This is a genomic window from Albimonas sp. (genome assembly GCF_055129145.1).
Genome location: NZ_JBSRTQ010000003.1, coordinates 1 through 53,951, shown reverse-complemented (window position 1 = coordinate 53,951; position 53,951 = coordinate 1). Strand labels below are relative to the sequence as shown.

Annotated in this window: 56 protein-coding genes and 1 tRNA gene (1 of these 57 running past the window's edge); 21 read left to right on the top strand and 36 right to left on the bottom strand. The window is 70.9% G+C overall.

All coding sequences use genetic code 11. The annotated features are described in order from the left end of the window. The 6 genes in view from puhB to hemA are tightly spaced (at most 37 nt apart) and all read left to right on the top strand, a layout consistent with a single transcriptional unit that may run on beyond the window. Positions 1-528 carry the 3' portion of a photosynthetic complex putative assembly protein PuhB gene (gene puhB, locus ACTB72_RS01210; RefSeq protein ID WP_463035148.1) on the top strand. 108 nt of this gene lie to the left of the window's left edge, so only the last 528 of its 636 coding nucleotides appear in the window; its start codon lies off the left edge, out of view; the stop codon is at positions 526-528. A gap of 12 nt (positions 529-540) precedes the next feature. Further along, entirely contained in the window at positions 541-1,029 is a 489-nt protein-coding gene (puhC, locus tag ACTB72_RS01205) for a photosynthetic complex assembly protein PuhC (protein WP_463035147.1), read from the top strand. Beyond that, positions 1,026-1,322, top strand: a complete 297-nt coding sequence (locus tag ACTB72_RS01200) for a hypothetical protein (protein ID WP_463035146.1) — start codon at positions 1,026-1,028, stop codon at positions 1,320-1,322. Before puhC ends, ACTB72_RS01200 begins: the two co-directional genes overlap by 4 nt. After that, a complete protein-coding gene (gene acsF, locus ACTB72_RS01195) occupies positions 1,319-2,404 on the top strand; it encodes a magnesium-protoporphyrin IX monomethyl ester (oxidative) cyclase (protein ID WP_463035145.1) in 1,086 nt (361 codons plus the stop codon). Before ACTB72_RS01200 ends, acsF begins: the two co-directional genes overlap by 4 nt. A 37-nt stretch (positions 2,405-2,441) precedes the next feature. Beyond that, positions 2,442-3,236 (top strand): putative photosynthetic complex assembly protein PuhE, encoded by a 795-nt coding sequence (gene puhE / locus ACTB72_RS01190; protein WP_463035144.1) that lies wholly within the window; start codon positions 2,442-2,444, stop codon positions 3,234-3,236. Positions 3,237-3,262: 26 nt separating this feature from the next. Further along, the gene (gene hemA / locus ACTB72_RS01185) at positions 3,263-4,489 is read left to right on the top strand and encodes a 5-aminolevulinate synthase (protein WP_463035143.1); all 1,227 of its coding nucleotides are present in this window, start codon (positions 3,263-3,265) and stop codon (positions 4,487-4,489) included. 37 nt (positions 4,490-4,526) lie between these two features. On the opposite strand, the gene ACTB72_RS01180 is transcribed toward hemA, so the two are convergent. The 15 genes from ACTB72_RS01180 to ACTB72_RS01110 all read right to left on the bottom strand — a co-directional run bounded on the left by ACTB72_RS01180 (position 4,527) and on the right by ACTB72_RS01110 (position 18,663). After that, entirely contained in the window at positions 4,527-4,985 is a 459-nt protein-coding gene (locus ACTB72_RS01180) for a GNAT family N-acetyltransferase (protein WP_463035142.1), read from the bottom strand. Further along, on the bottom strand, positions 4,966-5,343 hold the full coding sequence (locus tag ACTB72_RS01175; protein ID WP_463035141.1) for an ACT domain-containing protein: 378 nt from the start codon (positions 5,341-5,343) through the stop codon (positions 4,966-4,968). The genes ACTB72_RS01180 and ACTB72_RS01175 overlap by 20 nt, the downstream gene beginning before the upstream one ends. Positions 5,344-5,492: 149 nt before the next feature. Next, positions 5,493-7,442, bottom strand: coding sequence for a 1-deoxy-D-xylulose-5-phosphate synthase (gene dxs, locus ACTB72_RS01170; protein ID WP_463035140.1), 1,950 nt, complete (start codon positions 7,440-7,442; stop codon positions 5,493-5,495). Positions 7,443-7,527: 85 nt separating this feature from the next. Further along, a complete protein-coding gene (gene pufC, locus ACTB72_RS01165) occupies positions 7,528-8,631 on the bottom strand; it encodes a photosynthetic reaction center cytochrome PufC (RefSeq protein ID WP_463035139.1) in 1,104 nt (367 codons plus the stop codon). A 5-nt stretch (positions 8,632-8,636) separates the two neighbouring features. After that, a complete protein-coding gene (gene pufM / locus ACTB72_RS01160; protein ID WP_463035138.1) occupies positions 8,637-9,602 on the bottom strand; it encodes a photosynthetic reaction center subunit M in 966 nt (321 codons plus the stop codon). Positions 9,603-9,606: 4 nt separating this feature from the next. Continuing rightward, the gene (gene pufL / locus ACTB72_RS01155; RefSeq protein WP_463035137.1) at positions 9,607-10,446 is read right to left on the bottom strand and encodes a photosynthetic reaction center subunit L; all 840 of its coding nucleotides are present in this window, start codon (positions 10,444-10,446) and stop codon (positions 9,607-9,609) included. A gap of 124 nt (positions 10,447-10,570) precedes the next feature. Beyond that, positions 10,571-10,744 (bottom strand): light-harvesting antenna LH1, alpha subunit, encoded by a 174-nt coding sequence (gene pufA / locus ACTB72_RS01150; protein ID WP_463035136.1) that lies wholly within the window; start codon positions 10,742-10,744, stop codon positions 10,571-10,573. 12 nt (positions 10,745-10,756) lie between these two features. Further along, positions 10,757-10,906, bottom strand: coding sequence for a light-harvesting antenna LH1, beta subunit (gene pufB / locus ACTB72_RS01145; RefSeq protein WP_463035135.1), 150 nt, complete (start codon positions 10,904-10,906; stop codon positions 10,757-10,759). Between the two features lie 120 nt (positions 10,907-11,026). Beyond that, on the bottom strand, positions 11,027-11,245 hold the full coding sequence (pufQ, locus tag ACTB72_RS01140) for a cytochrome PufQ (protein ID WP_463035134.1): 219 nt from the start codon (positions 11,243-11,245) through the stop codon (positions 11,027-11,029). Continuing rightward, positions 11,242-12,759, bottom strand: a complete 1,518-nt coding sequence (bchZ, locus tag ACTB72_RS01135) for a chlorophyllide a reductase subunit Z (RefSeq protein WP_463035133.1) — start codon at positions 12,757-12,759, stop codon at positions 11,242-11,244. The genes pufQ and bchZ overlap by 4 nt, the downstream gene beginning before the upstream one ends. After that, positions 12,759-14,354 (bottom strand): chlorophyllide a reductase subunit Y, encoded by a 1,596-nt coding sequence (bchY, locus tag ACTB72_RS01130; RefSeq protein WP_463035132.1) that lies wholly within the window; start codon positions 14,352-14,354, stop codon positions 12,759-12,761. The genes bchZ and bchY overlap by 1 nt, the downstream gene beginning before the upstream one ends. 168 nt (positions 14,355-14,522) lie before the next feature. Continuing rightward, positions 14,523-15,533: a chlorophyllide a reductase iron protein subunit X gene (locus ACTB72_RS01125; RefSeq protein WP_463035164.1), complete on the bottom strand. Its 1,011-nt coding sequence runs from the start codon at positions 15,531-15,533 to the stop codon at positions 14,523-14,525. A 14-nt stretch (positions 15,534-15,547) separates the two neighbouring features. Then, a complete protein-coding gene (gene bchC / locus ACTB72_RS01120; RefSeq protein ID WP_463035131.1) occupies positions 15,548-16,489 on the bottom strand; it encodes a chlorophyll synthesis pathway protein BchC in 942 nt (313 codons plus the stop codon). 122 nt (positions 16,490-16,611) lie between these two features. Then, the gene (locus ACTB72_RS01115) at positions 16,612-17,784 is read right to left on the bottom strand and encodes a methyltransferase (RefSeq protein ID WP_463035130.1); all 1,173 of its coding nucleotides are present in this window, start codon (positions 17,782-17,784) and stop codon (positions 16,612-16,614) included. A 3-nt stretch (positions 17,785-17,787) separates the two neighbouring features. Next, positions 17,788-18,663, bottom strand: coding sequence for a polyprenyl synthetase family protein (locus ACTB72_RS01110; RefSeq protein ID WP_463035129.1), 876 nt, complete (start codon positions 18,661-18,663; stop codon positions 17,788-17,790). Positions 18,664-18,810: 147 nt separating this feature from the next. Between ACTB72_RS01110 and crtD the strand changes: the two genes are divergently transcribed. The 3 genes from crtD to ACTB72_RS01095 all read left to right on the top strand — a co-directional run bounded on the left by crtD (position 18,811) and on the right by ACTB72_RS01095 (position 22,624). Next, a complete protein-coding gene (crtD, locus tag ACTB72_RS01105) occupies positions 18,811-20,379 on the top strand; it encodes a 1-hydroxycarotenoid 3,4-desaturase CrtD (RefSeq protein WP_463035128.1) in 1,569 nt (522 codons plus the stop codon). Next, a complete protein-coding gene (locus ACTB72_RS01100; RefSeq protein ID WP_463035127.1) occupies positions 20,376-21,224 on the top strand; it encodes a carotenoid 1,2-hydratase in 849 nt (282 codons plus the stop codon). Before crtD ends, ACTB72_RS01100 begins: the two co-directional genes overlap by 4 nt. A 131-nt stretch (positions 21,225-21,355) precedes the next feature. Beyond that, entirely contained in the window at positions 21,356-22,624 is a 1,269-nt protein-coding gene (locus ACTB72_RS01095) for an ABC1 kinase family protein (RefSeq protein ID WP_463035126.1), read from the top strand. On the opposite strand, the gene add is transcribed toward ACTB72_RS01095, so the two are convergent. The 5 genes from add to ACTB72_RS01070 are packed head-to-tail and all read right to left on the bottom strand — an operon-like array spanning position 22,621 to position 27,713. Beyond that, on the bottom strand, positions 22,621-23,604 hold the full coding sequence (gene add, locus ACTB72_RS01090; protein WP_463035125.1) for an adenosine deaminase: 984 nt from the start codon (positions 23,602-23,604) through the stop codon (positions 22,621-22,623). The two genes, ACTB72_RS01095 and add, sit on opposite strands and share 4 nt — an antisense overlap. Next, on the bottom strand, positions 23,601-24,830 hold the full coding sequence (locus ACTB72_RS01085; protein WP_463035124.1) for a phosphopentomutase: 1,230 nt from the start codon (positions 24,828-24,830) through the stop codon (positions 23,601-23,603). The genes add and ACTB72_RS01085 overlap by 4 nt, the downstream gene beginning before the upstream one ends. Continuing rightward, complete coding sequence (deoA, locus tag ACTB72_RS01080; protein ID WP_463035123.1) at positions 24,827-26,149, bottom strand: thymidine phosphorylase; 1,323 nt, start codon at positions 26,147-26,149, stop codon at positions 24,827-24,829. The genes ACTB72_RS01085 and deoA overlap by 4 nt, the downstream gene beginning before the upstream one ends. Further along, positions 26,149-26,931 carry a deoxyribose-phosphate aldolase gene (gene deoC / locus ACTB72_RS01075; RefSeq protein ID WP_463035122.1) on the bottom strand — a complete coding sequence of 261 codons (783 nt, stop codon included), beginning with the start codon at positions 26,929-26,931 and terminating at the stop codon, positions 26,149-26,151. The genes deoA and deoC overlap by 1 nt, the downstream gene beginning before the upstream one ends. After that, positions 26,928-27,713, bottom strand: coding sequence for a purine-nucleoside phosphorylase (locus ACTB72_RS01070; RefSeq protein ID WP_463035121.1), 786 nt, complete (start codon positions 27,711-27,713; stop codon positions 26,928-26,930). Before ACTB72_RS01070 ends, deoC begins: the two co-directional genes overlap by 4 nt. A 109-nt stretch (positions 27,714-27,822) precedes the next feature. On the opposite strand from ACTB72_RS01070, the gene ACTB72_RS01065 reads away from it, so the two are divergent. Continuing rightward, entirely contained in the window at positions 27,823-28,437 is a 615-nt protein-coding gene (locus ACTB72_RS01065) for a hypothetical protein (RefSeq protein WP_463035120.1), read from the top strand. Positions 28,438-28,597: 160 nt separating this feature from the next. On the opposite strand, the gene cdd is transcribed toward ACTB72_RS01065, so the two are convergent. The 8 genes from cdd to ACTB72_RS01025 all read right to left on the bottom strand — a co-directional run bounded on the left by cdd (position 28,598) and on the right by ACTB72_RS01025 (position 35,981). Further along, positions 28,598-29,002 (bottom strand): cytidine deaminase, encoded by a 405-nt coding sequence (gene cdd, locus ACTB72_RS01060; RefSeq protein ID WP_463035119.1) that lies wholly within the window; start codon positions 29,000-29,002, stop codon positions 28,598-28,600. Between the two features lie 10 nt (positions 29,003-29,012). Continuing rightward, a complete protein-coding gene (locus ACTB72_RS01055; protein ID WP_463035118.1) occupies positions 29,013-29,609 on the bottom strand; it encodes a histidine phosphatase family protein in 597 nt (198 codons plus the stop codon). Next, complete coding sequence (locus ACTB72_RS01050; protein ID WP_463035117.1) at positions 29,609-30,574, bottom strand: ABC transporter permease; 966 nt, start codon at positions 30,572-30,574, stop codon at positions 29,609-29,611. The genes ACTB72_RS01055 and ACTB72_RS01050 overlap by 1 nt, the downstream gene beginning before the upstream one ends. Positions 30,575-30,577: 3 nt before the next feature. Next, positions 30,578-31,699 (bottom strand): ABC transporter permease, encoded by a 1,122-nt coding sequence (locus tag ACTB72_RS01045; RefSeq protein WP_463035116.1) that lies wholly within the window; start codon positions 31,697-31,699, stop codon positions 30,578-30,580. Between the two features lie 10 nt (positions 31,700-31,709). Then, positions 31,710-32,087, bottom strand: a complete 378-nt coding sequence (locus ACTB72_RS01040; protein ID WP_463035115.1) for a hypothetical protein — start codon at positions 32,085-32,087, stop codon at positions 31,710-31,712. Between the two features lie 108 nt (positions 32,088-32,195). Next, entirely contained in the window at positions 32,196-33,743 is a 1,548-nt protein-coding gene (locus ACTB72_RS01035; protein WP_463035114.1) for an ABC transporter ATP-binding protein, read from the bottom strand. Between the two features lie 43 nt (positions 33,744-33,786). After that, entirely contained in the window at positions 33,787-34,797 is a 1,011-nt protein-coding gene (locus ACTB72_RS01030; protein ID WP_463035113.1) for a BMP family lipoprotein, read from the bottom strand. A 179-nt stretch (positions 34,798-34,976) separates the two neighbouring features. Beyond that, a complete protein-coding gene (locus ACTB72_RS01025; protein ID WP_463035112.1) occupies positions 34,977-35,981 on the bottom strand; it encodes a BMP family lipoprotein in 1,005 nt (334 codons plus the stop codon). 387 nt (positions 35,982-36,368) lie between these two features. Between ACTB72_RS01025 and ACTB72_RS01020 the strand changes: the two genes are divergently transcribed. Then, positions 36,369-37,664 carry an adenylate/guanylate cyclase domain-containing protein gene (locus ACTB72_RS01020; RefSeq protein ID WP_463035111.1) on the top strand — a complete coding sequence of 432 codons (1,296 nt, stop codon included), beginning with the start codon at positions 36,369-36,371 and terminating at the stop codon, positions 37,662-37,664. Positions 37,665-37,676: 12 nt separating this feature from the next. Here the strand turns inward: ACTB72_RS01020 and map are convergent, their stop codons facing one another. Together map and sfsA are read right to left on the bottom strand one after the other, a co-directional pair. Then, positions 37,677-38,489, bottom strand: coding sequence for a type I methionyl aminopeptidase (gene map, locus ACTB72_RS01015; RefSeq protein WP_463035110.1), 813 nt, complete (start codon positions 38,487-38,489; stop codon positions 37,677-37,679). A gap of 225 nt (positions 38,490-38,714) precedes the next feature. Further along, complete coding sequence (gene sfsA / locus ACTB72_RS01010) at positions 38,715-39,419, bottom strand: DNA/RNA nuclease SfsA (RefSeq protein ID WP_463035109.1); 705 nt, start codon at positions 39,417-39,419, stop codon at positions 38,715-38,717. A gap of 42 nt (positions 39,420-39,461) precedes the next feature. On the opposite strand from sfsA, the gene ACTB72_RS01005 reads away from it, so the two are divergent. Further along, complete coding sequence (locus tag ACTB72_RS01005; protein WP_463035108.1) at positions 39,462-40,220, top strand: competence/damage-inducible protein A; 759 nt, start codon at positions 39,462-39,464, stop codon at positions 40,218-40,220. 65 nt (positions 40,221-40,285) lie between these two features. Next, positions 40,286-40,369, top strand: a tRNA-Leu gene (locus ACTB72_RS01000). Positions 40,370-40,392: 23 nt separating this feature from the next. Here the strand turns inward: ACTB72_RS01000 and ACTB72_RS00995 are convergent. Both ACTB72_RS00995 and ACTB72_RS00990 read right to left on the bottom strand, forming a co-directional pair. Then, positions 40,393-41,670 (bottom strand): NAD(P)/FAD-dependent oxidoreductase, encoded by a 1,278-nt coding sequence (locus ACTB72_RS00995; RefSeq protein WP_463035107.1) that lies wholly within the window; start codon positions 41,668-41,670, stop codon positions 40,393-40,395. 121 nt (positions 41,671-41,791) lie between these two features. Further along, positions 41,792-42,595 (bottom strand): hypothetical protein, encoded by an 804-nt coding sequence (locus ACTB72_RS00990; protein ID WP_463035106.1) that lies wholly within the window; start codon positions 42,593-42,595, stop codon positions 41,792-41,794. Positions 42,596-42,705: 110 nt separating this feature from the next. Here ACTB72_RS00990 and aroQ point away from each other — a divergent pair, with 110 nt between their 5' ends. The 5 genes from aroQ (at position 42,706) to ACTB72_RS00965 (ending at position 46,895) form a co-directional block, all read left to right on the top strand. Beyond that, positions 42,706-43,155, top strand: a complete 450-nt coding sequence (aroQ, locus tag ACTB72_RS00985; protein WP_463035105.1) for a type II 3-dehydroquinate dehydratase — start codon at positions 42,706-42,708, stop codon at positions 43,153-43,155. Next, positions 43,152-44,087, top strand: a complete 936-nt coding sequence (locus ACTB72_RS00980) for a DMT family transporter (protein WP_463035104.1) — start codon at positions 43,152-43,154, stop codon at positions 44,085-44,087. Before aroQ ends, ACTB72_RS00980 begins: the two co-directional genes overlap by 4 nt. Positions 44,088-44,209: 122 nt before the next feature. Further along, the gene (gene ppa / locus ACTB72_RS00975; RefSeq protein WP_463035103.1) at positions 44,210-44,746 is read left to right on the top strand and encodes an inorganic diphosphatase; all 537 of its coding nucleotides are present in this window, start codon (positions 44,210-44,212) and stop codon (positions 44,744-44,746) included. A gap of 216 nt (positions 44,747-44,962) precedes the next feature. Beyond that, positions 44,963-45,838, top strand: coding sequence for an ATPase (locus ACTB72_RS00970; protein WP_463035102.1), 876 nt, complete (start codon positions 44,963-44,965; stop codon positions 45,836-45,838). Positions 45,839-45,947: 109 nt separating this feature from the next. After that, complete coding sequence (locus tag ACTB72_RS00965; RefSeq protein ID WP_463035101.1) at positions 45,948-46,895, top strand: homoserine O-succinyltransferase; 948 nt, start codon at positions 45,948-45,950, stop codon at positions 46,893-46,895. On the opposite strand, the gene ACTB72_RS00960 is transcribed toward ACTB72_RS00965, so the two are convergent. Beyond that, complete coding sequence (locus ACTB72_RS00960; RefSeq protein WP_463035100.1) at positions 46,844-48,136, bottom strand: hypothetical protein; 1,293 nt, start codon at positions 48,134-48,136, stop codon at positions 46,844-46,846. The genes ACTB72_RS00965 and ACTB72_RS00960 overlap by 52 nt on opposite strands. Before the next feature lie 142 nt (positions 48,137-48,278). On the opposite strand from ACTB72_RS00960, the gene ACTB72_RS00955 reads away from it, so the two are divergent. The 3 genes from ACTB72_RS00955 to ACTB72_RS00945 all read left to right on the top strand — a co-directional run bounded on the left by ACTB72_RS00955 (position 48,279) and on the right by ACTB72_RS00945 (position 50,735). Beyond that, positions 48,279-48,938, top strand: a complete 660-nt coding sequence (locus tag ACTB72_RS00955; protein ID WP_463035099.1) for a TetR/AcrR family transcriptional regulator — start codon at positions 48,279-48,281, stop codon at positions 48,936-48,938. 84 nt (positions 48,939-49,022) lie between these two features. After that, a complete protein-coding gene (locus ACTB72_RS00950; protein ID WP_463035098.1) occupies positions 49,023-49,739 on the top strand; it encodes a sulfotransferase family 2 domain-containing protein in 717 nt (238 codons plus the stop codon). A gap of 141 nt (positions 49,740-49,880) precedes the next feature. After that, complete coding sequence (locus tag ACTB72_RS00945) at positions 49,881-50,735, top strand: phosphatase domain-containing putative toxin (protein ID WP_463035097.1); 855 nt, start codon at positions 49,881-49,883, stop codon at positions 50,733-50,735. A 27-nt stretch (positions 50,736-50,762) separates the two neighbouring features. On the opposite strand, the gene ACTB72_RS00940 is transcribed toward ACTB72_RS00945, so the two are convergent. The 3 genes from ACTB72_RS00940 to ACTB72_RS00930 all read right to left on the bottom strand — a co-directional run bounded on the left by ACTB72_RS00940 (position 50,763) and on the right by ACTB72_RS00930 (position 53,856). Beyond that, positions 50,763-51,260: a hypothetical protein gene (locus ACTB72_RS00940; RefSeq protein WP_463035096.1), complete on the bottom strand. Its 498-nt coding sequence runs from the start codon at positions 51,258-51,260 to the stop codon at positions 50,763-50,765. 182 nt (positions 51,261-51,442) lie between these two features. After that, a complete protein-coding gene (locus ACTB72_RS00935) occupies positions 51,443-51,787 on the bottom strand; it encodes a YbaB/EbfC family nucleoid-associated protein (protein WP_463035095.1) in 345 nt (114 codons plus the stop codon). Between the two features lie 173 nt (positions 51,788-51,960). Continuing rightward, on the bottom strand, positions 51,961-53,856 hold the full coding sequence (locus ACTB72_RS00930) for a DNA polymerase III subunit gamma/tau (protein ID WP_463035094.1): 1,896 nt from the start codon (positions 53,854-53,856) through the stop codon (positions 51,961-51,963). Positions 53,857-53,951: the final 95 nt, after the last annotated feature.

The following is a 53,951-nucleotide window of genomic DNA, read 5'->3' as shown; positions in this document are numbered from 1 at the left end:
CTCGACTCGATGGGTCTGCGCTGGGTGATGCTCTACTTCGCGGCGCTGGCCGTGTGGCGGCTGGGGGTCGACTTCGACCGCGACCCGGTCGCCGGGATGCAGGGCGCCGCCCTCTTCCTGGTGATGGGGGTCGGGGCCTGCGCGATCCTGACCGCCATCGCCTGGGTGCTGGCCCGCGCCACCGTCTACACCGTCACCAACCGCCGGGTCGCCATGCGCATCGGCGCCGCCCTGACCGTCACGCTGAACCTGCCCTATCGCTGGATCGGCGCGGTGGACCTGAAGCGCGGGCCGTTCGGGTCTGGCACGCTCGCCCTGTCGCTGATCGGCGACGACCGGATCTCCTACTTCGTGTGCTGGCCGCATGTGCGGCCCTGGCATATGCGCCGCACGCAGCCCGCGCTGCGCTGCATCCCCGACCCCGAGACCATCGCCCGCCTGATCGCCGGGGCCGCCGAAACGCGCCTGGAGGAGCAGGTCTTCGACGCCGCCGGGGTCCGCGCCCCCGCAGCCGTCGCCGCCGAGTAAAGGGAACCCGCCATGCACGCCGCCCCCGCTTTCAGAGGTCCCGAGCGCGACCGCATCCCCCGCGGCCTGCTGCGCGCCATCGCCCTGCTGATCCTGACCAGCCTGACCATCGTCGCCTACGCCCGGCTCACCGGCGCGCCGCCGGCGGCCCAGCCCTCCGACTCGCCCGTGGTGGCGGCGCGCGACATCGTGATCGTCTCCCAGCCCGACGGCGCGGCCCGGGTCCTGGACGGCGAAGGGGCCCTGGTGCTGGAGCGCGGGCCCGGAAAAGCCGGTTTCATCGCCGGCGTGGGCCGCGCCATGAACCGGGTGCGCGTGGTCGCCGACGCCGACATGCTCGCGCCCGCGCATCTGACCTTGCATCAGGATGGCAGCCTGAGGCTCTATGATCCCCAGACGGGCTGGCGGGTCGAACTCAAGGCCTTCGGAAAAGACAATGAAGCGGTGTTCGCCGAACTTCTGCCGCCCCCAGCCCATGACGCAAGGGGAGTTGCGAAATGAGCCTTCTGACGAGAAAGCGTGAAACGGTGCCTTGCACCGTGGAAGTATCCCACCGCTTCGAGAGCCTGCACGCCCATGTCCGCTTCAACGACGGATCGGTGGTGCATCCGGGCGACGAGGTCGTGGTTCATGGCGCGCCGGTCATGGCCGCCTATGGCGAAGTGATCAGCGTCGATCGCAGCGCCACCATCACCCGCGCCACCCTCGCCGAACGGCTCTGGACCCGCGCCACCGGCGATTTCGAGTTCATGGAGCTCTGTGAGTTCAGCTTTTCCGAGGAGATCCGGCTGTGAACGCAAGGTCAGGCTTCCCCAACGCCAAGCGCGACGCCCCTCCCAACGAAACCACCGAGATGGCGACGGAGACGACGCTGCTCGCGCCCCGGTTCTACACCACGGATTTCGAGGAGATGGACCGCATCGACGTGACCCCGGTCCGCGCCGAGTGGGACGTGCTGATCGCCGAGATGAAGGCCGATCCCAACAAGACCCATTTCAAGAAGACCGCCGACTGGGACGTGGTCGACTTCGAGGGCATGGAGCCGGAGCTGCGCAAGGAGCTGACCGACTTCCTGGTATCCTCGCTGACCGCCGAATTCTCGGGCTGCGTGCTCTACAAGGAAATGAAGCGCCGCGGGTCGAACCCCGACATCTGCGAGCTTTTCGCCCTGATGTCGCGCGACGAGGCCCGCCATGCCGGCTTCATCAACGATGCGCTGCGCGAGGCCAATATCGCGGTCAATCTCGGGTTCCTGACCCGGGCGAAGAAATACACCTACTTCCGGCCCAAGTTCATCTATTACGCCACCTATCTGTCCGAGAAGATCGGCTACGCCCGCTACATCACCATCTTCCGGCACCTGGAGCGTCACCCCGAGAACCGCTTCCACCCGATCTTCAAGTGGTTCGAGCAGTGGTGCAACGACGAGTTCCGCCACGGCGAGGCCTTCGCCCTGCTGATGCGCACCGACCCCAAGCTGACCCAGGGGCTGAACAAGCTGTGGATCCGCTTCTTCCTGGTCGCGGTCTTCGCCACCATGCATGTGCGCGACCACGCCCGTCCCGCCTTCCACAAGGCGCTCGGCGTCGACATCGACTGGTATGACGATCAGGTGTTCCGCATCACCTCCGAGATCTCGCGCCAGGTGTTCCCGGTGGAGATCGACCTCGACAATCCGCGCTGGCAGAAGGGTCTGACCGCGATGCGCGGCAGGTTCGCCGACCTCGACGCGGCGCGCAAGCGGGGCGGGATCGGCGGCCGGGTCGCGGCGGGCTGGCATTCGGCGCGGATCGCGGCCGGCTTCGTCGGGCTCTACGCCATCCCGGTCAAGCGCACCGCGCCGCCGGTTTCCAGCCGCCTCGAGCCGGTCTGGTGATGGCCCCGACCGCATCCCGGCGCGGAGGGACCGCGCCATGACCAGCGGCTGGGCGGCGGCGCTGATCGCGCTGTTCGTGTGGTGGTTCTCCACCGGCATCATCCTGCTGGTGGTCAACCGCACGGAGCGGGCGGGCGGCGCCGCCCCCGGCCGCGCCACGCTTTTCGCCCTGCCCGCGCTGGGGCTCGGCGCGGCCGGGGTGATCTGGAGCGGCGGCGACGCCTCGGCGCTCGGGGCCTATGTCGCGTTCCTGTCGGCCATCGTCATCTGGGGCTGGATCGAGCTCGCTTTCCTGACCGGCGTGATCACCGGCCCGGCCTTCCGCGCCTGCCCTCCGGGCGTGCCGGAATGGGAGCGGTTCATCCGCGCCTGGGGCGTCATCGCCTATTCCGAAATGAGCCTGATCGCCGCGCTGGCCGCGCTGTGGCTGCATCTGGAGGGCGCCGCCAACCCGGTGGCCTTCTGGACCTTCGCCACCCTGTTCTGCGCCCGGCTGACCGCCAAGCTGAACCTCTGGCTCGGCGTGCCGCGGGTCCATGCCGAAATGCTGCCCCAGCGCCTGGCGCATGTGGCGAGCCATTTCCGCACCGCCCGCCCGACCCTGTTCTTCGCCTTTTCGGTGACCCTGCTGACGCTGGCCGCCGGCGGCTGGATCTGGATGGCGATCGTCGCCGCCACCCCGGCCGAGATGATCGGCGCATCGCTCGTCGCGTCCCTCACCACGCTCGCGCTCGTCGAGCACTGGCTGATGGTCGTTCCCATTCCCGACAGCGTCCTGTGGCGCTGGTTCGAATCCCGTGGCGCTCGGAAGACCGCGCCCAAGAGCACCTGACCAGAGAACGCGAGAGAGGACACGCCATGGACCAGAAGACCCGTTTCGACGCCGCCTTCCAGACACAGCTCGACGCGTTGCGCGCCGAAGGCAACTACCGCTGGTTCGCCAATCTGGAGCGTCACGCCGGCGACTTCCCCCGCGCCACGCGCCGGCATGACGGCGGCGAGGGGCCGGTCACGGTCTGGTGCTCGAACGACTATCTGGGCATGGGCCAGCATGAGGGCGTGCGCGAGGCGATGAAGGCCGCCATCGACCAGTGCGGCGCGGGCGCCGGCGGCACCCGCAACATCTCCGGCACCAACGTGCATCATGTGGCGCTGGAAGCGGAGCTCGCCGATCTGCACGGCAAGGAGGCGGCGCTGCTGTTCACCTCGGGCTACGTGTCGAACTGGGCGACGCTCTCGACGCTCGGCGCCCGTCTGCCCAATTGCGTGATCCTGTCCGACGCGCTCAACCACGCCTCGATGATCGAGGGGGTGCGCCATTCGCGCGCCGAAGTGAAGATCTGGAAGCATAACGATCTCGCCGACCTGGAGGCCAAGCTCGCCGCCATCGCGCCCGGCCGCACCAAGCTGATCGCCTTCGAGAGCGTCTATTCGATGGACGGCGACATCGCCCCGATCAAGGAGATCTGCGACCTCGCCGACCGCTACGGCGCGATGACCTATCTCGACGAGGTCCACGCGGTCGGCCTCTACGGCCCCCGTGGCGGCGGCGTGGCGGAACGCGAAGGCCTGATGGACCGGATCACGGTGATCGAGGGCACGCTCGCCAAGGCCTTCGGCGTGGTCGGCGGCTATATCGCGGCCTCCGAGGCGCTGTGCGATTTCGTGCGCAGCTTCTCCTCGGGCTTCATCTTCACCACCTCGCTCCCCCCCGCCGTGGCGGCGGCGGCCTGCGTGTCGATCCGGCACCTGAAGGAAAGCGACGTGGAGCGTCAGGCCCAGCGCCGCGCGGTGGCGATGCTGCGGGCGCGGCTGGACCGATTGGGCATTCCGCACCTGCCCAACCCGTCGCATATCGTGCCGGTGATGGTCTGCGACCCGGTGAAGTGCAAGATGCTGTCGGACATCCTGCTGGACGAGCACGGGATCTACGTGCAGCCGATCAATTACCCGACCGTGCCCAAGGGGACCGAGCGCCTGCGCTTCACCCCTTCGCCGCTGCACAGCGAGGCCGATATCGACCGCCTCGCCACCGCGCTGCACAGCCTGTGGAGCCAGTGCGCGCTCGCCCGCGCCGCGGCCTGACCTTTCGCGGCGCCGGCGGGGCCTTGCGCCCCGCCGGTCAGGCGCCGCCGCGCGGTTTCCGCACGACCATGGTCATGCCCGCGCCGACCGCCGCATTTGGGCGAAGCGCGAAGCCGAAGGCCCCGTAAAACCCCTCCTTGCCCTGCGCGGACATCAGGCCGACCGTGGCCCCGTCATGGGCGCGGCGCGAGATCTCGTCCATGAGCGCGCCCACGATGCGCTTGCCGAGGGCGCGGCCGCGGAACTTCGGCGCGACGATGATGTCCTGCAGATAGAAATACAGAACGCCGTCGCCGACCACCCGCCCGAATCCGGCGAGCTCCGGGCCCGCCCGGCAGGTGACGCTGATCAGGCCGCGGGAGAGCGCCTCGCGCGCGGTCTGCGCATCGATGGTTCCCCAGCCGCAATCGGCGCGGAGCCGGATGAACGCGTCCGGCTCGGGCGCGACCAGCTCGATCGAGATGTGGTCCAGAGGATCATCCCGGTTCAAATTCATGCCCTTCGCGGTTGAGGATGCTTTCGACCCGGGCGAACTCCGCCTCCGGGCACAGGATATGCTCGCCGTCGAAGGTGCAGATCACGAAGACCCCGATGCCCGCGCCCGAGATCGGTGAGATCAGCCCGGCCAGCACCCCGGCCGCATCGAACGGAACCGGGCCGAGGCTGCGAAAACAGGCCCAGCCGCGCTGCGCGATCTGATCGGCGGGGATCCGGTCTTCGCGGCAGACCACCGTCAGCTCGTCGTCGGCGCGGACGATGGCGCAGAAGCCGGGGCCGTTCGCCCAATCGGGGATCCGCGCCTCCGCCGCCAGCCGGGCGACGCCGTAGCGCCCCACAATCTCGCGCAGTCTCATGGCTCCCCCCCCGTCGAAAAACCGCCGCGCGTTCGGGCGGGACGGGCCGGGCGTCATCATGGAGCGATTTCGAGCGCGCGAAAAGATCGCGCCGCGCCCGGGTCCCTAGTCCGGGCGCGGCGCGCGTCTCCGGGGTTGGCGGCGGCGGCTCAGGCGCCCACCGCCCTCGGGGACGAGGCTTCGCCCAGGGCTGCCAGCGCGCAGGCGACGATGTCAGGCGCGGTCAGGCCGGCTTCGGCATACATCCGCTCCGGCGTGTCCTGGTCGATGAAGCGGTCGGGCAGCGTCAGGGTGCGGATGCGCAGGCCGTGGTCGAGCGCGCCTTCGGCCGCCAGCAGGTGCAGCACATGCCCGCCGAACCCGCCGGCGGCGCCTTCCTCGATGGTGATCAGCGCGGCGTGGTCGCGGGCGAGGCGCAGGATCAGCTCGCGGTCCAGCGGTTTCGCGAAGCGCGCGTCGGCGACGGTGCAGCCGAGGCCGCGCGCCTCCAGCGCCTCCGCCGCCGCGAAGCATTCCGTCAGACGTCCGCCCAGCGACAAGAGCGCCACCGAAGACCCCTCGCGCAGCACGCGGCCGCGGCCGATCTCCAGCACCTCGGGCTCCTCGGGGATGGCGACGCCGGTTCCCGACCCGCGCGGGAAGCGCACCGCGATCGGGCCCGCGTCATGCGCCGCAGCGGTGGCGACCATGCGCGCGAGCTCCGCCTCGTCCGACGCCGCCATCACCGTGAAATTGGGCAGCGTGCACAGATAGGCGAGGTCGAAGGCCCCGGCATGGGTCGCCCCGTCCGCCCCCACCAGCCCCGCCCGGTCGATCGCGAAGCGCACGGGGAGGTTCTGCAGGGCGACGTCATGCACCACCTGGTCATAGGCGCGCTGCAGGAAGGTGGAATAGATCGCGCAGAACGGCTTCATCCCGGCGGCGGCGAGGCCGGCGGCGAAGGTCACCGCGTGCTGCTCGGCGATGCCCACGTCATAGGCGCGCTCGGGGAAGCGGGCGGCGAGTTTCGAGACCCCGCACCCCTCCGCCATCGCCGCGGTGATGCCGATGACTTTCAGGTCCTGCGCCGCGGCCCGCACCAGCGCATCCCCGAAGACCGAGGTGTAGCTGGGCGCGGAGGGTTTGCCCTTGGCCTGCTCGCCGCTGACCACGTCGAATTTCGCCACGCCGTGATACTTGTCGGCGCTGATCTCGGCCGGGGCGTAGCCGGCGCCCTTGCGGGTCAGGCAATGGATCAGCACCGGGCCGTCGGCGCGGGCATGGGCCGCGCGCAGCACCCCCAGCAGCTGGGTCATGTCATGCCCGTCGATGGGCCCGACATAGGTGAAGCCGAGCTCCTCGAACAAGGTCCCGCCCAGCGCCACGCCGCGCACCAGATCGCGGGCGCGGCGCGCGCCTTCCTGCGCCACCCCCGGCAGCAGCGCGGTCACGCCCTCGGCGATGGCCTTCAGGTCGGGCAGCGGGCCGCCGGCGTTGATCCTGGAAAAATAGTCGGAGAGCGCACCCACGGGGGGCGAGATCGACATCTCGTTGTCGTTGAGGATCACGAACATCCGCGCGCCCATCGCGCCGGCGTTGTTCATCGCCTCCCACGCCATGCCGGCCGACATCGCGCCGTCGCCGATCACCGCGACCACGTCGCCCACATTCTCCGCGCCATGGGCGCGCGCCGCCGCGAATCCCAGCCCGGCCGAGATCGAGGTCGACGAATGCGCCGCGCCGAACGGGTCGTAGGGGCTTTCGGAGCGTTTGGTGAAGCCCGAGAGCCCCCCGCCCTGGCGCAGCGTGCGGATGCGGTCGCGCCGGCCGGTGAGGATCTTGTGGGGGTAGCACTGGTGCCCGACGTCCCAGATGATCTTGTCGCGGGGCGCGTCGAAGACCGCGTGCAGGGCCACCGAGAGCTCGACCACGCCGAGGCCCGATCCCAGATGCCCGCCGGTGACGGAGACGGCGGAGATCACCTCGGTCCTGAGCTCGCCCGCCAGCCGCGCCAGCTCCGCGTCGGTCAGCGCCTCCAGGTCCGCGGGGCGCTTCACCCGATCGAGCGTCGGGGTGTCGGGGCGGCGGGAGGGGTCGGGAATGGCGGTGGCGGCGGTCATGGCGCGCTCCCTTCAATGGGGCCGCCGGGACCGGACGTCCGGCCAGGGCGGGAGGGGGGGAGGCGGCGCCGGGCCGCCCCCCGCCTCAGTCGTAGGTCGGCGTCGCGGAGACGAGCTCCGGCCAGTCGCCGAGCATGCTCTGCCCCAGCAGGGGCTTCGCCGCCCCCTGGTGGCAGGTCAGGCAGTAGACCTTGGGCGCGTCGCCCATCGGCCCGAGCCGGTGCGGCGGCAGGATCTCGGCCAGCGGCGCCACCCAGGTCTGGTTGATGTCCTGCACCATCGAGATGCCCAGCGTCGCCAGCGTCCATTGCGGGGTCATCTGGGCCGGCTCGTTGATCGCCCTGGTGTTGTGGCAGTAGGTGCAGTTCACGCCGAGGCTCTGGGTGAAATGCATCATCAGGGCGTAGGTACGCTCGGTCTCCTTGATGCCGGGCGTGCCGACATTGGACGCCCGCGGCGCCAGGTCGTTGACCGCGACCAGCTCGCCGTCGAGCAGATAGGCCTCGATCGCGTTCGCCGGCAGCGAGGTGTAGTTGGTCAGCGGCATCGCCCGGTTCTGGTAGGCCGCCTGCGACCCAGACGCCTCGTTGATCGGCGGCAGCTTGCTCCAGACGTTCTCCGGCACGTTCTGGCCCCGGTGACAGGTGTAGCAGGTGACGCCGGTGGGCGCGGTGTGCACGTCCCAGTCGGCGTTCAGCGACCGGGTCATCTGGATCATCTTGCGGGCGACGTTCTTGGTGTAGACGTCGTCGGAGGCGAAGCCTTCGTCGACATGGCAGTAGGCGCAGCCCTGCTCCGGGGACACCCATTCGGTGATCCCGGCCATCAGACGGTTGAAGTTGTCCACCGTCAGGTCGCCGAGGACCTGCACGTTCTCATAGGCGTCCTTGGCGAGCAGGGCGCCCTCCTCGGGAACCCAGGGGGCCTCGGAGGCGGGCAGGACGTTGACCGCGGCCAGGGTCTCGAGCTTCGAGTCCGGGTCGATCCTCACCATGCCCGTGCCGCGCGGCCCGGTCTGCTGGGCGTTCTTGTCCAGCGGATTGCCCAGCATGACGATCAGGGTGAGGGCGACCACGCCGCCGCCCAGGACCGAGATCGGAAGGGCGAACTTGATGGCGTCGTTCAGGTCGAAGCGGGTCCTGGTGCTCCACTCGAACAGCCACTTGAACTTTCCAGAGGGTCCGAACATCGCGATTACTCCCCACCGGTCGTGTAGGCTTCGTAGCCGTAGGCGCCGTCATAGGCCGGGGCGAAATGGTGCTCCACCGCCCAGAGATACCAGTTGTCGACGACGGTCCCGGTCAGAAGGATGCCGATGCCGCCGGTGATGGGCGTCAGCACCGCGAACCACCAGGCCCAGCGATGGATGCCCTCCATCGTGGCGTTGAAGCCCATGGTCCAGCGCCAGAAGAGGGCGGCGCGCTCGGACGCCGTGCCGCGGTCCACGATCTGCTCGATCTCGCGGTCGCCGCCGAGGCGGGTGACGGCGAGGATGGTGGCGCCGTGCATCGCGAAGAGCAGCACCGAGCCGTACAGGAAGACGATCGAGAGGCAGTGGAACGGGTTGTAGTAGAGGTTGCCGTAGCGCAGCGAGAAGGCCGTGGTCCAGTCGAGATGCGGGAAGATGCCGTAGGGCACCGCCTCCGACCAGGCGCCCATCAGGATGGGTCGGAAGAGGTTGAGCACCAGCGGCAGCCAGAGCGCCGCGGCGAAGGCCCAGGCGACATGCGTGCCCATGCCCAGCGCCTGGGCGCGGAGGTAGGAGCGGACCCACCAGCAGCTGACCGAGACCAGGAAGAAGAACGAGGAGATGAACCACCACCCGCCATTGTCCAGCGGCGGCACGCGCAGTCCGTTCTCGGGTCCCGGAGGCTCCAGCGCCAGCCAGAAGCCCTGGCGGAAGAACTCGGGGATCGACCAGCCGACCTGAGCCAGCATGTTGAACCCGATGATGTTCAGGCACAGCGTCCCGGTGACCAGGGAGATGACCCCGAACCAGCCCAGATGGATGGGCCCGAGCTGGGCGTTGCCGATCCAGCCCAGCAGGTTGGAGAAGCCGGTGTCCTGGCTGCGCTCGTTTTCCGCGCCGCCCCCGGCGAGGCCCATCTCGGCGGGACCTCGCACCTGGAATTGGGTGAAGACGTTCTGATACTCGGCCATTTTCTTAGAACCCTCCCTGGCCCGGCCAGATCGGCAGCTCGAGCCACCAGTTCCACCACTCGGGCCAACCTTTGGTCCAGAGCGGGCCGGAGATGATGATGCAGACCGCGCTCCAGAACCCGGCGTTGAGCGCCAGCAGCAGGCCCAGCCGGTGGATGCCGAGCGTGCCGACGGAGTAGCCGATGAAGTCGCGGAAGTAGGTGTCCTCGTGATCCGGCGAGCGGACCTCTTCGCCCTTCGCCGGGTTCACCGCCGAGAGGATGAGCGAGCCGTGCAGCGACAGCGCGAAGGTGGTGGTGAAGAAGAAGGTCACCCCCAGCATGTGCGCCGGATTGTAGTGGAAATGCAGGTACTGGTAGCCGACGTTGGACACCCAATCGAGGTGACTGAAGATCCCGTAAGGGAAGCCGTGCCCCCAGGCGCCCATCAGCAGCGGGCGGAAGATCACCAGCGTGACGTAGGCCAGGATCGCGAAGCTGTAGGCGACGGGCACGTGATAGCCGATGCCCAGCTTTCGGCAGATCTCGACCTCGCGCAGCGCCCAGCTGATGAAGGAGGCGGTGGCGCAGATGGTGATGATCTGCCAGAGCCCGCCGTCGGCGAGCGGCGCGAGGCCGAGCCCGTAGGACAGGTCCGGCGGCGCGATGGAGATGGTCCAGGGGTTGAAGGTCCCCTGCAGGGCGGCGCCCCAGAAGATCAGGATGGTGCCCAGCGACGCGAAAAACGCCGTCGTGACGCCGAAGAAGCCGACGTAGAAGGGACCGACCCAGAAATCGAACAGCTCGCCGCCGATCAGCGTGCCGCCCTTGACCCGATACTTCTTCTCGAAATTCAGCAAGGCCATGTCGCGTCCCTCGAGTCTTGCCGTCGGCCCGCGCCGACGCGGTTCGTGATGCAGGCGGGGCGCGAACCCCGCCCGCGTTGCGTGATCTGGTTCGGGACCGCAAGAAGCGGTCCCGAACAGTTCGTCACTTGGTCTCCGCGACCCCGTACTTCTCGGCCGAGACTTCGAACCAGTTGTACCGGTCCGTCGAAAGCAGCACGAGATGGATCATCACCGCGAGCAGGAAGAGAAACACTCCCTGCGCAACGAAGACGCGCCGCGGATCGAAGATCAGCCATATCTTGTAAAATTTGCTCATTGATCTTCTCCCTTAGATCCAGGGACGCCAGATGAGGACCAGCAGATGCGCGACCACCGCGACCGCCGTGAACAGCATGAAGCCGCTCATGTAGACTGAGTGAAGTTCTTGCGCCTGATCATCGGTCAGGCCGGTGAACGACACATCTTTGTCGTCAGTCATTTCGCTCCTCCGGAAGCTTCGACTGTCGCCGCGACACTCTCGCGGCCGAGCATCGAACGAAGTGCGCCCTCGTCGACGATACCGGCCCGGGTATTCGGGTCGGAATGAGGCGACGCCGTCTCAGGCGTCGAAGATGGTCGGGGTGATCTCCCGCGCCCGCGCCTGGGCGCGGCGCAGAAGACCCGGGCCGGCGAAATCGCCATGGGCCGCGGCGACCAGGCTGCGGACCAGCGCGCCGGGCAGGCTCAGCGCGAAGACCAGCACGAAGTAGAGGCCGTATTCGAAGGAGCGCGACTGTCCGGCATGCGAAGCCCTCACGTCGCTGGTGAAATCGGTCATGCGGACGCCCTCCCTTGGCGTTGTGTTCCCGACCGGTCTCCGGCGGGGGATGGGCGGCCGCTTTCCGCGGCCGTCCGGGGCGCCAGCGCCGCGACCACATCGCGGCCGACGCTGTCTTCGCCGCGGGCGAGCGCGTTGCGCTCGGCCTCGTCGCGCAGCATGCGCGCGGCGGAGATGCGGGTGAGGATCGGATGCGCCGCGACCATCTCGTCGAGCAGCGCCTGCGCCTCCGCGTCCCAGGGCAGATCCCGGCGCAGCGCGGAGGGCGTCGCCTCGGCCGCGTCCATGTCCGTGCCCAGCGGCAGGATGTGGAACAGCGCGTCGAACAGCGCGTTGCACGTCTCCTGCAGGATCCAGACCGCGCCGGCGTAGCCCATGTAGGGCGTGCCCGTGGCCCGCCTTATGGCGGCGCCGGGGAAGCTGGCGGCGATGAAGGTCGGGGCGGGCCCATGGCCGCCCTTGGTTTCGGCAAGATACATCTTCTCGTTGATCGACCCGAACACGATCAGCGGGCGCTGGTTGCGGATCATGCCGCGGATCGCCTCGCTGTCGGTCTTCTTGCCAGCGATCCGCTCGATCGCGAAGGCGCAGGGCATGCCCAGATCGGTTTCCAGATACCGGCGGATGCCGCGGGCGTAGGTCTCGTTCGCCGCCACCGCGAAAGTGGCCGTGGCGAAGAAATCCTGGGTGACGGATCGCCACAGGTCCCAGACCGGCTTCAGGGTCGAGTGCTTCTCACGCGCGATGAAGGGCTCGGGGTCCAGCTCCAGCAGTTCGCCCAGCTTGCGCAGGAAGAGCGTGGTGCTCTCCAGCCCGATGGGCGCTTGCAGGTAGGGGCGGTCCAGCACCTCGGCGAGGCCGCGGCCGAACTCGCGATACATCACGACGTTGACTTCGGCGTCGACCAGATGCGGCAGCTGGGCGACATGGGCGCCGAGCGGGTAGACCATGTTGACTTCGGCGCCGATCCCCTCGACCAGCCGCCGGATCTCGGCGAGGTCGGAGGCCATGTTCCACACGCCGTACATCGGCCCGAGGATGTTGACCCGCGGCTTCTCCCCCCGCGGCTTCGACTTGGGCGACCGGCCCTTGGTCATCCCGAATTCCTGGAAAGCCCAGGTCATCGCGCGGTCGGCGGTCTGCCACTGGTCCTCGTCGATGGTCCGGGGCAGGAAGCGCTGGATATTCGTGCCCATCGGCGTCACGCCGCCGCCGATCATCTCGGCGATGGACCCGGTGACCACCACCGAGGGCAGCGCGGGGTCGAGCGTCGCCCAGGCCCGTTTCATCGAGCCTTCGGTGCCGTCGCGGCCGAGCTCTTCCTCGCCCAGCCCGGTGACCACGATGGGAAGCTCGTGCGGCGGCAGGGCGTCGGTGTAGTGGAGGACGGAAGTGACGGGGAGGTTCTCGCAACCTACCGGGCCGTCGATCACCACCTGCAGGCCCTTGAGGGCGCAGAACGCGTAGACCGCGCCCCAGTAGCCCCCTGCCCGATCATGATCCTGGATCAGCATCAGATCATCTCCGCCGCTTTCGCGGCCTTGGCCTTGCGTTCCATCTTCTTGAGATTTCGCGCGCGGAATTCGGGGCGCAGGTTGGGCGAGCCTTCCCAGATCCCGGCCGTGTCGCCGGTTCCGACCCCTTCGAAGAAGCCACGCATGGCGTTGAGCCGCTCGCGGCCCCCGATCGCGGCCATCACCACCTGGGCGAGCGACCCCGCGCCGGCCGGCCCCATCAGCGGGCGCGCCGAGATCAGGTTGGTGAAGTAGAGCGCGGGAATGCCCATCTGCTTGGCCTTCTGCACCACCGGGGTGGTGCCGATGGCGAGATCCGGGCGGATCGCCTCCATCGCCATGCAGTCGTCTTCCAGCGAGGCGCGGAATTTCACCGTGACGCCCTTGGCTTCCAGCCAGGCCCGGTCGGGCTCCGACCAGCGGGTTTTCGGGCAGGCGGTGCCGACGTAAGGCACGTTCGCGCCGCTTTCGATCAGCAGGCGGGCGACCAGCAGCTCCGAGCCCTCGTAGCCCGAGACCGTCACCGTCCCGTCGATCCGGTTGGCGGCGAGCGCGCCGGCGATGGCGCCGTCGACCCGGTTCTGCGCCTCGGCCACCTTGTCGGCCGGAATATTCAGCGCATCGCCGACCGCGGCGAGCCAGGCGGCGGCGCCGTCGCGTCCCACGGGCGCGGAGCCGATCACCGGACGGCCCGCGGCCTCCAGCTCGCGCACCGAGGCGGTGTAGAAGGGATGGATCGCGGCGGCCGCGGCCCCGTCGAGGGCGGCGTAAAGCTCGCGCCATTCGCGGCAGGGCACAGTCGGCCCGGCGGCGAGGCCCATCGGGGCCAGCATCGCGCCGATCATCATCGGGTCGGCCGGGAACATCTCGCCCAGCAGGGTCACGGTCGGGCGGTCGCCGCGCCCCGCGGCGGGGGCCTGCACCGGGCCCGCCTGAACCTCGCGCCGCGCATAGGCCAGCATGGCGCCGGCGAGGATGTCCTTCGCCTCGGCATGGGTCGGCACGCCGAAGCCCGGGACGTCGATCCCCACGATGCGGACCCCGTCGATCTGGTCGGGCAAGAGCCGCAGCGGCACGCCGGAGGCGGAAGGCACGCAGAGGTTGGTGACCACGATGGCGTCGTAGCGCGCGGGGTCGGCCAGCTCATGGACCGCCTCGCGGATGTCCTCGAAGAGCTTGCCCGTCACCAGGCTCTCGGAATTGAAGGGCACGTAGCCGACCGAGCGGCGGGCGCCGTAGAAATGGCTCACGAAGGTCAGCCCGTAGACGCAGCAGGCCGAGCCCGAGAGGATCGTCGCGGTGCGGCGCATCCGAAGGCCGACGCGCAGCGACCCGAAGGCGGGGCACATGCTCTGCGGCTTGTCGTGCGGGCCCTGCGGATAGTCCTCGGCGTAGCGGGCGAGGATCTCGCCGGCGCCGTTTTCCGCGGCCTGGGCGCGCAGATCGGTCGACGAGCAGGAGACGCCATCCGTCCCGACCTGGATCGGGGCGGACAGGGGGGCCTCGACCGCCTCTTCGGACGGCCCTTCGGCCTCGGCGCGCAAGACGAAAGTCTGCTCGCTGTCGTCGTAGCGGATCGGGCCCCGGGCGGTCATGCGCGGGCTCCTGCGAACGGGCAGCGGGAGATGTCGGAGCTGGGCGTCGGCAGGGCAGAAACCTGCGCGGTCCGTACGGCGGGCCGCTTGCGGGGCGTGGGGGCCGCAGCCGGGGCGCTGTCGATCAGCGACCCGAGCCGGCTTTCCACGAAGGCGAGAGCGTCGAGATCAAGCATGGTCGTACACCACTTCCAGGCTTTCGCGGACCACGCCCAGCTTGCCGCGCATGTCCTCCGCGGTGGCGGGGACCAGGACGAAATCGCCGCCGGTGTCCTTGCTGTCGAAGAGGCCCAGCAGACCGTCCTGGGTCAGCGGCGCCGGCTGCTGCGGGGGCGCGAGGCCCACCTGGTCGGCGAGCGCGCCGAAGAGCGACCCCCACTGGCTCTGCGCCGTGCCGACGATCTGGTAATTGGCGGATTTCTTGCGCAGGTCGTCGTCGGCGGGGATCGAGGCCAGCACCGGGATGCCGACCGCCTTCGCGAAGGCCGCGGCCTCGCCCGACCCGTCGTCCTTGTTGACCACCATGCCGGCGACGCCGACATTCCCGCCCAGCTTGCGGAAATATTCCACCGCCGAGCAGACGTTGTTGGCCACATAGAGCGATTGCAGGTCGTTCGACCCGACCACGATCACCTTCTGGCACATGTCCCGGGCGATCGGCAGGCCGAAGCCGCCGCAGACCACGTCGCCCAGGAAGTCGAGCAGCACGTAGTCGAAGTCCCAGTCGTGGAAGCCCAGCTTCTCCAGCGTCTCGAAGCCGTGGATGATGCCGCGCCCGCCGCAGCCGCGGCCGACCTCGGGTCCGCCCAGCTCCATCGCGAAGACACCGCCGCGCTTGAAGCAGACGTCGGAGACGGTGATCTCCTCCCCCGCCAGGCGCTTGCGGGTCGAGGTCTCGATGATCGTCGGGCAGGCCTTGCCGCCGAAGAGCAGGCTGGTGGTGTCGGATTTCGGGTCGCAGCCGATCAGCAGCACCCGCTTGCCCTGCTCGGCCATCATGTGGCTGAGATTGGCCAGCGTGAACGACTTGCCGATGCCGCCCTTGCCGTAGATGGCGATGATCTGGGTCTTGGAGGTCGCCTCGCCCACCGGGATCGCGTCGAGCGGCTGGTTGGCCTCGTCGCGCAGCGCCTTGTCGAAATCGGCGAGGGCCTTGGAGCCACGCTTCAGATCGGGCATTTCGAAGTTGGCGGTCATGCGGTTCCCTCCCAATCGAGGATCATTTTCAGGCAGGCCGGGTCGCCGAAGGCTTCGGCGTAGGCCGCGGGCGCCTCGGTCGCGGGGCGCCGGTGAGAGATCAGGCCGTCGAGCGACAGGCGCCCGCTTTCCACCAGCATCCGGGTGGCGAGCATGTCGTCCGGGGTCCATTCCGCGGCGACGCGGATCCGGATCTCCTTCATGAAGGCCGGCACGAAGGCGAAGGACATGCGCCCGGTGTAGAAGCCGGCCAGCACGATCTCGCCGCCCTTGGCCATCCGGCCCACCAGGCTGTCGAGCAGGTCGGGCGCGCCGCTCGCGTCATAGACGGCGCGATAGTCGCGGCGCGGGTCGGTCTCGGGGTCGATGACCTCGTAGCCCTCGGCGCCGAAGCGGCGGGCGGGCGAGGTCTCCCACACCGTGGGGGGCGGGCCGCCGGCGGCGACGGCGAGGCGGGCGAGCAGCCGGCCGACGACGCCGTGACCGACGATCAGATCGGGGGGCGCGTTGCGCAGCCCGGCGATGGCGTGGCGGGCGGTGGCAGCGAGCGCCAGGATCGCGCCCTCGGCCTGCGGCCCGAAGTCGAGCGGGACGAGGCGGGATCCGCCGGTGACCAGCGTGCTGGCCGAGCCGCCGAAGAGACCGCGCAGCTCGCCGAAGCAGCTGGCGCCGGGGACGAACACCGCCTCGCCGACGCGGCGGCCCGAGTCGCGGCCGGCCTCGACCACTTCGCCCACCGCCTCGTAGCCGGGGACCAGCGGGTAGCCCATGCCGGGGAACGGGGGCATGCCGCCCGTCCAGAACAGTTTCTCGGTGCCCGAGGAGATGCCCGACCAGCGGATGGCGATGACGGCGTCGGCCGGTCCCGGGGCGTTCAGCGCGACCGTTTCCAGATCGATGCGTCCGGGTTGGGACATGACGGCGGCGCGGGTCTCCATGGTCCGACTTCCTTTCCGCCCTCGTCTGCCGGAGGGCTCAGGCCCCTGCGTCAGGTGGCATGTGTCAGTCTAAGTGGACATGTCTTTATGTCAATCTTAATTGTCGCAGGGGTGGAAAGTTGTCAGAATTTTCTTACAGACTGGCGCGGCTTGCGCGCGGCGACCACGGTCGCCGCGAAGGACCGGGTCCGGCGCGCCACGCGGATCGCCTCGAAGCCCGCATCCGCCAGCAGACGGACATGGGCTTCGGGGGCGCGCGCGGCGCCGGAGGTCATGGCCAAGGTGTAGAAGGCGAAATAGGCGTCGCCGACCCGGTCGGGCCTGCGCCCGCCGCCCATCGGCTCGGCCACCACGATCCGCCCGCCCGGTGGCAGGGCGGCGAAGACGCGCCCCAGAATCGCCCGCGCGTCCGCGTCGTCATGGTCGTAGAGCACGCGCACCAGGCTCGCCGAATCGGCGCCTTCGGGCAGCGGCGCCGCGATCATGTCGGCGCCCCGCGCCTCCAGCCGGTCCGAGAGCCCGGCGCGTGCGAACCGCACCCGCGCCTGATCGGCCACCGCCGGCAGGTCGACGAGCCGGCCGCGCAGCCCCGGCAGGCTGCGGGCCGCGATCTCCAGGAACGACCCGTCGCCGCCGCCGACATCCATATGCAGCCCCGTGCGCGGCAAGACGCCCGCGCGCAGAACCTCCTCGGCGACCATGGCCTGGGAGGCGGACATCAGGCGGGAATAGCGCGCCGCCTCCTCCGCCGACGGGTCGCCCCGGCGCACATAGGACCAGTAGCGAGCGAGCGAGGGCTCGGTCTCGCCCCGCAGCAGGGCCGCGGGATCGGCGAGATCGGCGTAGAAGAAACGGTGATGGCGCACCATTTCGCGAACCCCCGGCGCACCGAGGGTCGCCGCGCCGAGCGGGCCAAGACCCCAACCCTCGCCCTGCGCCGCCAGCAGCCGAAGCGAGGCGGCGGCGCGGCACAGCCGCTCCATCCCCTCCGCCGGCAGCCCGGTTTCGGCGGCGAGCGCGGCGGCGGAGCGGGGGCCGTCGCGCAGCCGCTCGAACAGCTCGAGCTCGACGCAGGCCGCAAGCGTCTGGGAATAAACGAAGCCCGACACCAGATCGAACAGCGCCCGCGCCTCGCGCCGCGCGAAGGGGCGGGTGAGGGGGAATCGGTCGGCCCAGCTCTGGAAGGCGGGGGAGGCGATCAGCGCGTCACGCCTGCGCCGCAAGGCCGCCGCCGCCCGCGCCCCGAAGGCGGGCGAGCGGCGCGCGTCGGTCAGGGGATCGGACAGGACCGCCACCGGTCAGGCGGCGGCCTCGACGAGACCGGACGGGGTCAGGCGCTTGGCCTGCAACCGCACGATCTCGCGCAGGGCCCCCGCGCCCCGGCAATCGGGGATCGAGGCGACGGCCTCCTCGAGAATCGTGGTCAGACGCCGGACGGCGCCGGCGACGCCGAGCTCGGTCACCGCGCTCGGCCGGGCGAGCGCCAGGTCCTGGCCGGCGGGCTTGCCCAGCTCCGCCTCGGTCAGCAGCGCGTCGCGCAGATCGTCGGCGACCTGATAGGCCTCCCCGATCCGGGCGCCCATCAGCTCCCACCGGTCGGGATCGGCGCCGGCGGCGAGCGCGCCCATGCGGGTCGCCGCCACGAACAGCGCCCCGGTCTTGGCCTGGTGATAGGCGGAAAGGTCGACCGTGGTCTCGCTTTCCCACGCCTGCCCCGCGCAGATGCCGAAGGGCGCGCCGGAGAAGCGGGCGAGCGTCGTCACCAGCCCGCCCAGCCGCGCATGGCTGCCCGAGGCCGCGCAACCGTCGGCCAGCGCCTCGAACGCCGCGACGATCAGGGCGTCGCCGGCGAGCAGCGCGATCGATTCGCCATAGGCCGCGTGGACCGAGGCGCGCCCCCGCCGCACGCCGGCGTCGTCGAAGCACGGCAGATCGTCATGGGCGAGGCTGGCGCAATGGATCAGCTCCACCGCCGCGGCGGCCGAGTCGGCCAGCTCCGGCGCATCGTCGCCGCAAGCCGCGGCGACCGCGACGCAGAGCTGCGGGCGCACGCGCGCCCCGCCCGGAAATACGGCATGGTCCATGGCGTCGGCGAGGCGCGGCGGACCCGAGCCCTCCCGCCGGCGACGCATCACGCCGCGCAGCGCGGCTTCGATCCTGGAGGCGGCGTCCATCGACATTCTCCCTGGCTGCGTCCCGGCCCGATGGGCTTCGCCCGAGGGGTCGGACGCGCGGATTGCGCGAACGGGGCGGTCTCGCTCGCCGCCATATGTCAATCAAACTGGACAGACGGCGACATTCCGTCAATAAAATAATACATCATGGCGCTTTCTTCGGACAACAGAGTGGTGGTGGTGGGGGCGGGCTTCGGCGGCCTGGCGGCGGCGGCGCGGCTGGCGCATGCGGGCTGCCGGGTGACGCTGGTCGAAAGCGCGCCCGCCCCCGGCGGCAAGGCGCGGGCCGTCGCGAGCCCCGCCGGCCCGATCGACGCGGGCCCCACGGTGCTGACCATGCGGCGGGTGTTCGACGCGCTCTTCGACGATCTGGGCGAGGATCTCGACGCGCATGTCCGCCTGATCGCCTCGCGCCGGCTGGCGCGGCATGGGTGGGAGGACGGCTCGCGCCTCGACCTCTATGCCGACCCGGCCGAGTCCGAAGCCGCGGTCGCAGCCTTCGCGGGGCCGCGCGCGGCGGCGGAATTCGCCGCCTTCTCCGACCGCGCCCGACGCCTGTTCACCGCCTTCGAGACGCCGTTCATGCGGGCCGAGCAGCCGACCGCGCTGTCGGTCTCCCGCGCGCTGGCGTCCTCCGCGCCTCGCCTTCTGCGCGACATGGCCCCGGGGCGCAGCCTCGCCGGGGCGCTGCGCGGCGCCTTCTCCGACCCGCGCCTGCGCCAGTTGTTCGGGCGCTACGCCACCTATGTCGGCGGCTCCCCCTTCCAGACGCCGGCCATGCTGATGCTGGTATGGCATGCGGAGGCGTCTGGCGTCTGGCGGGTCGAGGGCGGGCTGCACGGGCTCGCCGCCGCTGTGGCGGGCCTCGCCGCGCGGGCGGGAGCCGATCTGCGCTACGGGACCGCGGTCACGCGCATCCTGACCGACGGCGGCCGGGTCTCCGGCGTGATCCTCGCGGATGGCGAACGCCTGCCCGCCGACGCCGTGGTGTTCAACGGCGACCCCGACGCGCTCGCCCGCGGGCTGCTCGGCCCCATCCCCGGCGCCCGCCCCCGCGCGGCCGCGCAAAGATCGCTGTCGGCCGACGTCTGGGCCTTCGCGGCGGAAGCCGAGGGTTTCCCGCTGATCCACCACAACGTGCTCTTCGCCCCCTCCGCCCGCGACGAGTTCGACCCCATCGCCCGCGGCGCCCGCCCCCCCGACCCCACGATCTACATCTGCGCCCAGGATCGCGGCGACGCCGCGCCCGACGCGCCCCCGCGCCTCGAGCGCTTCGAAATCATCCTCAACGCCCCGCCCATGCCCGAGGGCCGCGACGATCCGCAGGAGCATGCAGCATGCCTGGCCACACTGACCCGCCGCCTGGCGGCCTGGAACCTTCGGCTCTCCCCCCCGCCGGACCGCGCCGCCCTGACCACGCCGAGGGATTTCGCGAAGCGGTTCCCGGGGACGGACGGCTCGATCTACGGGACCAGCCCGCACGGGGAGACGGCGGCGCTGAAGCGACCGACGGCGCGCACCGCGCTGCCAGGCCTCTACCTGACGGGCGGGGGCACGCATCCGGGGCCTGGAGCGCCGATGGCGACCCTGTCCGGCGGCCTGGCGGCGCAGGCCCTGCTCTCGGACCTCGCTTCGACGCCGAGGTTCCGCCGGGCGGCTACGCCTGGTGGTATCTCGACGCCATCGACCATGAGGCGCGGCGCGCGGTTTCGGTGATCTTCTTCATCGGCTCGGTATTCTCGCCCTGGTATGTCTGGGCGGGGCGGCGCGATCCGCTGAACCATTGCTGCGTGAACGTGGTGCTGTCGGGCCCCGGCGGCCGCTGGACGATGACCGAGCGCGGCGCGGGAGAGGTCGAGCGCGGCGCCACCCGCCTGCGCATCGGGCGAAGCACGCTTGAATGGGCGGGCGGGACGCTGACCGCAAGCCTCGACGAGCGCGCCTTCCCCCATCTCGACCGGGTGCGGGGCCGCCTCGTGATCCGCCCCACGGCGCTGAGCGGGGTGGAGGTGCGGCTCGACCCCGAGGCCCACCACATCTGGCGCCCCTACGCGCCGCGGTCCCGCGCCGAAGTGGGGTTCGAACGTCCGGATTTCCGCTGGGAGGGGGAGGGCTATTTCGACGCCAACGCCGGCGACCGTCCGCTGGAGGCCGACTTTCGGCGCTGGCACTGGAGCTGCCTGCACGGGCCGGAACGGTCGACCGCGCTCTATGACGTGGAGCGACGCGATGGCGGGCGCATGGCGCTCGGCCTCGGTTTCGACGACGCCGGGGGGGTGCGGAGGGTGGATGCGCTCGAGCCCGCCCCCCTGCCCCGCGGTTTCTGGCGGGTGGCGCGCGAGACCCGGGCCGATCCCGGCGTCCGGCCGCGGACGCTCCGCACGCTGCTCGACGCGCCGTTCTACGTCCGCTCCGCCATCCGGACCCGCATCGATGGGGCGGAGGGGCTGGCGATGCACGAATCCCTCGACCTCGACCGTTTCGCCCATCCGCTGGTCCGCGCCGCGCTGGCCTTCCGCATTCCCCGCCGACGCGGGAGACCTCGTGTCGGGACGGATTGACCGCGGGCCTCGCAGCCGGCCCCCGGTGCGCTAAGTTCCGCTCCGACCCCAATCGCAGCGGGCAGGAGCCGATGGACCGAAAACCTTTCGTCCCGCGCGGGCTCGCCGTTCCGAGCGGGCGTCTCGCGCGCATGACCCGGCTCGGCGGCCTCGCCGCCGGTCTCGCGGGCGGCATGGCCGCGGCGGGCGCGCGCCAGCTGGGCGCGGGGGAGCGGCCGCAGCTGCGCGACCTCCTGCTCACCCCCGCCAACGCCCTGCGCCTGACTTCCGAGCTTGCGCGGATGCGCGGGGCGGCGATGAAGCTCGGCCAGCTGATCTCGATGGAGACGCAGGATTTTCTGCCCCCCGAGCTGGCGGAGATCCTCGCCCATCTGCGCGCCGACGCGCATTTCATGCCGCCCGCGCAGTTGAAGAAGGCGCTCGTCGCCGGCTGGGGGCCGGATTTCCTCGGCCGTTTCGCGCGGTTCGACATCCGACCCGTCGCCGCCGCCTCCATCGGTCAGGTGCACCGCGCCCGGACCCGCGACGGCCGCGACCTCGCGATCAAGGTGCAATATCCCGGGGTGCGGGCGAGCATCGACAGCGACCTGCGCAACGTGGCGGCGCTGATCCGCATGTCGGGCCTCCTGCCCCGCGGCGTCGCGCTGGCGTCGCTGATCGAGCAGGCGCGCGCCCAGCTGCATGAGGAGGCGGACTATGCCCGCGAGGGCCGGGCGCTGGCCGATTTCGGCGCACGATTGGAAGGCGACCCGGCCTTCATCGTGCCGCGGCTGCACGCGGACCTGACCACGCCCTCGATCCTCGCCATGGATTTCGTCGAGGGCGTGCCCATCGAGAGCCTGACCGACGCCCCCCAGACCACCCGCGACCGGATCGCCGCGCAGCTGATCGGACTGTTCCTTCGAGAGCTCTTCGATTTCAGCATGATGCAGACCGACCCGAACTTCGCCAATTTCCGCTATGCGCCGGAGGAAGGGCGGATCGTGCTGCTTGATTTCGGCGCGACCCGGACCTTCGCGCCCGAGACGGTGGTGGGCTTCCAGGCCCTGCTCCGCGCCGGAATGGCGGGCGACCGCGAGGCGGTGCGCGCAGCGCTGACCGACATCGGATTTCTCGCCCCCGAGGCCCCGCCCGCCACGGCGGGCGCGATGCTGGACATGGCCGAGCTCGCCTTCGCAGCGCTCCGGGCGCCGGGGGTCTTCGACTTCGCGACCTCCGACCTCGCCCCCCGCCTGCGCGACGCGGGCGCGGCGCTGCTGGCCGATGACGACGCCTGGATCCCCCCGCCGCTCGACGCGCTGCACATCCAGCGCAAGGCCGGGGGTCTTTATCTGCTGGCGAGCCGGCTGCGGGCCCGGGTGGACCTGGACGCCCTGCTCGCGCCCCGCCTCGCGCCCTAGACCAGCCGCTTGGCCAGCGCCGCGCGGGTGGCGTCGTCGCAGAAGGCGGCGTCGAGGCTGGCGCGGGCGATGGCGCGGAACTCGGCCTCGTCCCAGCCGAAGGCGGCCGAGAGGGCGGTGTATTCGCGGGTCATGTCGGTGCGGAAGAACGGCGGATCGTCGGTGGAGACGCCGACCGACACCCCCGCCTTGCGCAAGCCCGCGATGGGGTGAACGCCCCAGTCGTCATAGACCTCCAGCGCCAGGTTCGAACCCGGGCAGGTCGCCAGATGCACGCCGCGATCCGCGATGCGTTCCACCAGATTGGGGTCCTCCACCGCGCGCACGCCATGATCGACCCGGTCGAGATGCAGCGCGTCGAGCGCCTGGGTCACGCTCGACGGCCCGCCGAATTCGCCGGCATGGGCGGTGAGGCCGAGCCCCGCCTCCCGCGCGATGGCGAAGGCCGGGGCGAAGTCGGCGGGCGCGTGCATCCGCTCGTCCCCCGCGAGGCCGAGGCCGACGATGCGCGGATGCCCGGGGGAGACCGCGAGCCGGGCCGCGGCGCGGGCGCGTTCCGGCCCGAGGCCGCGGATGCAGGTGGGGATGAAGCGGGCGACGATGCCGGTCTCCGCTTCGGCCGCCGCAGCCCCTTCCGAGATCGCGGCGAGGTATTCGGCCCAGCGCACCGGGTCGCCTTCGGCCGCATGATCCGACGAAATCGCCAGTTCCGCATAGACCACCCCGTGCGAGGCGCATTCGCGCAGCACCGCCTCGGCGAGGCGCTTGTGGTCGTCGAGGCTGACGAACATCGCCGCCACCCGGTCGTAGGCCGCGAGGAATTCCGTGAACCCGCGCCAGATGTAGAAGCCGTCCCGCCCGATCAGGTCGTCGGTGGCGATGTTGCGGGCCGCGGCCATCTCGGCCACCAGCGCCACCGGGGCTGCGCCTTCGATATGCAGGTGCAGCTCGACTTTGGGGAGCGTGCGGAGGTCGGTCATCGGGGGATCCTCCCGTCCAGAAAGCTCTTGCCATGGGGACCGGGGGCGAGGCCGAGATGCGCGGCCAGCGTCTCGCCGACATCGGCGAAGGACCGGATCCCGAGCCCGCCCGGCGTCAGCCCCGGCCCGGCGCAAAGCGCGGCGACCCGCTCGCGCGTGTGGTCGGCGCCGGTCCAGGTGGGGTCATTGCCATGGTCGGCGGTGACGATCAGCAGGTCGCCGGGGCGCAGCGCCGCCAGCGCTTCGGGCAGGCGGGCGTCGAAACGTTCGAGGGCGGCGGCGTAGCCCGGCACGTCGCGGCGGTGGCCGTATTCGCTGTCGAATTCGACGAAATTGGCGAAGACGAAATCGCCCGGACCGGCGTCGCGGATCGCGCCCACGGCCAGATCGAACAGCGCCATGTCATCCGCGCCCTTGAGGCTTTCCGAAATGCCGGAGCCCGACATGATGTCCTTGATCTTGCCCACGCCCACCGTGCGCCCGCCCGCCGCGACCACCCGGTCGCAGAGCGTCGGGCGCATCGGCGGCACCGCGAAGTCGCGCCGGTTCGGCGTGCGTTTGAAGTCGGCGGCGGAGGTCCCGAGGAACGGCCGCGCGATCACCCGCCCCACCAGCAGCCCCATGTCGACGAGGATGGCGCGCACCGTCTCGCACAAGGCCAGCAGGCGGGGCAGCCCGAAGGCGTCCTCATGCGCGGCGATCTGAAGGACGGAATCGGCCGACGTGTAAAGGATCGGCCGCCCGGTCCGCACGCTCTCCTCCCCCAGGCGTTCGATGATCTCGGTGCCCGAGGCGTGGGCGTCGCCGAGAAAGCCCGGGATCCCCCCCTCCGCCACGATGCGGGCGGAGAGGTCGGCGGGAAAGGTCGGCTCGGTCTTCGGGAAGTAATGCCAGTTGCGGGTGAGGGGGGCGCCGGCGAGCTCCCAATGCCCGGTGATGGTGTCCTTGCCGGGCGAAACCTCCTGCGCCACGGCCCAGGTCGCGTCGGGCGAGGGGGAGAGCCCCGGCGGGAACACCCCGCAGGACGCCGCGCAGGCGTCGCCGAAGCCGAGGCGCGAGAGATTGGGTAAGGACAGCGGCCCGGCGCGCCCCGTGTCCGCCCGCCCCTCGGCGCAGGCCTGGGCGATATGGAGCAGCGTGTTGGACCCGGCGTCCCCGAACGCCTCGGCATCCGGCGCGCCGCCGATGCCGACGCTGTCCATCACGAAGAGGAAGGCGCGGGTCATGCCACGTCCTCGGGGCCGAGGCGGGAGAGGATGGGGTCGGCGTCTTCGGGCGCTTCGTCCCCCACCGTGTAGGCGGCGAGCACCCTTGCGGCGGCGCGGTCGGCGTCGTCGCGGGTGGCGGCGTGGATGCGGGCGAGCGGGAAATCCCCGTCGACCAGCGCGCCGATGCCGGCGCAATGGGTGAGGCCGACGCGCGGGTCGATCTCGTCCGCCGCCCGCCTGCGCCCGCCGCCGAGTTCCACCACCGCATTGCCGAGACCGCGTCCGTCGACCTTCTGGACCAGACCGGAGGCGGGGGGCGGCACGTCGACGATGATCGGGGCGACCGGCAGGTAGGCGTCGAACCGCTCCACGAAATCCGCCGGCCCGCCGAGCGCGGCGACCATGCGCCCGAACCGCTCCGCCGCAGACCCGTCCTCGAGCGCGGCGGAGAGGCGCGCGCGCCCGGCCTCGGCGTCCGCGGCGATGCCGGTGAGGAACAGAAGCTCTCCGCCCAGCGCCACGGTGACATCCCAGAGCCGGGCGTCGACCTCCGCCCCGGTCAGGAAGCGGACCGCGTTGGCGACCTCCACCGCGTTGCCGCAGGCCGAGGCCAGCGGCTCGTCCATGCCCGTCACCAGCGCCGAGGTCCGGCACCCGGCCCCGTTGGCGACGCCGACCAGGGCGGCGGCCAGCGCCTTCGCCTCCGCCACCGTGCCCATGAAGGCGCCCGACCCGGCCTTCACATCCAGCACCAGCGCGTCGAGCCCCGCGGCCAGTTTCTTCGACAGGATCGAGGCGGTGATCAGGTCGAGGCTTTCGACGGTCCCGGTCACGTCGCGGATCGCGTAGAATCGCTTGTCGGCCGGCGCGATCTCCGCCGTCTGGCCGATCACCGCGCAGCCGACCTCGGCCACCACGCGGCGCAGCGCCTCGGCCCCCGGCGCCACGTCATAGCCGGGGATCGAGGCGAGCTTGTCGAGCGTGCCGCCGGTATGCCCCAACCCCCGCCCCGAGATCATCGGGACGAACACCCCGCAGGCGGCCAGCGCCGGGGCGAGCATCAGGGACACGTTGTCCCCCACCCCCCCGGTCGAATGCTTGTCGGCCACCGGCCCGGGCAGATCCCAGCGCAGCACTTCGCCCGAATCCCGCATGGCGAGGGTCAGCGCCACGCGTTCATCCATGTCGAGGCCCTTGAAGAACACCGCCATGGCCAGCGCCGCCACCTGGCCTTCCGTCACCGCGCCCGAGGTCAGGCCCTCGACGAAGAACCGGATCTCCGCGGGGGTCAGCATGCCGCCGCCGCGCTTCTTGAGGATGATCTCCTGGGGCAGCATCAGTAGCCCGCCCCCTGCGCCGCCGTCTCGCCCCGCAGGGTGGCGAGCAGCGCGTCGAGCAGGCCCGAGGCGCCGAAGCGGAAGGTGGCGGGCCCCGCCCAGTCCGGTCCCATGATGCGGTCGGCGACGTCGAGATAGGCGGCCGCCTCCGTGGTGCTGCGCACGCCGCCGGCGGCCTTGAAGCCGACCCGGCCCTTGCCGTGCTCGGCGATCGCGCCCAGCATGATCTCGGCCGCGGACAGCGTGGCGTTGACCGGGGCCTTGCCGGTGGAGGTCTTGAGGAAATCCGCCCCGCCCTCGATGGCGAGCCGCGCGGCGTCGGCGATCATCCGACCGCTTTCCAGCACCCCCGTCTCCAGGATCGCCTTCACCGGCGCGGTTCCGGCGGCGCGTTTGACCCGCTCGACCCGGGCGCGCACGGTGGCGCCGCGCCCCTCCATCAGGTCGCGATAGGGGATCACCATGTCGATCTCGTCGGCACCGTCGAGGATCGCGGCGCGGGTCTGGTCCATCGCCTCCTCATCGGTGGCGAGGCCGGTGGGGAACACCACGACGGTCGCGATCTTCACGTCGGCGGCCACCGCCTCGCGCGCCAGCGACACGAAGCGCGGCCAGACGCAAAGCGCCGCGACCGAGCCGAAAGGCGTCACCGCCCGCCCGGCCAGCGTGCGGACCGCCTCTTCGTCGCAATCGTCGTTGAGGTCGGTGAGATCGAGACAGGCGAGCGCGCGGGCGGCGTTCCGCGCAAGCGTCGGCTCGGGTTTCTCGGCGGCGTCGTTCATGAAAAGCTCCTGACGAAGGCGCGGACCAGGGCGCGGAACCGGGTCTGGGCCTTGGCGGCCTCGGACTTGGTCTCGGCATGGCTCAGCGGGCGGCCGGTCATCCCGGCGGCGTAATTGGTGACGACCGAGACGGCGGCGACCTCGAGCCCCAGGAATCGGGCGAGGATGGTCTCGGGCACGGTGGACATGCCGACCGCGTCGGCGCCGAGGACGCGCGCGGCCCGGATCTCGGCCGGGGTTTCGAAGCTGGGGCCGGAGAACCAGGCGTAGACGCCCTCGTTCAGATCCGGGTCGGCGGATTTCAGCCGGGCCCGCAGGCGGGGCTCATAGGCGTCGACAAGCGACACGAAGCGGTCGTCGGTCGCCTCCCCGATCAGCGGGTTGAGGCCGGACCAATTGATGTGATCGCAGAGCGACATCAGCGATCCCGGGGGCATCTCCTCGCGCAGGGATCCGGCCGAGTTGGTCAGCAGCACCGCCTCCGCTCCCAGCGCCTTGATTGTGGCGAGCGGCGTGCGCATCACGCCCGCGTCGCCGTTCTCGTAATAATGCGCCCGGCCCGACAGCAGGGCGACCCGCACGCCCTCGAGATCCCCCACCACCAGCGCGCCTTCATGGCCTGAGACGCCGGAAACGGGAAACCCCGGCAGATCTGCGAAGGGGAAGGCGTGGGCGTGGTCGAGCTCGGCCCCCAGCGCGCCGAGGCCGGAGCCGAGCACGAGGCCCAGCCGCACCGGCGCGTCGCCCGCGCGGGCGCGGATCATGTCTGCGGCTTCGGTCATGCGCGCTTCCTCTCGCTCGGCGCCGACGCGGCGGCGGATCCTTTCGCATCTAGTCTTTTTGACCGCGACGCGCCAGTTGAAGCGGGGGGAAGGCAAGGGGAGGCGGACGATGACGCTGCGGATTTCGACGGTTCTGGCGGTGGCCGGAGCCCTGGCGGCGGGCTGCGCGCCCCAGCCGGGGATGGATTCGGACCTGTCCGCGCGGATCGGCGCGCCGACGCTCACGCCCGTCGCCCCGACGGGTTCCGCCCTGACGGCGGAGGGCTACGGGCCGCTCGGCGTGGGGATGAGCGCGGCGAAGATCGCGCGCGCCTTCAGCCCGGAAGGCGGCGGGACGCTGTTCGACCAGGCCGGCGAGGGGGTCTGCATCGAGGGCGCGCCCACCGGCGCCCCTCCGGGTCTGCGGCTGATGATCGAGGATGGACGGCTGACCCGGGTGAGCCTGGGCGAGGGCGCGACGATCCGCACCGACAAGGGCGTGGGGATCGGCGACCCCGCCTCGACCGTCGACGCGGCCTACGGACGCCGCATCTCGACCACGCCCGCCAAATACGTGCCGGGCGGGATCGACAAGACCGTGTGGACCGTCAACGGCCCGCAGGCCCGCGGGTGGACCGACGACCCCGCAGCCCGCGGCCTGCGCTTCGAGATCGGGGCCGATGGCCTCGTCGACGCGATTCATGCCGGCGGCCCGAGCATCCAGTATGTCGAGGGCTGTTCGTAGGACGAAACGCGGGGGCGGCGCGGAGGGGGGCAGGCTGAGGTTCGCGCCCTGCGCCTGATCGGCTCCCGGATTTTCGCGCGTCCGTTTCGCCGAAACCGCCGCGCCCCCCCGCGTCATGGCCGTGCGCGCCGCCGGCGACGGCCGGCATCCGGGCGGCGCCTCAGCCGTCCATCGCGAAGCCGGCCGGCAGCAGCTCGGCCAGCGTCCAGCTGGCGCGAATCCCTTGGGCGTTGGCGGAATGGACCATGGTGTCGGGGCGCCCGAATTCGGCCAGGCGCTGGCGGCAGCCGCCGCAGGGGGTGAGGGGAGTGGAGAGCTCCCCGGCCACCACCACCTCCACGATCAGGCGATCGTCGTCGGTCTTCGCCGCCATCATCATGTGGCTGATCGCGGTGGTCTCGGCGCACCAGCCCTCCGGAAACGACTGGTTCTCGATGTTGGCGCCGGAATGGATCGCGCCGCTCTGCGTGCGCAGCGCCACCCCCACCGCGAAATTGGAGAACGGCGCGTAGGCGGATTTGCGCGCGGCGAGCGCCGCGTGGAACAGGTCTTCGGGTCCGGTCACGGGCGCGTCCTCAATCGTCGGCCGACGAGGCCGGGGCGGCGGGTGCGCCCGCCAGCTCCAGCTTGCGCCAGATGCCGCGATGCACATGCATCGCGGTCGGCTGGGAGACGCCGCGCCATTGCTCGTAGGCGAAGTCGTCGCCCAGATGGGTGAGCGCGATGCAGAGCACCCCGAAATGGCAGGCGAGCAGCGGCTTCTTCGCGCCGCTGTCGCGGATCGCCTTCAGCGCGGCCTCGGTGCGGTCCCAGACCTCGTGCATCGTCTCCGACCAGGGCGCGCGGAAATGACGGTCGCCGGTCACCTGGGGGGCGAGCGTACGCATCTCGCGCAGCGCGCTGGGGCTGATCTGCCATTCCTGCAGGCGTCCGTCGACGATGATCTCGAGCCCCATGCGCTTGGCGAACGGCAGAATCGTCTCCTGGCTGCGGCGATAGGGCGAGGCGAAGATGGCGTCGACGCCCTCCCCTTCCAGCCGGTCCGCAAGGCGGATGGCGTCGGCGGCCCCCCGCTCGGTCAGCGGATCGCAGAGGCCTTCGCCCGCCTTTTCGCAATGGCGCAGGATGACGAGTTCCATCTCCCGCAGGCTCGGGTCGGCATGGTCGCGCATCACCGCTCCTTCACATAGGGCGTGCCTCCGGCTTTCGGCGGAATCGCCTTGCCGATGAAGCCCGCCAGCAGCACCACGGTCAGGATATACGGCAAAGCCTGGATCAATTGCACGGGGGCGGCGCCGATCAGCGGCAGGTCCTGCCCCTGCAGGCGGATGGCGGCGGCGTCGAGAAAGCCGAAGAGCAGACAGGCGAACATCACCTGAACCGGGCGCCATTTGGAGAAGATCAGGGCGGCGAGCGCGATGAAGCCCTTGCCCGCCGACATGTCCTTGATGAAGCCCGCCGACTGCGCGACCGAGAGATACGCCCCCGCCAGGCCGCAGAGCGCGCCGGCGCAGACCAGCGCCAGATAGCGCAGCCGCACCACCGAGATCCCGGCCGTATCCACCGCCGCCGGGTTCTCGCCCACCGCGCGCAGCCGCAGCCCGAAGCGGGTGCGGTAAAGCACCCACCACGAGAACGGCGCCGCCGCGAAGGCCACGTAGACCAGCAGGTAGTGGCCCGACAGCAGCTCGGAATAGATCCCGCCGATCACGGGGACGTCGGCGAGACTGTCGGCGAAGGGCAGCGTAAGGGTCCCGAACCGCTCGCCCCCCGTCAGCGGGGGGGTGCGGCCGCCCTGGTGGAACCAGGCGGCGCCCAGCAGCGCGGTCAGTCCGGCCGCCAGGAAATTGATCGCCACGCCCGACACGATCTGGTTGCCGCGATAGGTGATGCAGGCGAGCCCGTGCAGCAGCGCGAACAGGATCGACGCCCCCATCCCCGCCAGCGCCCCCATCCAGGCCGATCCGGTGACGCTCGCCGTCGCCGCCGCCGCGAAGGCCGCGATCAGCAATTTGCCCTCCAGTCCGATGTCGAAGACGCCCGAGCGTTCCGCATAAAGCCCCGCCAGCGCGGTCAGCAGCAGGGGGGTGGAGAGCCGGACGGTCGAATCCAGCATCAGGATCAGCGCGTCGAACATCGCTCAGGCCTCCCCCGCCTTGCCAACTGACTTGGCCCCGGGCAGCGCCGCGAAGATCCGCGCGACGGCAGGACGGAACATGAACTCCATCGCGCCGGCGAAGAGCACCACCAGCCCCTGGATCACCACCACCATGTCGCGGGTGATCGCCGGCATCTCGAAGGCGAGCTCGGCGCCGCCCTGGTAGAGGATCCCGAAGAGCAAGGACGCCAGCACCACCCCCGCCGGATGCGCCCGCCCCATCAGCGCCACCGCGATGCCCACGAAGCCCGCGCCCCCCGCGATGTCCAGAAACATGCGGTTCTGGTCCCCCATCACCGGGTTCATCGCCATCAGCCCCGCAAGCCCGCCCGACAGCGCCATCGCCACCAGCGTGATTTTCACCGGGTTGATGCCGGCGTAGATCGCCGCGGTGGGGTTGGCGCCGAAGGTCCGGATCTCATACCCCAATCGCGTCCGCCAGATCAGCGCCCACACGAAGACGCAGGCGGCGAGCGCGAGGAAGAAGCTCAGGTTCGCCGGCGCGCCCCCGATGTCCTGCCCGAAGAGCCCGAGGAACCCGTCCAGCTTGGGCAGCCGCCCGGCCTCCTCGAAGGTCCGCGATTCCGGAGCCATGGCGCCGGGGACCTTCAGGACATTGACCAGCAGGTAGACCATCAGCGAGGCGGCGAGGAAATTGAACATGATCGTGGTGATCACGATGTGGGAGCCGCGCCTGGCCTGCAGATAGGCCGGCACGATCGCCCAGGCCGCCCCGAACGCCGCGCCGCCGATGGCCGCGAGCGGCGCGATGATCCACCACGGCAGGTAATGGTCGAGCGCGAGGCACACCAGCCCGACCCCGAGCCCCCCGATATAGGCCTGCCCCTCCCCCCCGATATTGAACAGCGAGGCATGGAAGGCGACCGCGACGCAGAGCCCGGTGAAGATGAAGTTCGTGGCGTAGAACAGCGTGAACCCGATCCCCTCCCCGAAGCCCAGCGCCCCGTAGAGGATGTGCTGGACCGCCTCGATGGGATCCTCGCCAATGGCCAGCACGACGAGCCCCGCGACGAAGAAGGCCGCGATGAGGTTCAGCAGCGGGATCAGGCCGAGGTCGACCCAGCGGGGGAGTTGGGCGTTCATGGATCGAGCCTCATCGCCTTAGGAATACACGAAACGGAGCGACTATCTCGCTAAATACATGGACGGATCTGGGGTCAGCAACCCAAGCCTCAACTTCTCGCATATGATCTGATATTGTAGAGTCAAACAAGAATTCAGCTTCCGCAGCAATGTAAGAGACGTTGATGCGCTTATGCGGCCTGCCATCGATTTCAAAGCGCTCAGGATTCGCAACAATTTTTAAGAAATTCTGGAAAATCGCAAAGCGGCGGTCAAACAACTCATCGTCGCGACGCAAACGCGCCAAGCGGTGATTCCAAATCCCTAGCAGGAATGCAGCCAGCGCGACGGTTGGCACGAGTAGGGCTTGGAAAATCTCTATCCAGAACGTTAGATCAGAGCGCGTCATGACGCTTCTTTCAAAAGATGTGGCTTTGTAGGGCGGGTGCGAACCCGCCATGCCCGGCCACAACCCGGCGCTCCATCGACCGCCGAGGACGGCGGGTTTGCACCCGCCCTACGCATGGGCGGCCTCGACGCCCGACATTAACAACCCGATCTCCCGCTCCCCGGCGTCGCCCGGGAGTTCGCCCATCACGCGGCCGTCGAACATCACAAGCACCCGGTCCGAGAGGGCGCGGATCTCGTCCAGCTCGACCGACACCAACAGGATCGCCTTGCCGGCGTCGCGGAGCTCGATCAGGCGGCGATGGATGGCCTCGATGGCGCCTACGTCGACGCCTCGGGTCGGCTGGCCGACGATGAGGACGGCGGGGTCCTGCTCGATCTCGCGGGCGAGCACGATCTTCTGCTGGTTCCCGCCCGAGAAATTCGCGGTTTTCAGGTCCGGCGCCGGCGGGCGCACGTCGAAATCGGCCATGTGGCGCTTGCAGGCGGCCAGGATCGCGGCCCGGTCCAGGAACAGGCCGGAGGCGTATTCCGGGCGGTCGTGATAGCCGAGGATCACGTTCTCCTTCGCGTCGAATTTCGTGACCAGCCCCATGCGGTGACGGTCCTCCGGCACATGGGCGAGCCCCTCGGCCCTGAGCCCCGCCGGGCCGGTCCCCGCGCAAGGTTTGCCGCACAATTCAATCGTCCCGGAGGCGAGCGGGCGGATGCCGGCGATGGCCTCCAGAAGCTCGGACTGGCCGTTGCCGGCGACCCCGGCGATGCCCACGATCTCGCCGGCGCGAACCTCGAGGCTGACGCCGCGCAGACGCTCGACCCCCTGGCCGTCGACGACGCGGGCGCCCTCGACCTTCAGGCGCACTTCGGCGGGGGTCGCCGGTCCCTTCTCCACCGTCAGCAGCACGCGGCGGCCGACCATCAGCTCGGCCAGCGCCTCCACCGACGTGTCGGCAGTCGCCCGCGTCGCCACCATCCGGCCCTGGCGCATGACCGAGCAGGCGTCGGTGATCGCCATGATCTCGCGCAGCTTGTGGGTGATGAGGACGACGGTCTTTCCCTGCGATTTCAGCTGGGCGAGGATGCGGAACAACTGGTCCGCTTCGTCGGGGGTCAGCACGCCGGTCGGCTCGTCGAGAATGAGGATGTCGGCGCCGCGATAGAGCGCCTTGAGAATCTCCACCCGCTGCTGCTGGCCCACGGGGAGGTCGCCGACCACCGCGTCAGGGTCGATGCGCAGGTCGTATTCCTTCGCGAGACGAGTGAGTTCCGCCCGCGCCTTGACCCGGCCGCGGCTGAGCAACGCCCCGCCTTCGGCCCCCAGCATGACGTTCTCCAAGACGGTGAACGGCTCGACCAGCATGAAATGCTGGTGGACCATGCCGATGCCGAGCGCGATGGCGGCCTGGCTGTCGGGGATCCTCGCCTCGCGCCCGGCCACCAGGATCTGGCCGGAATCGGCCTGATAGAAGCCGTAGAGGATCGACATCAGGGTGGATTTCCCCGCCCCGTTCTCGCCGATCACGCCGTGGATGGTCCCCGCCTCCACCCGCAGGGCGATGTCGCGGTTGGCGTGGACCGCGCCGAAGCTCTTGGAGATGCCGACCAGCTCGATGGCCGGCGGCCGGGCGGCGAAGGCCTTCGGCGCGGCGCCGCTCATCGCGGCAGCTCCCCGGGGGCGCCGGCGTCGCGGCTGACGGCTTTCATTTCACCGGACACGGGCCCTCCGTGGTGCTGTCATGGACCTTGATGCGGCCGTCGGCGATCAGTTCCGCGGCCTTGTTGGCGGCCTGCTCCATCTCGGGCGTGATCAGGTCGCGGTTATGTCCGTCCAACGCCCAGCCGATGCCGCCTTCGGCGACGCCGAGGCTGGAGATGCCGGGCTTGAACGCGCCGCCGCTTTCCGAGAACACCTCCTGCACCGCCACGTCGACCCGCTTGAGCATGGTGGTCAGCACGTGGCCGGGATGGATCCAGTTCTGGTTGGAATCGGTGCCGATCCCCAGCACGTCGCGGTCGGCGGCCGCCTGCAGCACGCCGAGCCCGGTGCCGCCGGCGGCCTGCATGATCACGTCGGCCCCCCGCTCGATCTGGCTGATCGCCAGCTCCGCGCCGCGCAGCGGGTCGGACCAGGCGGCGGGGGTGTCCCCGGTCATGTTGACCAGCACCTCGGCCGAGGGGTTGGCGGCGCGCGCGCCCTGGATGTAGCCGCAGGCGAACTTGCGGATCAGGGGGATGTCCATGCCGCCCACGAAGCCCAGCACCTGGGTCTTGGAGGCCATGATCCCCAGCATCCCGACCAGGAAGCCGCCCTCGTGCTCCCGGTAGACGATGGAACGGACATTGGGCTGGTCCACCACGGAATCGACGATGACGAAATGGGCGCCGGGATATTCGGGCGCGACCTTGGCCAGCGGCGCCGCATGGGTGAAGCCGATGGCGACCACCGGGTCGAACCCCCGGCGCGCCGCGGCGCGCAGGGCCTGCTCCGACTGGGCGGGGCCGTCGATCTCGAATTCGGCGAAGGGCTCGCCGCTTTCCTCGGACCACTCCCGGGCGCCGCGGAACGCGCCCTCGTTGAAGCTCTTGTCGAATTTCCCGCCGGTCGAATAGACCAGCGCGGGCTCGGCCCGCAGGCCGTCCGGCACGGGAAGGGCGACGAGCGTCGCGGCGATCAGCGTCGCCGCCGCAGCGGCGCGGAGCAGGCGGGTCATGCCGTGTCTCCAGACAAGGGCGAGGCGCCGGGTCGCGGCAGGGCGCGAGCGACAGGGGATCGGGCGGGGGCGGACAGGTTCGGAGGGGGCGGGCCGGTCCCGCGGGCCGAACCGCCCCGCGGGACCGCAGGACGCCCCGGCGGGGCCCGGAGGCTCCGCCGCGACGCCGGGCGCCCGGGTCAGTAGGGGCAGGCGCTGTCGGACATGTAGTCGTGGACCGTGATCTCGCCGGAGATGATCCTGGCCTTCGCCGCCTCGACCGCGTTCAGCATGTCGGCGGTGATCAGCGGCTTGTTGTTGTCGTCCATGGCGTAGTCGACGCCGCCCTCGGCCAGGCCCAGCACCTCGAAGCCGGCGGACCATTCGCCGTTCTTCACGTCCATGAAGGCGTCGTAGACGGCGATGTCGACGCGCTTGAGCATCGAGGTCAGCACCTTGCCCGGCGCGACGTCGTTCTGGTTGGAATCGACCCCGATGGCGAGCTTGCCCTCGTCCGCCGCCGCCTGGATGACGCCGAGCCCGGTGCCGCCGGCGGCGTGGTAGACCACGTCGGCGCCCTGGGCGAACTGGGACTTCGCGAGCTCCCCGCCCCGCACCGGGTCGGTCCAGGCGGCGCCGGTGGTGCCGGTCATGTTGGCGAAGACCTCCGCATCGGCCGAGACCGATTTGACGCCGCCCTTGTAGCCGCATTCGAACCGGCGGATCAGGGGGATGTCCATGCCGCCCACGAAGCCGACCTTGCCGGTTTCCGACGCCATCGCGGCCAGCACGCCGACCAGATACGACCCCTCCTGCTCCTTGAACAGGATCGAGCGGACGTTGGGCAGATCGACCACCATGTCGACGATGCCGAAATGGCTCTCGGGGAACTCCTTGGCCACCTTCTCCACCGCCGAGGCCTGCGAGAATCCGATGGCGATGATCGGATCGTAGCCGCGCTGGGCGTAGCGGCGCAGCGCCTGCTCGCGCTGGGCGTCGTTCTGGATCTCGAAGCCGGCGTAGTCGATGCCGGTCTCGGCCTTGAACTTCTCGGCGCCGTCATAGGCGCCTTCGTTGAAGGATTTGTCGGCCTTGCCGCCGAGGTCGTAGACCACGGCCGGCTTGACCTCGGCCGAGGCCGGCGCGGCGGCGGCGACGGCGCCGAGCGCGAGCGCCGAGGCGGCGGCATGAAGGGTGCGGATCATCGTGCTTGCGTTCCTTTGCCTCGCGGACCGGGGGTGGGCCGGTCCTCCTGTCGGGTGCGCCGGGACTTCCCGCCCGAATGCGCTTCCAAGGGACGCGGCCCCCCAGGGCGCGCGGTCCCGGGCGCGGGACCAGCTGCGACCTCCACGCTCGCGCGGAATCGTGGACAGGGCAAGGGTCGACGCAGGGGAAACGTCGCGCGGGGCGGCCGGAACCGCTTTGGGCAACCGGGAATCGCCTCCGCCGGGACAGGACGGGCGCCGTTGACGCCCCGCGCCCAGCCTCGTGATTTGCCAAGCGCCTCCGCAGGCCCATAACCTTGTCAGAGGCGGATCGACGGGGGCGCGCCCCGCCCGGCCGCGACGCGCAGCGGACGGGACCACGACCGGATGGACAGCTTCACCCCCGCCGCGCTGGCGGGACACGCGACGGTTCCCGCGTCGGGCGCCTCCGCGGATACGGACCTCGCGTCCTGGCTCCTGCAGCGCGCGCTGCGCCAGTCGCGGCTGTCGGACACCATCCCCGCGCTCGGCCGCCGACTGGTCGAGGCCGGGATTCCGGTGGCGCGCATCAATCTCGGCGGGTTCATGCTGCACCCGGTGCTGGGGGCGATGGATCTGACCTGGGACGCAGAGCGCGACGGCGCCGCGATCCAGACCCGCACGCGGCGCGACCTGACCACCGAGGCGTTCAAGAACGCGCCGTTCTACTACATGTTCGCCCGCGGCCTGCCCGAGATCCGCCACCGCCTGGCCGACGCCACCGCGCGCGTCCGCTTCCCGCTGTTCGCCCAGCTGCACGCGCAGGGGCTGACCGATTATCTGGCGCTGTTCGTCAGCTTCGAAAAACCGCTTGCGACGCCGTTCGAAGCCGAGATCGAGGGCATGGAATGCGCCATGTGCTCCTTCGCCACCCGCCGGCCGGAGGGGTTTTCGGACGCCGACCTCGACCGGCTGCGCGCGCTGGCGCTGCCCATCGCGCTGGTGATCAAGTCGGCCATCGCCGAGAGCTTCGCCCAGGCGCTGCTCGACACCTATCTGGGGCGGCTTTCGGGGCGCAACGTGATGCTCGGCCATGTCCAGAAGGGCGACGGACGGCTGATCGACTGCGTCCTGTGGTGCAGCGACATGCGCGGCTCGACCCAGCTGTCGTCGGAACTGGCGCTCGGCCGCTATCTCCGCACGGTGAACGACTATTTCGACTGCACCGCCGACGCGGTGCTCGACCATGGCGGGGAGGTGCTGAAGTTCATCGGCGACGGGCTGCTGGCGATCTTCCCGATCGAGGGGCAGGCCCGCTCCGCCGCCGCGATGTGCGAGGCGGCGGCGCGCACCGCGCTCGATTCGCTGGCGCGGGGCGAGGCGCTGAACCTCCGCCGCGCGGCGGAGGGGCTGGAGCCCATCGCCTTCGGCATCGGCCTGCATGTGGGGCGGGTGATGTACGGCAATGTCGGCACCGACCGGCGCATGGACATGACCGTGACCGGGCCGGCAGCGAACCAGGTGGCGCGGCTGGAGGATGCGAGCAAGTCCACCGGCGCGCCAATCATCGCCTCGGCCGAATTCGCGGCGCGTTACTCGGGCGAGACGGTCAGCCTCGGCGCCCGCGCCCTGCGCGGCATCCCCGGCGAGACGGAGCTGTTCACTCTGCCCGAGGTCGCGCCGGACGGCGGGGCCGCCGACTGAGGCGGAAAGGCCTCAGCGCTCCCAGGTCGGGTGGAAGCAGTCGCCCGGCGACAGGGTGAAGATCTCGCAGCCGGTCTCGGTCACCCCGATGGAATGCTCGAACTGGGCCGAGAGGCTCTTGTCGCGGGTCACCGCGGTCCAGCCGTCGGCCAGGGTCTTGGTCTCGGCCCGGCCGAGATTCACCATCGGCTCGATGGTGAAGAACATCCCCGGGCGCAGCACCGCGCCGGCGCCGTGGCGGCCGAAATGCAGGACGTTGGGCGGCTCGTGGAATTCGCGCCCGAGGCCATGGCCGCAGAAATCACGGACGACCGAGCAGCGCTCGGCCTCCACATAGCTCTGGATGGCGGCGCCGATGTCGCCGAAGGTGTTCCCGGGCCGCACTTCGGAGATGCCGCGCATCAGCGCCTCATGCGTCACCTCGACCAGCCGTTCGGCCCTGCGGTTGGGCCTGCCGGCGACATACATGCGCGAGCTGTCGCCATACCAGCCGTCGACGATCACGGTGACGTCGATGTTGAGGATGTCGCCGTCCTTGAGCTTCTTGGGTCCCGGAATGCCGTGGCAGACCACATGGTTGACCGAGATGCAGGACGCGTGGCGATAGCCGCGGTAGCCGATGGTGGCCGACACCGCGCCGGCCGCGGTCACGTCGGCCTCGATGGCGGCGTCGAGCTCGGCGGTGCTGACCCCGGGGACCACGGCCGGGCCGATGCGGTCGAGGATTTCGGCCGCGAGGCGACCGGCGACGCGCATGCCTTCGAAATCTTCGGGACGATAGACCCGGATGCCCTCGGCGGTGATGGCCGGCTGCGGTGCGTCCATGGGCCTGATCCTTTTTCGCTCGTCTGCGCCCTTCGACGCGCATGGTACCCCAAGGCGGCCGCGGATGCGACGGCTCCGGACGTCGCGGGCGCCGACGCGCGCCGCCTGGGGCATCGAGCCTCGGGCCGCACGGGGAGGGGGCGGGCGTCGGGCCCGCGGAGGGGGATATAGGCGCTGGCGCGGTCCGGCTCCACCCCTTTCGCGACCTGTCGCGGGGGGTAGGCTTCAGTCCTCCAGCGGCAGCGCCGGACCCAGCGCCACGCCGCCCGCGTCGATGATCGCGGCATGCGCCATCGCCTCCACCCCCGCCGCCCGCGCGCGGGCGAAGGCGGCGGCATAGGCCGGGTCGATGTCGTCCGCGATCCGCATCCGCGCGCAATCGGTCCGCTGCACGATGCAGAGCATCGCCGCCCGTGCGCCCTGCCCGACCATCGTCGCCAGGTCGTCCAGGTGGCGGGCGCCCCGCGCGGTGACCGTATCGGGGAATTCGGCGAGGCCCCGGCGGCGCGAGAGGCTCACCGCCTTCACCTCCACATAGCAGTCCGGCAGCCCCGGCCCGCTCAGCAGGAAATCCACGCGGGAGCGTTCGGCGTAGCGGACCTCGGGCCGGACCGTTCCGTAGCCGGCGAATTCGGGAATCGCGCGCGCCGCCAGCGCCTCGCCCGCCACCTTGTTGGGAACCCCGGTGTCGACGCAGGCGAGGCCGCCCCCCGCCAGCCCCGCCAGCCGCCACGACCATTTCAGCTTGCGCTTCGGGTCCGCCGACGGCTCCAGCCAGACCCGGCTCCCGGGCTCGGCCAGTCCGGTCATCGCGCCGGGATTGGCGACATGGGCGATGACCTCGCGTCCATCAGGCAGCGTGACGTCGGCCAGAAACCGCTTATAACGGCGCGCAAGCACGCCTTCGATCAGGGGGGCGGAGAATTTCATGGCCCGCGGTCTGACCCGGGCGAGCGGCGAAAGGCAAGAGGCATGAGCGAGGCGCAGCCGACATCGGCGATGGTGGTGATCGGGGACGAGATCCTGTCGGGCCGCACCCGCGACAGCAACATGCATCACCTGGCCCAGGTGCTGACCGAGGCGGGCGCGCCCCTGCGCGAAGTCCGCGTGATCGCCGATGACCGGGCCGAGATCATCGCCGCGGTGCGGGAGCTCGCGGGGAAATACGATCACGTCTTCACCTCGGGCGGCATCGGCCCGACCCATGACGACATCACCGCCGAGGCGGTCGCCGCCGCCTTCGACACCCCGATCTCGGTCCGCGACGACGCGCGCGAGATCCTGCTGGCGCACTATGGCGACCCCGAGAAGCTGACCGAGCCGCGCCTGCGCATGGCCCGCATTCCCGACGGGGCGGAGCTGATCGCCAACCCGATCTCCGGCGCGCCGGGCTTCAAGCTGCGCAACGTCCATGTGATGGCGGGGGTCCCGATCATCTTCAACGCGATGGTCGAAAGCCTGCGCCCCACCCTGCGCGGCGGGCCGCGGATGCTGAGCCACGCTTTCCGCATCCCCATCGCCGAGGGCGACATCGCGGGCCCCCTGACCGGGCTCGCCGAGGCGCATCCCGAGATCAGCTTCGGCTCCTATCCGTTCTATCAGGGCGGCTATGGCTCGACGGTCGTCGCCCGCTCGGTCGACCCCGAGGCGCTGGCGGTCGCGGCCGAAGCCCTGCGCGCGATGTGCGCGAAGCTCGGCGCGAAGAACGTGACCGAACTGCCCCCGGTCTGAGACGGGCGCGGCGCGGCGGGGAGCCTCTTCCCGCGCCGCCCCCGCTCGGTTAATCCGTGGGCCAGCCCCGCTTGGCGGAATGGTAGACGCACGGGACTTAAAATCCCTTGCCCACGGGCGTGCCGGTTCGAGTCCGGCAGCGGGGACCATTGCTTCGCGGCCGCGGCCGCGCTCAGAACCGGCCCGGCGAAAACGCCGGGTCGGGTTCGGCCCGCCCTGCGGCGATGTCGGCGGCCATCCGCCCGATCCGGGGGCCGGCGGTCATGCCCACATGCTGGCCGCCGAAGGCCGCGATCACCCGCGTAGCCCCCGGCGCCGGCCCGATCACCGGCAGGCTGTCGGCGGTGGAGGGGCGGTGGCCGAGCCACTCCGCCTCCCCCTCCCATTCCGCCCCGGGCCAGAGCCGCGCCGCCGCGCGCCGCAGCAGCGCGGGCGGCCCGGCGGAGGGGCCGGCCTCGGTCCCGCCGAACTCCACCGCGCCTGCCAACCTGACGCCCCCCGCCATCGGGGTCGCCGCCACCCTGAGCGCGGTCGCCATCCACGGATGGGCGGGGCGCGCGTTGGACCGGCTGCGCAGGTGCAGGTGATAGCCGCGCTCGCTCTCCATCGGCACGTCGCGGCCGAGATCCCGCATCAGGGGGCGGGAATGCACGCCCCCCGCCAGCACCACCCGGTCGGCGCGCATCTTCGCGCCGCCGACCAGCTGCACCCGCCCCTCGCCATCCAGCGCCGCGACCTCGCCCCTCCGGAAAACGCCCCCCATCGCCACGAAGCGTGCGGCGAGCGCGGCGACATAGGCGCCCGGGTCGTGGATCCAGCCATGGTCGCGATAAATCGCCGCGAACCCCCATTCGGGCGCGAGCAGGGGGTCGCGGTCGCGCAGGGCGGCGCCCTCGGCCAGTTCCGGTTCCATGCCGTGTTCGCGACGCAGACCATGGCCGAAGGCGTCGGCCTCGTAGCCTGCCCGGTCGCGATAGAGGAAGCCGTAGTCGCCGCTCCGGATCAGGGCGGCGGCGTCGGGCGCCCCCTCGGCCAGCGCGCGATGCTGGGCCACGGCGTCGGTCAGCAGCCCGGCGAGGGCGGCGGCGATGCGGCGGACCTCGGCCTCGGACCCGTGACGCAGGAAGCGGACGAGGAAGGGGGCGAGCCGCGGCAGATATGACCAGCGCAGGAACAAGGGCCCGTCGGGGTCGAGCAGCATCCCCGGCGCCTTCGCGAGCAACCCCGGCTGCGACACCGGCACGATGCCGGCTCGCGCCAGGATGCCCGCATTGCCGTAGGAGGCCGCGGCCGGGTCGCCGGGCGTCGCGCGATCGATCAGGGTCACCCGCCAGCCGTAGCGCAGGAGCCAGGTGGCCGCCGAGACTCCGGCGATGCCCGCCCCCACCACGATGGCGCGCCGCCCCGCATCGGGGTCGTGGCGCGGGGCGGCGTCGTCGTGATCGTCCATGGCCGGCCTCCGGTTGATCCGGCGCGCAGGCTCCGGCGGGGGCGTGGCGCTGTCAATGCGCCGCGGCGCGCGGTTCCGCGCGGACACGGCGCGCGGGCCCGCAGTTCAGCAGGCCGGCGCGTCAGCAGGCCGGTGGCACACGTCTGCGCCGACTCGCCGCGACCAGCACCCCCAGCCCGCCTAGCAGCGCGAATGCGGCCGGGGGCGCGGGCACGGGCATGAAGACGCCGTGGATGTCCACCGACAGCGGTGACACACGCAAGACCCTCTTCAATTCGGTGATCCAATCCTCCGCATAGCGATCGATCGCGGCTGAATTCCCAGGATACAGAGTCGTGTCCGGCGATAGAAATGCGCCGAGCAGCAGATCCAAACGGTTCACGTCAACATCTCCTGCCAACAACCAGTCCGCATTGCCTCCAAGAACCCACGGAATATCCGGCCCCAGAAGCGACGGGTCCACGAAACCGCTCACGATGATGCGCGTGCCGGTGATCCCATAGGCCGCGCTTTCGAAGTCACGGGCCCCGCGCAGCGAGATCCCTCCGAACAGGGCGGCCTGGGCGCCGCTGTCGGCGCCGATTAGGGTGACCGCCGCATCCGGATCCTCAAAAAGTCCCAGGCGGTCGGAGGGGAGGGCGTCGGGCGCCGTCTCGTCCATGCTCACCCGCAGACGCACCGTCTCGCCCAGCAGGAAGCCGGCGAAGGCCGCCGGCGGCGCGTCCTCCAGATGGTCGATTGGGCCGAGCTCCAGCTCAAATGTCACCATGGCCGCGGCGGGATCCGCCGTCGTCGTCGAAATCGCAGCCGCAATCAGCGCCGCCGCGGCGATGGGCCTGAAAATCGTCATGTCGATCACCCCATTGAAATCCCGCCGCCCCCGGCGGATCGATAAGAAATGACGCAACGTCAAATAGCCGGTCAAGCGTTTCCGCCCGCCCTTGCCCGTCCGTCCGCTTTGGGGTTGAGTGCCGGCCTCGCCGCTCGGCCCCTGACCGCGCTCGCCCTCGCCCGCCGCAATCGCCGGAGCCCCCCATGTCCGCCCGCATCCTGATCCTCAACGGCCCCAATCTGAACCTGCTGGGGCTGCGCGAGCCCGAGATCTACGGGGCCGACACGCTCGCCGACATCGAGGCGCGCTGCCGCGACCGGGCCGAGCGGCGGGGCGCCGACCTCGACTTCCGCCAGTCCAACCACGAAGGCGCGCTGGTCGACGCGATCCACGCGGCGCGCGGCGACCGCGACGCCATCATCCTCAACGCCGGGGCCTACACCCACACCTCGGTCGCGATCCTCGACGCGCTGCGCGCCTTCGAGGGAAAGGTGATCGAGCTGCACCTGTCCAACACCCACCGGCGCGAGGACTTCCGCCACCTGTCCTATGTGGCGTTCCGCGCCGACGGCATCATCATGGGCTTCGGCGCGCCGGGCTACCTGATGGCGCTGGACGCCGCCTGCGACATGGTCTCGGGCGACCGGACATGACCGTGACCCCCGATCCCGTCGCCCATGTCGCCGGCGAAGGCCGCTCGCGCGACGACCGCCCGCTTGTCGCCGCCGCCTGGATGGGCGGGGCGCTCTGCTGCTTTTCAGCCATGGCGATCTCGGGGCGCGAAGCCGCGGTCGAGCTCGATACCTTCGAGATCATGTTCTACCGCTCCGTCATCGGCGTGGCGATCGTGATGGCGGCGCTCATCGTCACCGGCCAGCTGCGCGAGGTCCGCGCCCGCCGGCTCGGCCTGCATCTGGGCCGCAACATCGCGCATTTCACCGGGCAGAACCTGTGGTTCTATGCGGTCACCCTGATCCCGCTCGCCCAGCTTTTCGCCTATGAGTTCACCAATCCGCTCTGGGTGGCGATGCTGGCGCCCCTGCTGCTGGGAGAGCGCTTCACCCCGACCCGCATCGTCGCCGCCGCCATCGGCTTCGTCGGCATCCTGGTGGTGGCGCGGCCGTGGGAGGCGGGAGGCGTCGTGGGCGGATTCGGGGTCGGGCAGATCTCGGCGCTCGGGGCCGCGCTGGGCTTCGCCTTCACGGTGATGATCACCAAGAAGTTGGGCCGGACCGAGAGCACGGCCTCGATCCTGTTCTTCATGACGATGATGCAGACGGTCATGGGCCTGATCTGCGCGGGATATGACGGCGACATCGCCTTCCCCGCCGCGACCCTGCCCTGGGTGGTTCTGGTCGCCTGCTGCGGGCTGGGGGCGCATTTCTGCGTGACCACGGCGCTGTCGAAGGCCCCGGCCTCGGTGGTGGCGCCGATGGAGTTCCTGCGCCTGCCGATGATCGCCGTGATCGGGGCGATGTTCTACGACGAGCCGCTGGAGGCGATGGTCTTCGCCGGCGCCGCCCTGGTGCTGGGCGCCAACCTGATGAACATGCGGGCGGAGCGGCGACGGGCGGCGGCGGCCTGAGCCGCCGGGGCGCGGCGTGCGGCGCGCGGTCCACACGCCGTGTCGCGTTGCCTCTTCCGCAGCGCAACAACCCGTGCTATCCGCCGCGCGGCAGATACCGGACGCCGAACGAAGGATTTGACATGAACCTCGACGCGATCCCCGCGGGCAAAAACCCGCCCTCCGACATCAACGTGGTCATCGAGATCACCGGCGGCGCCGGCGGCGGCGCGCCCGTGAAATACGAGATCGACAAGGAGTCGGGGGCGGTCTTCGTGGACCGCATCGTCAACACCCCGATGTTCTACCCGTGCAATTACGGCTTCGTGCCCAACACCCTGCATGCCGACGGCGACCCCACCGACGTGCTGGTGCTGTGCGACTTCCCGCTCGCCCCCGGCGTCGTCATCCGCTGCCGCCCGGTGGGCGTGCTGAAGATGGAGGACGACGGCGGCATGGACGACAAGCTGATCGCCGTCCCCGTCGAGAAGGTCGATCCGTTCCAGGCCCATATCCAGGACCTGACCGACATCGCCCCGAAGACCCGCGACCGCATCAAGCACTTCTTCGAGCACTACAAGGACCTCGAGGAAGGCAAGTGGGTGAAGGTCATCGGCTGGGGCGACAAGGCCGAGGCCGAGACGATCCTGCGCGCTTCGCTGGACGCGATGAAGAAATGAAGCGTCCCCGCCGGCCGCGTCCCCGACGGGGCGCGGCCGGCGCCGCGACGCCCTGAGATGAAACGCCCGGCCTCGCGGCCGGGCGTTTCGCTTTTTCGGGGGGCGGCCGTCGGGGGAGCCGCCCCGCCCCGGCGCCCTTCACAACCCAGGCCCGTTAAGCTACCGCAGATCCACGCCGCGCGCCCATTCCGGGGCCCGCGCGCAGGAGGACCGACCATGCTCTACCCCGACGCCGCAAGCTGGCGCGCCGCCGAAGGCCGCGCCATCGCGCTCATCGGCATGTCCGGCGTGGGCAAGACCCGGCTGTCGAGCATGCTGCGCGACGAGGGCGACTGGTTCCACTATTCGGTCGATTACCGCATCGGCACCCGCTATCTGGGCGAGCGGATCACCGACGAATTCAAGCGCGAGGCGATGAAGTCGCCGAAGCTCCGCGAAATGCTGCGCTCCGACAGCCTGTCGCTGCGATCCAAATTGTCGTTCCACAACCTCACGCCGCTGTCGAACTGGCTGGGCAAGCCCGGCGACCCGGCGCTTGGCGGCATGGATTTCGACGAATACGTCCGCCGCCAGCGCCTGCACCGCGAGGCGGAGATCGCCGCGATGCTGGACGCGCGCGCCTTCGCCGACCGGGCGCGGGATCTTTACGATTACAACAGCTTCGTGTGCGACACCTCGGGCTCCATCTGCGAAGTGGTGGAGCCCGACAATCCCCGCGACCCGGTGCTGAGCGCGCTGAGCCGCGCGATGCTGCTGGTTCATATCCGCGGCGGCAAGGCGCATGAAGCGGCCCTGAAGGCCCGCTTCGACCGGGCGCCGAAGCCGATCTACTACCGGGAGGAGATGCTGCACGGCTTCTGGGCCGAATACCTGGCCGAAACCGGTGGAAAGCCGGACCAGGTCGACCCCGACGCCTTCATCCGCTGGGGCTTCGCCCGGCAGATCGACGCGCGCCGCCCGCGCTACCAGGCCATCGCCGATGGCTGGGGCGTGACGGTGGAGGCCGAAGAGATCGCCGAAGTGACCTCGCCCCATGACTTCTTCGAGTTGATCGCCCGCGCGCTCGACCGCCGCGAAGCCGCCGGCATGTGAGGGCGGCCGACCCGGCCGCCGAACCCCGCGAGGACCCGCCCCCACGACATCCGAAAGGCTGAGCGCGCGCCGCCGACCCTGCGCGCATCGTTCACGAGGCCCATCCGCCATGCCCATCAAGATCCAAGCCGGACTGCCCGCCATCGACGTGCTCGACCGCGAGGGCGTCATGGTGGTGTCCGACGACATCGCCGCCCGCCAGGACATCCGCCCGCTGCATGTGGGCCTGCTCAACCTGATGCCGACCAAGGTGGCGACGGAGACCCAGTTCGCCCGCCTGATCGGCGCGGGCCCCCTGCAGATCGAGCTCAGCCTGATCCGGATGACCGATCACCAGAGCCGCAACACCTCCGCCGCGCATCTGGAGGCGTTCTATGCGCCTTTCGCGGAGATCGAGGCCTCGGGCCGCAAGTTCGACGGGCTGATCGTCACCGGCGCCCCGGTCGAACGGCTGCCCTTCGAAGAGGTCACCTATTGGGACGAGCTCACCCGCATCTTCGACTGGTCGCGCAGCCATGTGCATTCGGCCTTCGGGGTGTGCTGGGGGGGGCAGGCGATGCTTCACCACCTCTACGGGGTGCCCAAGCGCGATCTCGAGAAGAAGGCGTTCGGCATCTACCGGCACCGCGTGCTGGCCGCGGCCTCGCCCTATCTGCGCGGCTTCGGCGACGATTTCGAGGCGCCGGTCAGCCGCTGGACCGAGAATCGGGCCGAGGACATCGAAGCCGCCGGCGGGCTGGAGATCCTGGCGAGCTCGCCCGAGGTCGGCCCCTGCCTGGTGCAGGACGCGGCCGCGCGGCGGCTCTTCATGTTCAACCACCTGGAATACGACCGCGACACGCTGAAGGCGGAATACGATCGCGACGTCGCCGCGGGCGGCGAGATCGAGCTGCCCTGGCGCTATTTCCCCGGCGACGACCCGACCCGCGCCCCCAAGGACCGGTGGCGCAGCCATGCCCACCTGCTTTACGGCAACTGGATCAACCAGATCTACCAGACCACGCCCTATGAGATGGAGCGGATCGGCGAGCCTGGCGCGCGCGGCGAGGCCGGCTGACGCGCCGCCGGCTCCCGACGCTGGGGGGCCGGGGCGACGGCCGGTGCGGCGGCGGCGGCCTTTGCGCGCAACGGCGCCGGCTCCTGCCGCAGCGGGTGCGGGACCTCCGCTTCCTCCAGTCCCAGCATGCGGCGCAGACTGAACCAGCGGCGTTTCGGCGGGGTTGGCGGGTCGGCCGGCGTGGATTTCGCGAGCACCGCGGCCGCGACCTTCGCCGGCTTCGACGTCGCCTCCCGGGCGGGGAAGGGAGCGGAGGCGGGGAGAGGGGCGGAGGCGGGAGCGTGGAACGCGTCCCTCGCCGCGATCCGCGCCGCGACGGGGGCGGCCATCGCGGGCGTGTCGGCTGCCGGAACCGCAGGCGCCGCCGCGGCTTTCCGCGTCGGGTTCCGCGCCAGCCGTCGGATCTCCTGACGCCGTCGGGCGGCCTCGGCCCGGGTCAGGCGCCGCGGCGGCTGCTCGAGATCGAGCGCGAGCGCGATCTGGGCCGGATCCGCATGGGCGTCGTCGACCGCATGCCGCCGCTCGCGCATCTCCGGCTCGGGCGCCGCCCTGCTGCGAAGCGCCCCCGCCACGCCCGAGCGCGGGGCGGGTGGGGCGGCGCCGATGAAGGCGGCGCGGGCCTCGGCCGCCTCCCGCGCCTCGTCGTCCATGTCCGCCTCCGCCGCGGCGCCGAAAGCGTCCGGATCCGTCTCCGGCTCGGGCAGCTCCACCCCATGGTTGCGCGCGCGCATCCTGAGCCGCGTCTCCGCCTCCCGGAACCGGACGAGACGCGGCTCCAGCTCGGCCAGGATGAACTGCGCGTCGTTGCGCGACGCCTCGGTGTCCAGCAACGCGCCGACCGGGGCGGCGAACATGCCGTGGATGGTGTCGCGGATGCAGGTGGAGTCGTTGACCAGCCCCTCAAGCAGCGCCATCGCGTCCATGTCGATGCGCAGCCCGTTGCGGCGCGCGGCGACGCGCAGCGCCTCCGCCGCGTCCTCCATCTCCGCCTCGAAACTGTCGTGCAGCGCGCGCAGGCGCAGCCGCTCCTTGTCCGCGATGGGCTCGCCCGCCGCGAGGCGGCGCAGGAAGCCGAGCGATCCGCGATCCTGAAAATACAGTCGCCGCATGCGCCCGAGGATCACCGCCGCGCGCAGATCCCACTCGACGCTGCCGAACCGCGATTCCAGGGTCAGCGTGACGCTCAGCAACCGGTCGAGGCTGCGCAGCTCCTGCTCCACACGGGTGTTCCAGTTCGGCATGACGCTCCCCTTCAGCCGGCCCGAACGTCATCATACGAGGGCTCGGTGAAGGAGAGGTTCAGGAAACGGGTGAACGACTCCCTTCCCCGCTGCGCGCGCGGGGCAGATTGGTATCGCGCCGCCGCCCGTCTATAAGGGCGCGATGAGCGATGCGGGCGAGGATCGGGGGGCGGAGGATGGCGGGCGCGCCAAGCGCGGCTATCATCACGGCAATCTGCGCGAGGCGCTGGTCGAAGCCGCCCTGCCGCTGATCGCCGAACGCGGGCCCCAGGGCTTCACGCTGTCCGAAGTGGCGCGGGAGGCGGGCGTCTCCGGCGCCGCCCCCTACCGCCATTTCAAAGGCCGCGAGGACCTGATCGCCGAGATGGCGCGCCGCGGCTTCGAGCTTTTCGCCGACCTGCTGGAAAAGGCCTGGGACGGCGGCCGCCCCTCGCCGATCTCGGCCTTCGAGAAGATGAGCCGGGCCTATCTGCATTTCGCGCGGCGCGAGCCGGGCATGTACATCGCCATGTTCGAAAGCGGCATCGTGGTCGGCGCGGACCCCGCGCTGCTGGCCGCGTCGGATCGGGCGATGGGGGTGATGCGCATGGCCTCGGAGGCGCTGGTGATGCGCCTGCCGCCCGAGAAGCGCCCGCCGGTGCAGATGATGTCCTATCACATCTGGGCGCTGAGCCACGGGGTCGTGGAGCTCTTCGCCCGCGACAGCGCCGGACGCAAAGCCTCGATCTCGGCCGAGGATCTGCTGGAATCGGGCGCCATGGTCTACCTGCGCGGGCTCGGCCTGATTCCGAACGGAGACTGAACGGCCAGCGCCAATCCGCGCAGTGGCCAGGTCCGTGCCCGCCGCCTAGATTTCCCTGATCGTCGCGACGCTACGGAGCCCTGCATGGACATCGCCAAACTCGTCATCAAGGCTCGCAAGATGCGCGCGAAGTCGTCCTATCACGACGCCGCAACGCTCGGCTCGGCGCGCATCGCGCAGAACGCCGGCCAGATCCGCGGCGTGTTCGTGCATATCCACAAATGCGCCGGCACCTCGGTGATCAACCGGCTGCAGGCGCGGCCGGAGACGATCTGCTGCGTGGCGCGGCCGGGCGATTTCGACGGGCGCACGGGGCGTGAGCTCATTCCGGACGAAATCTGGGCCCAGGCGAAGAAATTCACCTTCGTGCGCAATCCCTACGCCCGGATCTACTCCGCCTGGGCGATGTTCTCCAACAGCTGGATGTGGCGACTGGTGTGGAAGGACTTCGACGCCTTCGTCGAGAGCATGTATTTCTGCGACGTCGACCGGCAGTTCATCCGCCACGAGATGCCGGAGCGCGAGTTCAACGCCACCCTGGACACGGTGATCCACCACTGCTCCAGCTTCCACAACCCGAAATATCATATCGAAGAGATGGACTATATCGGCAAGGTCGAGACGCTGGCCGCCGACATGGAGGCGATCTCGGCGATGCTGGGGGTCGATCTCGGCGCCGTGCCGCATCTGCGCAAGACCGCGGGCGGAGCGTCTTACCGCGATCAGTATTCCGACCACGCCCGCAAGCTGATCGCCGACAAATACGCCGCCGACATCGAGCGCTTCGAATACACGTTCTGACACGCCCGAGAAGCCGGGCCCGCGCCACGCCGGCGCCCCGCTCGGCCAGGGGCGCGCTGGCCATGCGCGGCCCGAGGCGCTAGGGAACGGCCCGGGATCCGGGCCGGATCCCGCCGCGACACCTCGCCCCCGGAGCGCGCCATGACCCGACCCGACGACCGCGATCCATTCCCCCCCGTCGCACCCCGTCCCGTCGCGCGCCCGCCTGTCGCGACCCCGCCGGTCGCGCCCGATCCGCTGCAGCCCGACCTGCTGATGGAACCGCCCCGCGACGCGAAGGAGGCGCGCAAGCAGGCGAGGCGCCGCGCCGCCCAGGCCGACTGGCGCTCGGAGCTTCAGGGCCCCGGCGCGCGGCGCCGCGCCTGGCTCGACATGCTGTTTTCCGACCACGCCGTGCTGCGCTACGCCTTCCTCAACCTGCACCGGGTCGGCGGCTCGGCCTTCCGCTCCGCCCAGCCGCTGCCCCACCAGATCCGCCGGCTGGCGCGCGAGGGGCTCGCCGCGGTGATCTCGCTGCGCGGCGGCGTGCTGTTCGGGTCGTATCCGCTGGAGCGGGAGGCCTGCGAGGCGGCGGGGCTGGTCTTCCGCCGCGCCGTCCTGCGTTCGCGCGGGCTGCCGAGCCGGGAAGAACTCGCCGCCCTGCGGGTCCTGATCGCCGACATTCCGACGCCGGTGCTGTTCCACTGCAAGTCGGGGTCGGATCGCGCCGGCTTCATGGCGGGGCTGTGGCTGATCGAGCGGGAGGGGCGCACGGCGGCCGAGGCGCAGGGGCAGCTGTCGTGGCGCTACCTGCACCTGAGCCGCGGCCCGACCGGCGTTCTCGACCTGTTCTTCGCCCGCGCCGCCGAGGCCGAGGCCCAGGGCGTGCCGTTCCGGACCTGGGTGGAGACGGAATACGACCGCGACGCCCTGCTGGAGGAGCATCGCGCCGCTCGAAAAGGTCTTGGCGCGCGCATCGCGGGCTGGGTCACCGACCGCTTGCTGCGCCGGGAATGAGGCCGGGCGGGCGCGCCGGCCCCGGCGTCAGGGAACCTGCTCGGGGCTTTGAGCCTGGAGGCGCAGCGCCGCCGCCTCGCGCCGGGTGACCCGGCCGAGCGGATCATCGGGCGCGGCCTCGCCGTCGTCCGCCGCATCGCCCGGGCCGTAGACCTCGACCGACATCTGGCCGAAGGCCTGCAGTCCGAACGGGCCGATCAGGCCGGCGGCGGATCGCGGGGCGGTGATCTCGATCCGCCGATGGGCGCCGTCGGTGATCGCCACCGCATAGGTCCGCCGGTCCAGATCGCCGAGGGCCGCGGCGATCTGGCGGGCGGCGGCCTCGGGTCCGATCTCGCCCCGCGCCATCTCGCTCAGCGCCGCGCGGGCCGCGGCGCGCATGTTCGCCTCGGCCCGCACCACCACCAGCCGATTGGCCCCGGCCAGCAGCAGGTACGCCACGATCGGGGCGAACAGCGCCGCTTCGGAGGCGCGGCGCCAGGCGCGGGGGCCCGGCGGCGGGTTCTTGAGATCGGTGCTGGCCATGCGGCGGAGGGGTTCCGGGCGCGGATCGGGGGGACGCAGGCGCGCGCGCCAAGCGGAAAGGCTCCGCTGCAGGGCGGCGCGTAGGGTGGGGCGGAGAATGACGGGCGGGCCGGAACGAGATGCCGGGCCTTCAGGCGCCGCGGGCGTCGCGGGCGTCGCGGCGCCTGAAGGCGAATCTCCGCTCAGAACGGCAGCTTCATGCCCGGCGGCAGCGGCATGCCTTCGGCGGCGCGCGCCATCTCGGCCTGGGCGGCTTCGGCGGCGTTGTCCTGGGCGCTGCGGATGGCGGCCACGATCAGGTCCTCCACCGCCTCGCGGTCCTCGGGCACGAACAGCGACGGATCGATGCTGAGGCCGCGCAGCTCGCCCTTGCCGGAGACGCGGGCCTTGACCAGGCCGGCGCCGGCCTCGCCCTCGGCCTCGATCTCGGCGATGCGGGCCTGGGCTTCGGCCATCTTGCCCTGAAGCTCCTGCGCCTTGGCCATCATCTTGGCCATGTCGCCGAGGTTACCCAATCCCTTGAGCATGGGACGCTCCTTGCGTTCGGGCCGCCCGATGCGGCGGGGCGGCGGGGTTGGCTGGCCGACCCGGGCGGGGCGGCGGAGATTCGCGACCGGCCCGCGGCGCGGCGGGACGGACAGCATATGCGCAATGAGGGCCGGCGCGGCAATGTCGGATCGCGGCGGCGGGGTCGCGACGGTCAGGGGCGCTCTTCGAACACGTCGACCGGATCCCAGCCATCCCAGTCCTCGTCGTCGGGCGTCTCCTCCCATTCCGGGGCGGTCTGGGTCTCCTCGGCCGGGGCCTCGGCCCCGAAGGCGCGGGTGGCGAGGATTTCAGCCTCGGGGAAGGCTTCCAACGCCGCGCGGACCAGCGGGTGTTCGCGCAGGCGCGCGTGGAGGTCGTCGCGCTCGGCGTCGCGCCGCTCGGCCTCGGTGGGCGCGCCGCCCGAGGCCTCCACCGCCACCATCCAGCGCGCCCCGGTCCAGGTGCGCAGCCGCTGGGCGAGGTCGGCCGCGAGGCTCTGCGGGGCCGAGGCCGAGGGTTCGAAGACGATCCGGCCCGGCTGGTAGGAGATCAGGCGCAGGCCGGTCTCGACCTCCACCATCAGGCGGGCGTCGCGCTTGTCACGGATCAGGGCGAGCACGTCCTCGAAGGTGGCCAGCGCCGCGACGGCGGCGGAGACTTCCATATCGGGGACCACGGCAGGGGTCGGATCGCGCGGCTCGGGCGTCGCGGTGGCCAGCGTCGGGCGCGGCGCCGCGGCCCGGGGGGCGGAGGCGGGCGCGGGGGCATGCGCGGGCGCCGCGACGGCGCGGAACGCCCCGCCGGAGGCCTGGGCGCGCGCCCCGCCTCCACCGCCGCCCGAGGGGGCGGAGGGCGCGGCCGCGGGCGCGGCGGCGTCCTCGCTGGTCAGCCGGCGGATCAGATCCTCGGGGCTCGGCAGGTCGGCGACATGGGTCAGGCGGATGATCGCCATTTCCGCGGCCATCATCGGGTTGGAAGCGGCCGCCGCCTCCTCCATCGCCTTCAACAGCATCTGCCAGGCGCGGGCGAGCGGGCGCAGGGCGAGGCGGGAGGCGTAGTCCTTGGCCCGCGCCCGCGCATCCGGCCCGGCGGTGGGATCGTCGGCGGCCTCGGGCGTGATCTTGGCGATGGAGATCCAGTGCGTGACCTCCGCCAGATCGCGCAGCACCGCGAGCGGGTCGGCGCCTTGGGCGTATTGCTCCGACAGCTCCGACAGCGCGGCCGCGCAGTCGCCGCGCATCACCGCCTCGAAGAGATCCAGCGTCCTGCCCCGGTCGGCGAGGCCGAGCATGGAGCGAACCTCGTCGGCCGAAGTCTCCCCCGCCCCGTGGGCGATGGCCTGGTCGAGCAGCGAGAGCGCGTCGCGGGCGGACCCCTCGGCCGCGCGGGCGATCAGGGCGAGCGCGTCCTCGGCGACTTTCGCGCCTTCCTTGGCCGCGATGCCGGCGAGATGGGTCATCATCGCCTCCGGCTCGATCCGGCGCAGGTCGAAGCGCTGGCAGCGGGAGAGGACGGTGACCGGAACCTTGCGGATCTCGGTGGTGGCAAAGATGAACTTGACGTGCTCGGGCGGTTCTTCGAGCGTTTTGAGCAGCGCGTTGAAGGCGGAGGTGCTGAGCATGTGCACCTCGTCGATGATGTAGACCTTGTAGCGGGCCGAGGCCGCCCGGTAGCGGACCGCGTCGATGATCTCGCGCACGTCGCCGACGCCGGTGCGCGACGCGGCGTCCATCTCCATCACGTCGACATGGCGGGATTCGGCGATGGCGATGCAGGGCTCGCAGACGCCGCAGGGGGCGATGGTGGGGCCGCCCTGCCCGTCCGGCCCGATGCAGTTGAGGCCCTTGGCGACGATCCGGGCGGTGGTGGTCTTGCCCACCCCGCGCACGCCGGTGAGGATGAAGGCGTGGGCGATGCGCTCGCTTTCGAAGGCGTTGCGCAGGGTGCGCACCATCGCCTCCTGCCCGATCAGATCGGCGAAGGTGGCGGGACGGTATTTGCGGGCGAGCACCTGGTAGGCGGGTTTCGCGTCCTTCGTGCGGGGGGGCGCGTGCGCGTCGTCGGCCATGTGGGCTCCGGCCTCGTTCGAGGGGCCTCGCATCGGAGGGTCGGGGCGATGGTAGGGGCCGGCGCGCGGAGGGGCAAGGCGGGGAGGCGCCGCGC

What these genes read in the sequence shown, in the direction of transcription:
- puhC (WP_463035147.1), top strand. Translation starts at nt 541, where the DNA reads ATGCACGCCGCCCCCGCTTTCAGAGGTCCCGAGCGCGACCGCATCCCC.
- ACTB72_RS01200 (WP_463035146.1), top strand. Translation starts at nt 1,026, where the DNA reads ATGAGCCTTCTGACGAGAAAGCGTGAAACGGTGCCTTGCACCGTGGAA.
- puhE (WP_463035144.1), top strand. Translation starts at nt 2,442, where the DNA reads ATGACCAGCGGCTGGGCGGCGGCGCTGATCGCGCTGTTCGTGTGGTGG.
- hemA (WP_463035143.1), top strand. Translation starts at nt 3,263, where the DNA reads ATGGACCAGAAGACCCGTTTCGACGCCGCCTTCCAGACACAGCTCGAC.
- ACTB72_RS01180 (WP_463035142.1), bottom strand. Translation starts at nt 4,985, where the DNA reads ATGAATTTGAACCGGGATGATCCTCTGGACCACATCTCGATCGAGCTG.
- ACTB72_RS01175 (WP_463035141.1), bottom strand. Translation starts at nt 5,343, where the DNA reads ATGAGACTGCGCGAGATTGTGGGGCGCTACGGCGTCGCCCGGCTGGCG.
- dxs (WP_463035140.1), bottom strand. Translation starts at nt 7,442, where the DNA reads ATGACCGCCGCCACCGCCATTCCCGACCCCTCCCGCCGCCCCGACACC.
- pufC (WP_463035139.1), bottom strand. Translation starts at nt 8,631, where the DNA reads ATGTTCGGACCCTCTGGAAAGTTCAAGTGGCTGTTCGAGTGGAGCACC.
- pufM (WP_463035138.1), bottom strand. Translation starts at nt 9,602, where the DNA reads ATGGCCGAGTATCAGAACGTCTTCACCCAATTCCAGGTGCGAGGTCCC.
- pufL (WP_463035137.1), bottom strand. Translation starts at nt 10,446, where the DNA reads ATGGCCTTGCTGAATTTCGAGAAGAAGTATCGGGTCAAGGGCGGCACG.
- pufA (WP_463035136.1), bottom strand. Translation starts at nt 10,744, where the DNA reads ATGAGCAAATTTTACAAGATATGGCTGATCTTCGATCCGCGGCGCGTC.
- pufB (WP_463035135.1), bottom strand. Translation starts at nt 10,906, where the DNA reads ATGACTGACGACAAAGATGTGTCGTTCACCGGCCTGACCGATGATCAG.
- pufQ (WP_463035134.1), bottom strand. Translation starts at nt 11,245, where the DNA reads ATGACCGATTTCACCAGCGACGTGAGGGCTTCGCATGCCGGACAGTCG.
- bchZ (WP_463035133.1), bottom strand. Translation starts at nt 12,759, where the DNA reads ATGCTGATCCAGGATCATGATCGGGCAGGGGGCTACTGGGGCGCGGTC.
- bchY (WP_463035132.1), bottom strand. Translation starts at nt 14,354, where the DNA reads ATGACCGCCCGGGGCCCGATCCGCTACGACGACAGCGAGCAGACTTTC.
- ACTB72_RS01125 (WP_463035164.1), bottom strand. Translation starts at nt 15,533, where the DNA reads ATGCCCGATCTGAAGCGTGGCTCCAAGGCCCTCGCCGATTTCGACAAG.
- bchC (WP_463035131.1), bottom strand. Translation starts at nt 16,489, where the DNA reads ATGGAGACCCGCGCCGCCGTCATGTCCCAACCCGGACGCATCGATCTG.
- ACTB72_RS01110 (WP_463035129.1), bottom strand. Translation starts at nt 18,663, where the DNA reads ATGGACGCCGCCTCCAGGATCGAAGCCGCGCTGCGCGGCGTGATGCGT.
- crtD (WP_463035128.1), top strand. Translation starts at nt 18,811, where the DNA reads ATGGCGCTTTCTTCGGACAACAGAGTGGTGGTGGTGGGGGCGGGCTTC.
- ACTB72_RS01095 (WP_463035126.1), top strand. Translation starts at nt 21,356, where the DNA reads ATGACCCGGCTCGGCGGCCTCGCCGCCGGTCTCGCGGGCGGCATGGCC.
- add (WP_463035125.1), bottom strand. Translation starts at nt 23,604, where the DNA reads ATGACCGACCTCCGCACGCTCCCCAAAGTCGAGCTGCACCTGCATATC.
- ACTB72_RS01085 (WP_463035124.1), bottom strand. Translation starts at nt 24,830, where the DNA reads ATGACCCGCGCCTTCCTCTTCGTGATGGACAGCGTCGGCATCGGCGGC.
- deoA (WP_463035123.1), bottom strand. Translation starts at nt 26,149, where the DNA reads ATGCTGCCCCAGGAGATCATCCTCAAGAAGCGCGGCGGCGGCATGCTG.
- deoC (WP_463035122.1), bottom strand. Translation starts at nt 26,931, where the DNA reads ATGAACGACGCCGCCGAGAAACCCGAGCCGACGCTTGCGCGGAACGCC.
- ACTB72_RS01070 (WP_463035121.1), bottom strand. Translation starts at nt 27,713, where the DNA reads ATGACCGAAGCCGCAGACATGATCCGCGCCCGCGCGGGCGACGCGCCG.
- ACTB72_RS01065 (WP_463035120.1), top strand. Translation starts at nt 27,823, where the DNA reads ATGACGCTGCGGATTTCGACGGTTCTGGCGGTGGCCGGAGCCCTGGCG.
- ACTB72_RS01055 (WP_463035118.1), bottom strand. Translation starts at nt 29,609, where the DNA reads ATGCGCGACCATGCCGACCCGAGCCTGCGGGAGATGGAACTCGTCATC.
- ACTB72_RS01050 (WP_463035117.1), bottom strand. Translation starts at nt 30,574, where the DNA reads ATGTTCGACGCGCTGATCCTGATGCTGGATTCGACCGTCCGGCTCTCC.
- ACTB72_RS01045 (WP_463035116.1), bottom strand. Translation starts at nt 31,699, where the DNA reads ATGAACGCCCAACTCCCCCGCTGGGTCGACCTCGGCCTGATCCCGCTG.
- ACTB72_RS01040 (WP_463035115.1), bottom strand. Translation starts at nt 32,087, where the DNA reads ATGACGCGCTCTGATCTAACGTTCTGGATAGAGATTTTCCAAGCCCTA.
- ACTB72_RS01035 (WP_463035114.1), bottom strand. Translation starts at nt 33,743, where the DNA reads ATGAGCGGCGCCGCGCCGAAGGCCTTCGCCGCCCGGCCGCCGGCCATC.
- ACTB72_RS01030 (WP_463035113.1), bottom strand. Translation starts at nt 34,797, where the DNA reads ATGACCCGCCTGCTCCGCGCCGCTGCGGCGGCGACGCTGATCGCCGCG.
- ACTB72_RS01025 (WP_463035112.1), bottom strand. Translation starts at nt 35,981, where the DNA reads ATGATCCGCACCCTTCATGCCGCCGCCTCGGCGCTCGCGCTCGGCGCC.
- ACTB72_RS01020 (WP_463035111.1), top strand. Translation starts at nt 36,369, where the DNA reads ATGGACAGCTTCACCCCCGCCGCGCTGGCGGGACACGCGACGGTTCCC.
- map (WP_463035110.1), bottom strand. Translation starts at nt 38,489, where the DNA reads ATGGACGCACCGCAGCCGGCCATCACCGCCGAGGGCATCCGGGTCTAT.
- sfsA (WP_463035109.1), bottom strand. Translation starts at nt 39,419, where the DNA reads ATGAAATTCTCCGCCCCCCTGATCGAAGGCGTGCTTGCGCGCCGTTAT.
- ACTB72_RS01005 (WP_463035108.1), top strand. Translation starts at nt 39,462, where the DNA reads ATGAGCGAGGCGCAGCCGACATCGGCGATGGTGGTGATCGGGGACGAG.
- ACTB72_RS00995 (WP_463035107.1), bottom strand. Translation starts at nt 41,670, where the DNA reads ATGGACGATCACGACGACGCCGCCCCGCGCCACGACCCCGATGCGGGG.
- aroQ (WP_463035105.1), top strand. Translation starts at nt 42,706, where the DNA reads ATGTCCGCCCGCATCCTGATCCTCAACGGCCCCAATCTGAACCTGCTG.
- ACTB72_RS00980 (WP_463035104.1), top strand. Translation starts at nt 43,152, where the DNA reads ATGACCGTGACCCCCGATCCCGTCGCCCATGTCGCCGGCGAAGGCCGC.
- ppa (WP_463035103.1), top strand. Translation starts at nt 44,210, where the DNA reads ATGAACCTCGACGCGATCCCCGCGGGCAAAAACCCGCCCTCCGACATC.
- ACTB72_RS00970 (WP_463035102.1), top strand. Translation starts at nt 44,963, where the DNA reads ATGCTCTACCCCGACGCCGCAAGCTGGCGCGCCGCCGAAGGCCGCGCC.
- ACTB72_RS00965 (WP_463035101.1), top strand. Translation starts at nt 45,948, where the DNA reads ATGCCCATCAAGATCCAAGCCGGACTGCCCGCCATCGACGTGCTCGAC.
- ACTB72_RS00960 (WP_463035100.1), bottom strand. Translation starts at nt 48,136, where the DNA reads ATGCCGAACTGGAACACCCGTGTGGAGCAGGAGCTGCGCAGCCTCGAC.
- ACTB72_RS00955 (WP_463035099.1), top strand. Translation starts at nt 48,279, where the DNA reads ATGAGCGATGCGGGCGAGGATCGGGGGGCGGAGGATGGCGGGCGCGCC.
- ACTB72_RS00950 (WP_463035098.1), top strand. Translation starts at nt 49,023, where the DNA reads ATGGACATCGCCAAACTCGTCATCAAGGCTCGCAAGATGCGCGCGAAG.
- ACTB72_RS00945 (WP_463035097.1), top strand. Translation starts at nt 49,881, where the DNA reads ATGACCCGACCCGACGACCGCGATCCATTCCCCCCCGTCGCACCCCGT.
- ACTB72_RS00940 (WP_463035096.1), bottom strand. Translation starts at nt 51,260, where the DNA reads ATGGCCAGCACCGATCTCAAGAACCCGCCGCCGGGCCCCCGCGCCTGG.
- ACTB72_RS00935 (WP_463035095.1), bottom strand. Translation starts at nt 51,787, where the DNA reads ATGCTCAAGGGATTGGGTAACCTCGGCGACATGGCCAAGATGATGGCC.
- ACTB72_RS00930 (WP_463035094.1), bottom strand. Translation starts at nt 53,856, where the DNA reads ATGGCCGACGACGCGCACGCGCCCCCCCGCACGAAGGACGCGAAACCC.